The sequence below is a fragment of the Albidovulum inexpectatum genome, from assembly GCF_002927635.1.
GTDB lineage: Bacteria > Pseudomonadota > Alphaproteobacteria > Rhodobacterales > Rhodobacteraceae > Albidovulum > Albidovulum inexpectatum.
On record NZ_PRDS01000001.1, the window covers coordinates 112665 to 167302 of the forward strand.

Sequence of the window (54638 nt, forward strand, 5' to 3'; positions counted from 1 at the left end):
CGGCTGGTCGCGGGCGCTGATCGAGGCACTGTCCGATCCCGATTCGGCCATGCCCCTTCGGCAGGCGGCGAGGCAGACGATCCTTGATCGCTATGACCTGCGACGGATCTGCCTGCCGCGAATGATCGATTTCGTCGAAGGACGCGATTGAGGCCTCACACGGCCGGGCTGTGCCCCGCGCGGGACAGGTCATAGGCATCGAATCCGCGCGCGATCATGCGGGTCAGCGGACGTCCCTGGGGCGGAATCCGCAGGCCCGTTTCGTCGATCTCGACCATCTCGCCAAAGGTGGCCTGCACGTCCTCGAACATCCGCCACAGGGCATCGCGGGACATGCCGAAATCGCGCGCGATCTCGGCCGCGTCGATGGCAAAATCGCACATCAGCATCTCGATCATCCGGGCGCGCATGCGATCCTCGCCCTGGAAGCGGTGGCCGCGGGCGGTCGCAAAACGGCCCTCTCGCACGGCCTTCGTGTAGGCGGCCGTGGCCGAAACGTTCTGCGCATAGCCCTGCGGGAAACGCGATATCGACGATGCCCCCAGCCCGATCAGCACCTCCGACGCATCGTCGGTATAGCCTTGGAAATTGCGTCGCAGCCGCCGCTCGCGCGCGGCACGCGCCAGCCCATCCTCGGGCAGGGCAAAGTGGTCGATCCCGATCTCCTGATAGCCATCGGCCAGGAACAGGTCACGCGCAGTCTCGAAAAGACGCAGGCGTTCTTCGGGCCGCGGCAGCCGGTCGGACGGGATCATCACCTGCCGCCGCGCCATCCACGGCACATGGGCATAGCCATACAGCGCCACGCGGTCGGGCGAAAGCGACAGCAGCTTCTGTACCGAGGCGGCGATGCGCGGCCCTGTCTGATCGGGCAGCCCGAAGAGAATATCCGTATTCAGCGAGGAAATCCCTCGCGCGCGCAGCATGTCGGCCGCGCGTTTCGTCACCTCGAAGCTCTGGTCGCGGCCGATCAGCGCCTGAATCGCGGGATCGAAATCCTGCACGCCGATCGAGGCCCGGTTCATCCCCGATTCGACAAGCGCATCCACACGCGCCTCGTCGATCTCGTTCGGGTCGATCTCGACCGAGAATTCGGCGTCCTTTCCCATCGGAACGGCGTCAAGGATCGCCGCCGAAAGCTCGCGGATATGGGGCGCGGGCATCATCGTCGGGGTGCCACCGCCCCAGTGCAGCCGCGAAAGGTGGACGCCGGGTGGCAAGTTTCTTCGCAGCAGCTCGATTTCCTGCTTCAGCACGTCCACATAGGCGCGCACGGGATCATCCGTACTGGTGCCCTGGGTGCGGCAGGCGCAGAACCAGCACAGCCTGCGGCAAAAGGGAACGTGGACATACAGCGAAATGCCCGCCCCTTCGGGAATGGCCGCGATCCATTCCTCGAAATCCTGCGGACCGACGGCCTCGGAAAAGTGCGGTGCTGTCGGATAGCTTGTGTATCGCGGCACGCGCGCGTCGAAGAGACCCAGCTTTGCGAGTTGCGATTCCCGTGTCATGCGCCTAGGGTTAGGACGACCCGCGCGCCCGGACATTGACCCAAGTCAAGAAACCATGACCATCCACGAAAAAGTTGACGCACCGATGCAATGCGGGTCCTGCCCGATCCGCCACCGCGCCGTATGCGCCCGGTGCGAGGCCGACGAGCTGGCCGCGCTGGATGCGATCAAGTTCTATCGCAGCTTTCAGGCTGGCCAGACGGTCATCTGGGCGGGCGACCAGATGGATTTCGTGGCCTCGGTCGTCACCGGCGTGGCCACCCTGAACCAGGTGATGGAGGATGGCCGGACCCAGACGGTCGGCCTGCTGTTTCCATCGGATTTCGTCGGGCGGCCGGGGCGGTCGGGATCGCCCTACAACGTCGTGGCCGAGACGGATCTTCTGATGTGCTGCTTCCGCAAGAAGCCCTTCGAAGAGCTGATGGCGCGCACGCCCCATATCGCCCAGCGGCTGCTCGAGATGACCCTGGACGAACTGGATGCGGCGCGCGAATGGATGCTGCTTCTGGGCCGCAAGACCGCGCGCGAGAAGATCGCCAGCCTTCTGGCCATCATCGCCCGGCGCGATGCGGCGCTGCATCTGAACACCCCTTCGGGCCGGATGGTGATCGAATTGCCGCTGACGCGCGAGGCGATGGCTGCCTATCTGGGCCTGACGCTGGAAACCGTCAGCCGACAGATGTCGGCGCTCAAGCGCGAAGGTCTGATCGAACTTTCGGGCAAGCGCACCGTCATCATCCCCGATTACGAAGCCCTGATGATCGAGGCCGGCGAGGATGCCGATGGCGGCCTGCCCGCCTAGGGTCGCCCATCCGGCATTCGGTACCGGTTTACCTTTGGCCAGCAGCGCCGTAACCTGCCGCCCGGTTCAGTCTCCGATACAGGTGCCATGACAGACGCTTCCGCGCCCCGCTACCAGGTTCTTGCCCGAAAGTACCGGCCCGAGACCTTTGCCGACCTTGTCGGCCAGGACGCCATGGTGCGCACGCTGAAGAATGCCTTTGCCGCGAACCGCATCGCGCAGGCCTTCATCATGACCGGCATCCGTGGCACCGGAAAGACGACCACCGCACGCATCATTGCCAAGGGGCTGAACTGCGTCGGCCCGGATGGCACGGGCGGGCCCACGACCGAACCCTGCGGAAAATGCGAACATTGCGTGGCGATCATGGAAGGCCGCCATGTGGACGTGATCGAGATGGACGCCGCCAGCCGCACCGGCGTGGGCGATATCCGCGAGATCATCGAATCGGTGCACTACCGCGCGGCCAGCGCGCGCTACAAGATCTACATCATCGACGAGGTTCACATGCTCTCCACCAGCGCCTTCAACGCGCTGCTGAAGACGCTGGAAGAGCCGCCGGCCCATGTGAAGTTCATCTTTGCCACGACCGAGATCCGCAAGGTTCCGGTCACCGTCCTGTCGCGCTGCCAGCGCTTTGACCTGCGCAGGATCGAACCCGAGGTCATGATGGGCCTGCTGCGGCGCATCGCCGATGCCGAGGGCGCGCAGATCACCGACGAGGCGCTGGCGCTGATCACGCGCGCGGCGGAAGGCTCGGCCCGCGACGCGACCTCGCTACTGGACCAGGCGATCAGCCATGGCGCGGGCGAAACCACCGCCGACCAGGTGCGCGCCATGCTGGGCCTGGCCGATCGGGGGCGGGTTCTGGATCTGTTCGACCTGATTCTGAAGGGAGATGCGGCGGGCGCGTTGAACGAATTGGGCGCCCAGTATGCGGACGGGGCCGATCCGCTTGCCGTCCTGCGCGACCTGGCCGAAATCACCCATTGGGTCAGCGTCATCAAGGTGTCGCCCGAAGCCGCCGACGATCCGACAGTCTCACCCGACGAACGCGCGCGGGGCCTCGCAATGGCCGAATCCCTGCCGATGCGGGTTCTGACGCGGATGTGGCAGATGCTGCTGAAGGCACTGGAGGAAGTCTCGGTCGCGCCAAACGCCATGATGGCGGCCGAAATGGCCGTGATCCGCATGACCCATGTGGCGGACCTGCCCGATCCCGAAAGGCTGATGCGCGCGCTGGCCGATGGCCCACGACCTGGCGCGGCGATCGCCGGTGTTCAGCCCTCATCGACCCCACCTTCGGGGGGCAATGCAAGCGTCAGTCATCACGCATCGCTCCCGACCGGCGCGGACACGCGGGCACATGGCTCATCGGCCCATGGCGCGACACAAGGCGGCGCCGCCACGGCGCTCGCGCAGGCGCCTCAGTCCCTGGCCTCGTATGCGACATTCGCCGATGTGGTCGAGCTGATCCGCGCCCACCGCGACGTGAAACTGCTGCTGGACGTGGAATCTCATCTGCGTCTGGTGCGCTATGCGCCCGGGCGGATCGAGTTCGAACCAACGCCCGACGCGCCGCGCGACCTGGCCGCCACGCTGGCGCAGCGCCTGCAATTGTGGACCGGCGTGCGCTGGGGTGTATCCGTCGTGGCCGAAGGGGGCGCCCCGACGATCCGCGAGGCGCGCGAGGCGCGCGAAGCCAAGGCGCGCGAACAGGCGCGGGAAAACCCGGTCGTGCGCGCGGTGCTCACGGCCTTCCCAAAGGCAAAGATCACCGCCGTGCGCACGCAGGATGAATTGCTGGCAGCTGCCCGCGATGCGGCACTGCCCGAGGTGCCCGACGAATGGGACCCGTTCGAGGAAGAATAGGAGAAGAGCATGTTCAAGGGATTGGGCGGACTTGGCGACATGGCCAAGATGATGAAGGCTGCGCAGGAAATGCAGGGCAAGATGGCCGAACTTCAGGCCAGCCTTGATCAGATGACCGTCATCGGCGAATCCGGCGCCGGCCTGGTCAAGGCGACCTGCACGCTGAAAGGCGAAATCAAGGCACTGGACATCGACCCGTCCATCTTCGACCCGACTCAGAAGGAAGTGGTCGAGGACCTGATCGTCGCCGCGATCAAGGACGCGCAGAAGCGCGCCGCCGAACGCGCCCAGGACGAAATGAAGCGGCTGTACGAAAGCATGGGACTGCCCGCGGACATGAAGCTGCCCTTCTGAGATGACGGCCGCGCGCGACATCGAGGCGCTGATCGAGCTGATGGCCCGCCTGCCAGGGCTTGGGCCCAGATCGGCCCGTCGCGCGGTCCTGCACCTGATCCGCAAGCGCGGTCAGGTCATGGCCCCGCTTGCCCAGGCCATGGCCGATGTCGCCGCACGCGCGCGCGAATGCGCGATCTGCGGGAATATCTGCACCGCGGACATTTGCGACATCTGCGCGGACGACCGCCGCGCCACCGGCGAGATCTGTGTCGTCGAGGATGTGGCCGATCTGTGGGCCATGGAGCGCGGCCAGGCCTATCGCGGCCGCTATCACGTCCTGGGCGGCACATTGTCGGCGCTCGATTCGATCGGGCCCGACGAACTGGGCATACCGCGGCTGGTCGCGCGCGTACGCGAGGAAAACGCGACCGAGGTCATCCTGGCCCTGAACGCCACGGTCGATGGCCAGACGACGGCACATTACATCGCCGACGCATTGCAGGGCACGGGCGTAGCCGTCAGCTCGCTGGCCCAGGGCGTCCCGATCGGGGGCGAGCTTGACTATCTGGACGACGGAACGATCCAGGCCGCCCTGCGCGCACGAAGGCGGCTCTAGAACCGCATGATCGGCAACATCACGGAGAGACAGGAATGATCGCGGACATACCGGGGCTCATGCAGGCGGTGCGGGACCGCTTTGCCCATGTCGAAACCTGCCCGTTCGAGGGCCCGCGAATCTTTTTCGAGAATGCCGGCGGCGCCCTGCACCTGAAATCGGTGATCGAGACGTCAGCCGCCTATGCGGGCTATCCCGACAACCAGGGGCGCGACAACCCCGCCAGCCGCGCGCTGATGGCCGCCATCGAACGCGGTCGCGCCGACATGCGGCTGTTCCTGAACGCCCCCGATGGCGAGGTCTTCGTCGGCGAAAGCGGCACCGAGGTGCTGTTTCGCCTGATTCGCACCGCGGCCCTGGCCGCGGCGGAAGGCGGGCGCATGATCTCGACCACGCTCGAACATCCCGCCTCGCGCAGCGCCATGGCCCGCTGGGCCCAAGCTACCGGACGGCCGCATGTCCTGGTGCCGCACGACGATGCGACGGGCACCGTTTCGGCCGATGCCTGGGAGGACCACCTGGGCCCCGATATCCGGGTCGCGACGATCATCCACACCTCTCCGGTGACGGGGATGGCGGTCGATGTCGGCGCGATTGCCGCGCGAATTCGCGCGCATGCCCCGGATGCCTTCATAATCGTGGACGGGATCCAGCATGCCAGCCATGGAAATATCGACGTGGCCGCGCTGGCGATCGATGGCTACGCCGTCTCTCCCTACAAGGTCTTCTCGCGGCATGGCTATGGCGTGGGTTGGGCTTCCGAACGGCTTACCGCCTGCGAAAAGGAACAGATTCGCGGCGGCCCAGGGCGCAACTGGGAACTTGGCACGCGCGATGCGGGGTCCTATGCGACCTTCTCGGACGTCGTGTCCTATTTCGACTGGCTGGGCAGCCAGTTCACGGACAGCACCGATCGGCGCACGCGAATCCTGGCCGCGGCCGAAGCGATTCACGACCATGAAGGACGCCTGATGCGCGCCATGCTGCACGGCACCGGCAACCTGCGCGGCCTGGCCGAGATGCCGGGCATCACCCTGATCGGCGGCGATCGGGTCGAGGGGCGCGAGGGCGTCGTCTCGCTGACGCTCGACGGCATGCCGGCTGCCGATCTTGTCAGGTTCCTGAACGATCGCGGCATCCGCACCCATACCCGCAAGGCCGACCATTATTCCGGCAACGTGCTTGCACCGCTGGGGATGGATGCCTGCGTGCGCGTCTCGATCTGCCACTACAATACCGAAGGTGAGGTCGCACGATTCCTTGCCGCGATGGAGGAGGCGCGGGCGGCGACAGGCGCCTGACCGCTGGGGGTGCGAATCGATGCCGGTCGCATATGCGGGCGGCATCGACCGGGCAGAACACCCATGCCGGCATGCACCGAACGAATGGCAATGACACGCGTTAGCGCAATTCAGGGCCTTTCCCGGACGCCAGGGTCTTGTCGGGGGTGTTGGTGGCTAGGGGCGGACTTGAACCGCCGACCCCATGATTATGAGTCATGTGCTCTAACCAGCTGAGCTACCTAGCCGCAACGGCGGCGTAGGTATGCCAGACCCCGCCCGCCGTCAAGAGAGAAATCGCACCCTCAGACACCGTAATGGGCGCGGTACCATTCGACGAAGGCACGCATGCCGGTGCGAATGTCGGTCTGGGGCCGATAGCCGGTCAGACGTCGCAGCAGCGAATTGTCCGCCCAGGTGGCGACCACGTCACCCTTCTGCATCCCCATCAGGTTGCGCACGGCCTTGCGGCCCGTGGCCTGCTCGATCGCGGCGATGAAATCGTTCAGCGCGACCTTGTCGCCATTGCCGATATTGACCACCCGCCATGGCGCGACGGGCGAAAGGGAATCGCCTTCCTCGATCGCATCGGGCGATTCGGGACGCACGGGAACCGCGTCGATCAAAAGCCGGATGCCGCGCACGAGATCCTCGACATAGGTGAAGTCGCGATACATCTGGCCATGGCCATAGACGTCGATCGGCTCGCCCGCCAGGATCGCGCGGGTGAATTTGAACGGCGCCATGTCGGGTCGTCCCCACGGACCGTAGACCGTGAAGAACCTGAAACAGGTCGTGGGCAGGCCATAGAGATGCGCCCAGGAATGCGACAGCGACTCGGTGGCTTTCTTGGTCGCGGCATAGATCGACATCTGCGAGTCGGCCTTTTCGGTCTCGCGATAGGGCATTTTCGTGTTCGCGCCATAGACCGACGAGGTCGAGGCCAGAAGCAGATGCCCCACACCGATCTCGCGCGCGGCCTCCATCACGTTGAAGGTGCCCTCGATATTGGCCGACAGATAGCTGCGCGGCGCCTCCAGCGAATAGCGGACGCCTGCCTGGGCCGCGAGGTGAACGACAGCGTCGGGGCGAAACTCGGCGATATCCGCGCGCAGGTGCTCGGCATCCTCCAGCATGAATTCGGCAAAGGAAAAGCCGTCCCGGGGCGTCAGCCGATCCAGGCGCGCGCGTTTCAGCGCCACGTCGTAATAGGCCGTCATGCCGTCCATGCCGCGCACGATGTGGCCTTCGTCCAGCAGCAGCCGGGCAAGATGATAGCCGATGAACCCCGCCGCGCCGGTGATGTAGACACGCATATCGATCCCTCCTTCGCTGGCCCGAGCCATAGCGCCTTCGATGCGGGGGCGAAAGACCGGGCATGGCGCATGGCGTCGATTGGCGCTAGGGGATTGGGCAAAGGAGGTGTCGATGCAGGTGCAGATTCCGCTGACGCGCGACCTTGTGCTGATCGGGGGCGGGCATACCCATGCGCTTGTCCTGCGCATGTGGGGCATGAAACCCCTGCCCGGCGTCCGGCTGACGCTGATCAACCCGACGCCGACCGCGGCCTATTCGGGCATGTTGCCGGGCCTCGTTGCCGGGCATTATCCCCGTTCGGCGTTGCAGATCGATCTGGTCAAGCTGGCGCGTCATGCCGGGGCCAGGCTGATCCTTGGCCGCGCCGAGGGCATCGACCGGGAGTCGAGACGTATTCGCATTTCCGGCCGCGCGCCCGTCGCCTATGACATTGCCTCGATCGACATCGGCATCACCTCGGACATGCCCGGCCTGCCGGGTTTCGCCGAACATGCCGTGCCTGCCAAGCCGCTGGACGCCTTTGCCGATCGGTGGGAGGCGTTCGTCGAGGCGGTCGAAGCCCGCCGCGCGCCCCCCGACGTGGCGGTGATCGGGGCAGGTGTCGCCGGGGTCGAGCTTGCCCTGGCCGCGCGTCACCGGCTGGGAGATCACGCGCGCGTTGCCTTGATCGAGCGCGCCCGGGCGCTGTCCACATTGGGATCTGGAGCGCGCCGTGCGCTTTTGCGCCATCTGCGACAGGCCAATGTCACCTTGCACGAGGCCGCCCGCGCGACCGAAGTCACCGAGGACGGCGTCACCCTGGCCGACGGTCGGCTTGTGCCGGCGCGGTTCGTCATCGGCACCGCGGCCGCGCGGGCCCAGGATTGGCTGGAAACCACCGGCCTTGCCCTGACCAACGGTTTCGTGCGCATCGGCCCGACCCTGCAAAGCGAAACCGACCCCGCGATCTTTGCCGCAGGCGACATCGCCCACATGGTCCATGCACCGCGCCCGAAGGCCGGCGTCTATGCCGTCAGGCAGGCGCCGATCCTGCTGCACAACCTGACCGTGGCCCTGACCGAGAAGGGCCGGATGCGCCGCTATCGACCCCAACGCGACTATCTGAAGCTGATCTCGACCGGCCATCGCGGGGCGGTGGCCGACAAGTGGGGCCTGCCCCTGGACGGCGCATGGCTGTGGCGCTGGAAGGACCGGATCGACCGCGCGTTCATGCGCAAGTTCCAGGACCTGCCGCGCATGGACCCACCCGCCCTGCCCGATCCGGTCGCTTCCGGGGTGGCCGAGGAACTGGGGCGCGGCAAGCCGCTTTGCGGCGGATGCGGGGCCAAGGTGGGCCAGGCCGATCTGCGCGCGGCATTGGCCGACCTGCCCGCCCCCGCGCGCGAGGACGTCCTTTCCCGGCCCGGCGACGACGCCGCGGTCCTCGCCCACGGGGACGGGCGGCAGGTGATCACGACCGACCATGTGCGCGCATTCGTCGAAGACCCCTGGCTGCTTGCCCGCATCACGGCCATTCATGCCATGGGCGATGTCTGGTCGATGGGGGCCCGCCCGCAGGCCGCGCTGGCGCAGATCATCCTGCCGCGGATGAGCCCGCGCCTGCAGGCCGAGACCCTGCGCGAGATCATGGCCGCCGCCGCCGAAACCTTCGGCGCCGAGGGTGCCGACGTCGTGGGCGGGCATACGAGCCTGGGCGCAGAACTGACCATCGGATTTGCCGTGACGGGCCTGACCGAAGGCGAACCGATCCGGCAGGCGGGTGCCCGCCCCGGCGACTGGCTGATCCTGACCAAGCCGATCGGCACCGGGGTGATCCTGGCCGCCGAAATGGCCCGCGAAGCCCCCGGGGAAGTGGTTGCAGCCGCGCTGGCCTCGATGGCCCGTCCGCAGGGACAGGCCGCGCGCATCCTCGCCCCCGTGGCCCATGCCATGACCGACGTGACGGGCTTTGGGCTTGCGGGGCATCTGCTGACCATCTTGCAGGAATCGGGCACGGCCGCGCGCATCTCGCTGGCCCATGTGCCAATCCTGCCGGGCGCCGAGGACCTGGCGCGCGCCGGACACGGATCGACCCTGCTGCCGGCGAACAGGACGGTCGCGGCGCACATGTTCCTGACCGAAGGCCCCCGCGCCGATCTGTTGTTCGATCCGCAGACCGCCGGCGGCCTGCTGGCCGCGATCCCGGCGGATCAGGCCGAAACGGTCCTTGCCGCGCTGCGCGCGAATGGCACGGATGCGGCCGTCATCGGGGCGGTGACCGAAGGCGACCCCTTCATCACGGTCGAGGATTGACCCGTCACCGGCGGGATCAGACACGCGCCAGCATGTCAAACGCCGCACGCGCCACGCGCGCGGCTATCTCGGGCAGGGCATCCGCGCCAAGATCGGCGACCTCGATCACCCGGTCGCGCGTGGATTCGAACCGCGCGCGGTGCTTTTCGTAGCGCGGATCATAGTGGAACTGCATCAACTCGGCCGCCAGCGTGACGTGATCGCGGGCCTCGGCCAGCGCCAGCCAGCGCGCGATACGCTCGGCCGGATGCAGGGGACGCAGCAGCGCGATCACCTCGGCAAGGCGCGCCGCGTCTTCGGTCAGGTCGGCATAGCCGCGCGCCAGGTACCGCGCCCGCGCCTGAAGCGGCGCGGCTAGACGCAGCCGGGGTGCGTTGCACATCGCCTGCCAAAGCCTCTTGGGCAATTGCACCGCGCCGATGCGCGAGCTCTCGGCCTCGACGACGACCGGGCGGGCGGGGTCCAGCGTGGCCAGCGCCATCGCCAACCGCCCCTCGAACGCCTTCTGCGACGGCTGACCGCCCATGCGCGCGCCAAACAGCGAGCCGCGGTGATTGGCCAGACCTTCCAGGTCGATCACCTGCAGCCCGTGCTCCGGCAGCAGGTTCAGGATCTCGGTCTTGGCCGTCCCGGTATTGCCGTCCAGAACCATGACCGGCGCGCGCACCGGCGCATTCTGCAGCTCGTCCACAACCAGCCTGCGCCAGGACTTGTAGCCTCCGTCGATCAGTTCGACCCGCCAGCCCACCTGTGACAGGATCGTGGCGAACGACCCCGAACGCTGCCCCCCGCGCCAGCAATAGACCAGCGGCCGCCAGCCACCGGGCTTGTCGGCCAGCGGACCTTCCAGATGACGCGCGGCATTGCGGGCGACCAGGGCCGCCCCGATCTTGCGCGCCAGAAAGGGCGATTGCTGCTTGTAGATCGTGCCCACACGCGCGCGCTCGGCATCGTCAAGCACCGGCAGGTTGATCGCGCCGGGCAGGTGATCCTCGGCATATTCCGAGGGCGAACGCACGTCGATCACCGCGTCGAAGTCGAACGCGGCAACCTGCGACAGGGATGTCAGAACCAGAGCCATGGCCACCTCATAGCGCCACGGATGGCCGCCGGAAAGACGGTGCGACACCGTTGCGCCAGATCAAGGCGCACGCAGCCCCGGCACGAATATGGTATCAACAGGAGACGCCATGACCGCGACCGTATTCAGAACCAGAGGGCTGACGCGCATCTATGACACCGGCAAGGTGCAGGTGCGCGCGCTGGATGGCGTCGATCTGGACCTGTTCGAATCGGAATTCACGGTGCTTCTGGGGCCTTCGGGATCGGGCAAGTCCACACTCCTGAACATCCTTGGCGGGCTGGACCGGCCAAGCTCGGGCACGGTGATGTTTCGGGATATCGACCTGACAAGGCTGGATGACACTCAGTTGACTGCCTATCGGCGCGACCATGTCGGGTTCGTGTTCCAGTTCTACAATCTGGTCGCCTCGCTGACGGCGCGCGAGAACGTCCAGCTTGTCACCGATGTGGCACGCGACCCGATGCCACCAGAAGACGCCCTGCGCCTGGTCGGGCTGGAAGCGCGGCTTGACCATTTCCCTGCCGAACTGTCGGGCGGCGAGCAGCAGCGCGTTGCCATCGCCCGGGCCATCGCCAAGCGACCGGACGTCCTGCTGTGCGACGAACCGACCGGGGCGCTGGACAGCAAGACCGGCGTTCAGGTGCTCGAGGCGCTGCATATGGTCAACATGCAACTGGGAACGGCAACCATCGTCATCACGCACAACGCCGCGATCCGGCGCATGGCACACCGTGTCGTGCGCTTTCAGGATGGCCGCGTCCTGTCGGTCGAAACGAACGATCACAGGATCGCACCGCAGGAGATCGCATGGTGATGCGCGCGCTGGACAGAAAGCTGTTGCGCGATTTTGCGCGGCTGTGGGCCCAGGCGCTGGCGATTGCGGTTGTACTTGGCTGTGGCGTGGCGGCGCTGGTCACCTCATTCGGGATGTACCAGGCGCTGAATGAAAGCCGGCACGCCTATTACGAACGCAACCGTTTTGCCGATATCTGGGCCAGTGCGCGGCGGGCGCCGATCCATCTCGTGCCGCTGGTCGAATCCATTCCCGGCGTGCGCAGCGTCGAGGCCCGGATCGAGGGCATGGTCACGCTGGACCTTCCCGGCCGGGTGCCGATCGCGGTGGGTCACATCGTGTCGCTGCCGACTTTCGGCCCGCCGGTGCTGAACGTCCCCGTTATGCGGTCCGGCCGCCTGCCCGACCCCGATGCCCGCGACGAGATCGCGGTCAACGAGCCCTTCGCGCGCGCGCACGGCTTTGCCCTCGGAGACCGCATCGTGGCAAACATCAACGGCAAGCGGCGCGTTCTGGTCATCACGGGCACGGTCCTGTCGCCCGAATTCATCTATACGCTGGGTCCCGGCGCGCTGATGCCCGACCGGGAAGGCTTTGCCGTCATCTGGATGCCCGAGCGCGCGGCCCAGGGGGCCTTTGACATGAACGACGCCTTCAACAGCCTGACCGTCGCGCTGCATTCCGGGGCGCGGATCCAGGACGTGATCGCCGCGATCGATCGGCTGCTCGAGCCTTATGGCGGAACCGGGGCGCATGGCCGCGACCGGCAAGAGTCCGACAGCTTCGTCTCGGCCGAGATATCTCAGCTCTGGACCATGACGATCGTGATGCCGCCGATATTCTTCGGCGTCGCGGCCTTTCTGGTGAACATGGTCCTTGGCCGGATCGTGGCGCTGGAGCGGACCGAGATCGGCCTGCTGAAGGCGCTGGGCTATTCGAATGCGACGATCGCGGTGCATTACCTTGCGCTTGCCGCGCTGACCGCGATCGTGGGTGTGGTCCTTGGCTGGATCGTCGGCGCACGGATGGCCGGGGGGCTGGCCCGGCTTTATGCGCGGTTTTTCGATTTTCCCTATCTGATCCTGCGCGCTTCGTGGACCGTTTACGGAATCTCGGGCCTCCTGGCGCTGGCATCGGCCTCGGTCGGCGCGCTGCGCGCGGCGCTGTCCGCGGCACGGCTGCCACCCGCGATCGCGATGCAGCCGCCTGCCCCGCCGTCGTTCCGGCGCACGGCAATCGACCGCGCCTTCGACCACCTGCGCCTGTCCCAGCCGACGATGATGATCGTGCGCTCGATCCTGCGCTGGCCGCTGCGGGCCGCGGTCAGCGTGCTTGGCCTGTCGATGGCGGTCGCCGTGCTGGCAGCCGCAAGCTTCTTCGACGGGGCGCTTGACCGGATGATCTGGCTGACCTTCGACCAGGCCAATCGCCAGGATGCGGCGCTGATCCTTGCCCAGGACCTGCCGGAAGGCGCGATCGATGAAATCGCGGCGCTGCCGGGCGTCCTGCAGGCCGAGGCCCAGCTGGTCGCCCCGGTGATCCTGCGCAACGGGCATCTGTCGAAACATGTCGCGATCGAGGCACGCCGGCCCGATGCGGACCTGTCCCGCACGGTCTCGTCCGGTGGACGGGTGATCGCGCCGCCGCCGGGCGGACTCATCCTTCCTCAACGTCTGGCCGACTATCTTGGCATCGCCCCGGGCGACGCGGTGACGGTCGAATTCCTGACCGGCCGGCGCGAGACATTGCACATGCCCCTGTCGGCAACGATCGAGCAATATGTGGGCATCGGCGCCTATGCCGATTTCGAAACGCTGAATGCCCTGCGCCGTCAGGCACCGTTGATCAGCGTGGCCAATGTCACCCTGGACCCTGACGCGACCGAGGCCTTTCACCGCGCGGTCAAGCAACTGCCCAAAGTCGCCGGCGTCGCCATGCCGACCGATGCGCGCCGCTCGTTCCAGGACACGATCCGCCAGAACATCACGATCACGACGACCGTCTATGTCACGATTGCCGTGCTGATCACCCTGGGCGTGGCGTATAATGGCGCGCGCATCCAGCTGTCCGAGCGCGCGCGCGAACTGGCCAGCCTGCGGATCATCGGATTTTCGCGCGGCGAGGTGTCGTTCATCCTGGTGGGCGAGACGATGCTGCTGGCGCTTCTGGCCCAGCCCCTTGGGTGGCTCTTCGGAATGGGGATTTCATGGGCCTTCGTGCGGGGCGTGAACAGCGACCTGTATCAGGTCCCCTTCGTCGTGCAGCCGGCCCTGTTCGCGCGTGCGTCTCTGATCGCATTGATCTCTGCATTGGCGGCAGCGCTGATCGTCAGGCGCCGTATCGACCGTCTGGACCTGATCGCCGTCATGAAAACGCGGGAGTAAGCCCATGAAGATCAAGCCTCGCAACGTGATTCCGGGCGCTCTGGGCGCGGGCCTGCTTCTTGCGCTGGCCTTCGTGGCTTTCCGTGAAGACCCCGTTGCCGTCGATCTGGCAAGGATCGACCGCGCGCCCATGCGCGTGACGATTGACGCAGAGGCGTATGCCCGGGTCCGCGAACCCTATGAGGTCGCGGCGCCGATCGCGGGCAAGACGCGCCGCGCTCCGGTGCGGGCCGGGGACCGCGTGATTGCCGGCGAAACGGTAGTTGCGGTGGTTGACCCGGCTCCGCCCGCACTTCTGGACGCGCGATCGCGCGAACAGGCCGAGGCCGCCGTGGCCGAGGCCGAGGCGGCGCTGGCCGCGGCACAGGCCCAGTTTCGACAGGCGCAGGAAGAGCTGGCCTTTGCGCGTTCGCAATATGACCGGGCGCGCAGGCTGACCGAACGCGGCGTCATGTCCGAGACGCAGTTCGAGGAAGCCGGCCAGCGCCTTGCGATCCGCATTGCGGCCGAGGAAGCCGCGCGTGCCAATGTCACGATGGCGCGCAGCCGCCTGCAACGCGCCCGGGCGGCACTGATCGAGCCGGGCACTGCCGCCGGCGGACGCGACGCCTGCTGTGTCAATATCCGCGCGCCGGTCACCGGCACGGTCCTGGCCGTGGACATCATCAGCGAACGCCCGGTTGCCGCAGGCACACGCCTGTTGACGATCGGCAAGACGGACGATCTGGAAATCGTCGCAGACCTTCTGTCCGCAGATGCCGTGCGCCTGCCCGAAGGCGCGCGCGCCCTGGTCGAACGATGGGGCGGGCCGGAGCCGCTCGAGGCACGGCTGCGCAAGGTCGAGCCCAGCGCGCATGTCAAGGTTTCGGCCCTCGGCATCGAAGAGCGCCGGGTCGATGCGCTCTTCGATCTGACATCACCGCCCGAATTGTGGCGTGGATTGTCCGACGGCTATGCGCTTTTTTTGCGCATGATCTCGTGGGAATCCGAAAACGCCCTGCAGGTGCCGCTTTCCGCGCTGTTCCGCCGCGACGGCGACTGGGCGGTGTTCCGGCATCGCGACGGGCGGGCAGAGACCGTCCCCGTAAGGATCGGGCATCGCAACGCCACCATGGCCGAAATCCTGTCGGGGCTGGAGCCAGGGGACATGGTCGTGCTGCATCCTTCGGACGCCATTTCCGATGGCACGAGGATCGCGCCCAGGCCCTGACGCGATTTGACATTTGCCGCGGTCGGCCACATCTGGGTGACACAGGCTTCGGGGGAATGTCATGGAGAGTCGGGAAACGGTCTTTGAGATGCAGGGCATGTCATGTGCGTCCTGCATCGGTCGAGTCGAACGGGCGCTGAAATCCGTTCCCGGCGTCCAGGCGGCCGAGGTGAACCTGATGGCGGGCACGGCGCGCGTGCGCCATGGCGCAGAAGTCTCGGCCAATGATCTTGCCCAGGCTCTGGGCAAGGCCGGCTATCCCCCGGCCGAAACCCAGACAAGGCTGCGGATCGAAGGCATGTCCTGCGCATCCTGCGTCGGCCGGGTCGAGCGCGCCCTGAAGGCATTGCCCGGCGTCATCGAGGCCGAGGTGAACCTTGCCACCAACTCGGCCCGTGTCCGGCATCTTGCCGGCGTGGTCTCTGCGCAGGCTCTGGCCGATGCGGTCACGCGCGCGGGCTATCCCGCACAACCCGACAACGAAGACACAACCCGGCCGGCCAAGGATCATCACGCCAAGGATCATTACGGGGACGAGTCCGCCCGGCTGCGCCGATCCTTCCTGATTTCGGCCGCCCTCGCGCTGCCGGTCGTGATACTTGCCATGGGCGGCCACATGGTTCCCGCCTTTCATCACTGGATCGCCGCCACCCTGGGCGAGGCGAACTCCTGGCGCATCCAGTTCATCCTGACGGCCGCCATTCTGCTTGGCCCCGGCGCGATCTTCTTTCGCCACGGGATTCCCGCATTGCTGCGCGGCGCGCCCGAGATGAACTCGCTGGTGGCGATCGGCAGCCTTGCGGCCTTTGCCTATTCCACGATCGCAACCTTTGCACCCGCGCTCTTGCCCGAAGCCGCGCGCGAGGTCTATTTCGAGGCCGCCGCGACCATCGTGACGCTGATCCTTCTTGGGCGGATGCTCGAAGCCCGCGCCAAGGGTCAGGCCGGCGAGGCAATCCGCCGCCTGATCGGGCTGCAGCCGGACTCCGCGCGGGTCGAGCGCAACGGCCGCGTGACCGAGATCCCTGTCGAGGAACTGCGTCCCGGCGACATCGTGCATCTGGCACCCGGCGAGCGCGTCGCCGTCGATGGCGTGATCGTGTCGGGACATGGCTGGATCGACGAAAGCATGCTGACGGGCGAACCCGCCCCCGTGGAAAAGGGCCGGGGTGACACGGTCACGGGCGGCACGGTGAACGGACAATCCGCCCTGGTCTATCGCGTAACCGCGACCGGCGCCGATACCGTTCTGTCGCGCATCATCCGAATGGTCGAACAGGCCCAGGGCGCCAAGCTGCCGGTGCAGGCGCTGGTCGATCGCATCACCATGTGGTTCGTACCGGCCGTCATGGGCGTTTCGGTCGTGACCTTCGCGGTCTGGATGGTCTTCGGCCCCCAGCCGGCCTTGACGCATGCGCTTGTTGCGGCGATCTCGGTCGTGATCATTGCCTGCCCCTGTGCGATGGGGCTGGCCACGCCGGTCTCGATCCTGGTCGGAACGGGGCGAGGCGCCGAGCTTGGCATCCTGTTCCGGCGGGGTGATGCGCTGCAAAGACTGTCGGAGGCACGGCTTGTCGCATTCGACAAGACGGGCACGCTGACACAGGGCAAGCCGGAAGTGACCGACCTGCTTGTTGTCCCGGGCGTGGACGAAGCGGCCGTTTTGCGCCTTGTTGCGGCGGCCGAGGCTAGGTCCGAACATCCCCTTGCCCGCGCGCTGCTTGACCATGCCCGGATGCGTGGCATCGACGCCCCGCCTGCCGAGGACGTCCGGGCCCTGCCGGGCAGGGGCCTGTCTGCTCGCTCAGACGGTCATGCCATCCTGATCGGAAATGCGCGCGCCCTGGCCGAATCCGGGATCGAGATTGCCGCGCTGGAACAGCGGATAGCCGATCTTTCGGCCCGCGCGCGGACGCCGGTTCTGGTGGCGATTGACGGGCAGCTTGCGGCCCTGTTCGGAGTCGCCGACCCGATCAAGCCCGGCGCACGCGCGGCGATCGAGGCGCTCCATGCGCTTGGCCTGACCACGGCGATGGTGTCCGGGGACACGGCATCCACCGCGCGCACGATCGCAAGGGAACTGGGCATCGATCGAGTCGAGGCCGAGGTGCTGCCCGACGGCAAGGTCGCCGTGATAGAGGAGCTGAAATCACAGGGGCTGACGGCCTTTGTCGGCGACGGGATCAACGATGCGCCGGCGCTGGCCGCGGCCGATATCGGCATTGCAATGGGAACGGGCACGGATGTGGCCATCGAGTCAGCCGAGGTCGTCCTGATGACGGGCGATCCCGAAGCCGTGGCCGATGCGGTGCGCCTGTCGCGCGCCACGATGCGCAATATCCGACAGAACCTGATATGGGCCTTTGGCTACAACGTCGCGCTGATCCCGGTCGCGGCGGGGGTACTTTACCCCTTTGGCGGACCGATGCTGTCGCCGATGCTGGCCGCGGGAGCGATGGCCTTGTCTTCGGTCTTCGTGGTGACCAACGCGTTGCGTCTGCGCCGCGCGGGGCCCTGGCGGTCAACGCGGCCGCTCGCGCGTCAGTCGCAGCCCGCGACTGCCTGAAAGCTCTGCGGACCGCGATAGGGACCCAGATCGGACAAAGACAGCGCGTTGCCGTGCAGTCGCGCCCCGACGACCCTGCGCCATCCCGCATCGGCCAACAGGATCGTGGGCTGCCCGTCGCAACGGGCAATCCGGCCTTCGATCACCGATTGGCCAAAGCGATGATTGCTGACGCCGCCGATCTTTGCCACCGGGACCAGTTGACCATCCTGCCACCGCAGAACCTTCAGCACGCGCCCCAGATGCGGCGTTTCGACATAGGCAATCTCGACCCGACCATCCTCATCCAGATCGGCCGCACCCGTCGGCGCCAGCCAGCGAAATCGGCGGCCAATGAACGGTGTTGCCGCCGCGCGGGTCAAACCAGTGTCATTCAGATGCCAGACGGCCAGCCGGGCACCCTGATCGGCATGGCTCTCGACCACGATGATCTCGGCAGAACCGTCGCCATCGAGATCCGACAGGCGCGGGGCGGTGTCCTCGAAGACAAGATCCTCGGGCAGCGTAGCCGTCAGCGCCCGGCCATCGGACAGGCGCACGCGCATTTGGCCGTGTTCGACCGGATCGCCCAGCGCCCCATGTGGATAGCGTGTCGTCGGCGCCGCGTATTCGGCTGCCACGATCCCGACCCGCACCGCGTCATTCGCGGTTGCGACACAGGCGGCCAGGCCAAGACAAAGCGCGAGCAGACCCCCAGGTCTGCCCGCACCTCTGCCCGCCCGCCGCATCAGATCTGCTTTTCGGGCATGTAGACGCGCAGACCGTCCAGCTCGTCGGTGACCTTGATCTGACAGGTCAGGCGCGACCGCACCGGATCGGGCTGCCAGGCGAAATCCAGCATGTCCTCTTCCATCGGGTCTTTCGGAGGCAGGCGATCCACCCATTCGGGATCGACATAGACATGGCAGGTCGAACAGGCACAGGCCCCACCGCAATCGGCCTCGATCCCGGGGATGCCGTTGTCGCGCGCGCCCTCCATTACCGTCAGCCCGTTGGGAACCTCGACGACATGTTCCTTGCCGCCATGTTCGACATAAATGATCTTTGCCATTGCGCGCCCCTGCCTTTGCACATTTCCACAACGCGACATAAGCCAAGCCGCCCGCCATTTCCAGAGGGACGGCACGCTTGCCTGCGCGGCCGGATGTTCTATTATTGTTCTCATGCTGAACGACTATCGCCCCCTGCGCGGCTGGCCGCGCCCGCCTTCCGCGATTCCGCATGACCGCCTGAACGAACCGCCGCGCGGCGCGCGCGTCACGGTCGCCGGGCTGGTTCTGGTGCGGCAACGTCCCGGAACGGCCAAGGGCACCGTGTTCATCACGCTTGAGGACGAGACCGGCGTGGCCAATGTCATCGTCTGGCCCAATGTCTTTCGTCGGTTCCGCCGGGCGGTCGTCACCGGACGTATGCTGCGCGTGACCGGCCGCCTGCAGCGCGATGCCGAGATCGTCCACATCATCGCCGACGAAATCGAGGACATCTCGGACATGCTGGACGACTTGCTGCGCCCGGATATCGCGGATCACGATACCGGCAGGACATGACGCCGCACCATGGTGCGCAGCGCAAAGGACGACCGCAGCGACCGGATACCCGGCACCCGCATCAGGCGCTCTTCAAGAAAGCGGTCGAAATCGGAAAGATCAGCCGCCACCACGCGCATCAGGATGTCGCGCGATCCCGTCATCAGATGGCACTCCATCACCCGGTCAAAGGCCCGCACGGCGCGTTCGAACGCATCGATGGCCTCGCGCGTCTGGGTCTCCAGCTCGACCCAGACGAAGACCGAAACCGGCAGTCCCAGCTGCGCCTGATCGACGCGCGCGCCATAACCCTGGATCAGGCCGTCACGTTCAAGCCGCGCAAGGCGGCGCGCGCAGGGCGTTGGCGACAGGCCGACCTCTGCCGCCAGCTCGGTTATGGACATGCGCCCGTCCCGCTGCAGCGCGGTCAGGATGCGGCGATCAATGGCGTCCATGCATTTTCTCCAAAATTTGCTTCAAAAATGGCGGATACCACCAATATTGAAACAGAATAAGCCGTTATTTGGCGAAAAGCTGCAAACCCATGGTGCTATGTTGGACCAGAACAAGGAGAGCGCCATGCAGACGACCAGGGTTGAGACCAAGGAACATGAAGAAGTCTGGCGCGTCAGCGACCCCGATACGGGCCTGACGGGCTTCATCGCGATCCATTCGACCAGGCTGGGGCCAGCCGCCGGAGGGCTGCGCATGCGCCCATATGCCAGCGAGGCCGAAGCCCTCGAGGACGCTCTGCGCCTCTCGCGCGGGATGACGTTCAAGAATGCCGCGGCCGATTTGCCGCTGGGGGGTGGCAAGGCGGTCATCATCGGCGATCCCGCCCGTGACAAGACGCCCGATCTGCTGCGCGCGATGGGCCGGGCCGTCGATGGGCTGAAAGGCCGCTACTGGACGGCCGAAGACATGGGCATGACCACCCAGGACATGGCGATCATCGCCGAGGTCACACCCTATGTCGCGGGCCGCGCGGACGCGCCGCACGGCTCGGGCGATCCTTCGCCCGTCACGGCGCGGGGCGTGTTCAACGCGATCCGCCGGGCCGCGCGGCATCGTCTGGGCGTCGAAAATCTAAACGGTCTCACGGTTTCGGTCCAGGGGCTGGGCAATGTCGGCTGGCATCTCTGCGCATTGCTGCATGGCGATGGCGCCGATCTGGCCGTCAGCGACATCGACCCAACCCGGGTAGGCCATGCCGTCGCCGAATGGAGCGCCCTGGCAGTCGCACCCGAGGAAATCCACAGCATCGCGGCCCAGATCTTCGCGCCCTGCGCGATCGGGGGCATCCTGAACGAGCGCACGATCCCCGAGCTGGCGGCCGAGGTCGTGGCGGGCGCCGCAAACAACCAGCTGGCGACCCCGCAGGACGGCGACCGGCTGCATCAGCGCGGCATACTCTATGCCCCGGACTTCGTTGCCAATGGCGGCGGCATCATCAATGTCGCGGCCGAGATCCTGGGGATCGAGGATCGCGAAACCTGGGTCGCCCAGAAGCTCGACGCGCTGGACCGCACGATGGAGGCGATCCTGTCGGCCGCCGAGGCCGAGAATGTCAGCCCCAACGCCATTGCCGAGCGCATCGTTGCGGAAAGAATGGCCCGCGCGGCGGCCTGATGCCTTGACCTTGCCGGGCCGCAGTCCGATCTGTGGGGGAAAGCTGCAGGAGAGCGAAGCATGAAACTGTCCATCCCCGACATGAGCTGCGGCCACTGCAAGGCCGTGGTGGAACGCACGATCATCGAAATCGACAGCGGTGCCGACGTGATCGTCGATCTCGACAACCGAACGGTCGAGGTCAAGACCACGGCCGCGCCGCAGGCGCTGGTTCAGGCGCTCGAGGCGCAGGGTTATCCGGCGAAGATCCTCGATTGATCCGCTTGCCCGATTCGGCCCATTGACGCATGATGGGATCGGAACGGGCGGCACGACAGAACCGCCCGCCAAGGGAAAGGGCCTGTCGAGATGAAATACCTGTATCTTGCGACGGCGGTGCTGGCGCTTTCGCCCGCAGCGGCAGATGCCGGCGCGATCGAATCGGCCTGCCAGCGCGCAGGCAAGCCGGTCAGTCGCGCCCTGTGCAGCTGCATCCAGAGCGTGGCCGACCGCACCCTGAGCAGATCGGATCAGAAGCTGGCGGCGAAACTGCTGCGCGATCCGGACAAGGCAGACGAAATCCGCGCATCGCGTCGCAATTCGCACAAGGCGTTCTGGGAACGCTATCGGGCGTTCGGGTCCAGAGCCGAGCAGACCTGCAGCTAGACGGTCAGCCCTGCCCCCGCACCGCCCTGCCCCGCACCGGCCCAAGCGCCGTGACAAGCGCATCCGCCGCACGCTCGATCAGGTCCAGCGCGCCGTCGAAATCGCGCGTGAAATAGGGGTCGGGCACGTCATCCCCGGCGCCCGGCAGCCAGAACAGCATCAGGCGAACCGGCGTCCGTGCGTCTCCCGGCCTCCTGGCCTCGATGTCGGACAGGTTCTGGCGGTCCATCGCCACGATCAGGTCGAATCGCTCGAAATCCGCTGGCGCGAACTGGCGCGCGCGCAGGCCGCCAAGATCGTAGCCGCGCGCCGCGGCGGCCGCGATCATCGGCCCATAGGGTGGCTTTCCCACATGCCAGTTGCCGGTGCCGGCGCTGTCGACCGTCAGGTCCAGCCCCGCCATGCGGGCCTTGGCCGAAACCACGGCCTCGGCCGCGGGCGAGCGACAGATATTGCCCAGGCAGACAAACAGAATACGCTGCATTCCAACCTCTTCCATTCTGGAACCGGGGTGGCAGAATGGACGCGCGATGTCAAAACCTGCTCATGTCTTCATCCTGACCGGCGCGGGGATCTCGGCCGAGAGCGGGCTGCAGACCTTCCGCGACAAGGGTGGCCTTTGGGCGAAATACGACTGGCGCGCGCTGGCCACGCCCGACGCCTTTGCCCGCGATCCGGCGCATGTTCTGGAATTCTACGACCTGCGCCGCCAGGCCGTGCGGCAGGCGCAACCAAACCCGGCCCACGAAGCGATTGCGCGGCTTCAGCAGCGATTTCGCGGCCGTGTCACCCTGGTCACGCAGAATGTGGACGACCTGCATGAACGGGCAGACAGCCCCGAGGTCATTCACATGCATGGCAGCCATCTGACCGCACGGTGCTGCGCATGCGATCACCGGTGGCCCGCGCCAAGCCAATTACGTGTTTCCGACCCCTGCCCCGCCTGCGGTGCGCGCCCCTGCCGCCCCGACGTCGTGTGGTTCGGAGAGATTCCGCATCATCTGGACCAGATCGCAGAGGCACTGGCCGATTGCGACCTCTTTGTCGCGATCGGCACATCCGGCACGGTTCAGCCAGCGGCGAGCCTCGCCCATGCCGCCCGCGCGGCTGGCGCGCACACGCTTGCGCTGAACCTGCAGCGGACCGAGAACAGCAACCTGTTCGATGAAACCCGCCTGGGCCCGGCCAGCAGGATCGTCCCCGAATGGGTCGAGCGGATGCTGGCCTGCTGATTTCAGTCGCGCGCCCGCAGGACGCGCGCGGGGCGCACCGACAGCGGACGCAGCGCGAACAGAAGCCCAGCGACCAGCGTCGTCAGCGCGCCGCCCGCGACGATTCCAAAGGCCGAAACCGGCTCGAATCGATAGTCACCTTCCATGACCAGTTCCATGACGATCGCGCCGGCAAGCGCGCCGAAGATAACCGCCACACCCCCCGCCGCCGCTCCGGTCAGGGCCGACCGCAGGGCAAAACTGCGCAGGATCAGCGCTCGTTCGGCGCCAAGGGTCTTCAGGATTGCAGCCTCGTAGATCCGCGCCCGTCCACCCGCCGCGGCGGCACCGATCAGCACGACCAGCCCGGTCAGAAGCGTGACGCCGGCCGCGATCGCGGTCGCCCGCGCGATGGCCCGCAGGGCCTCGGCAACGCGGTCCACGACGTCGCGCACCCGGATGGCCGTGATGTTCGGCCAGTCGGATGCCAGCTCGCGCAGGATGCGCGCCTCGGCCTCGGGCGCGGCGTGGACGGTCGCGATCCAACTATGCGGCGCGCCCGCCAGGGCCGCGGGGTTCATCGACATCACGAACCCGATCCCACCGGTCGAGAAATCGACCTCGCGGAACGAGGTGATCGTCGCCTCGATGTTGCGGCCAAGGACATTGACCGTGATCCGGTCGCCCAGTTTCAGGCCGATCTCCTCGGCCTCTTCGCGCGCAAAGCTCATCTGCGGAGGGCCGTCGTAATCTTCGGGCCACCATTGGCCCGCGGTCAGGCGCGTGCCGGGGGGCGGTGCGGCCGAATAGGTCAGACCGCGATCCCCGCGCACGACCCAATGGTCGCCCGCGACCTCGCGCGCATCCTGCCCGTTGATCCGGGTGATGACACCCCGCAGCATGGGCGCGGCCTCGACCCTGGTGACCTGGGCGTCACCGGTCAGACGCTGCATGATCGGCCCGATCTGGTCGGGCTGGATGTCGATGAAGAAGTAGCTGGGCGCGACCTCGGGCAGGTCACGGGCAATGGCGCCACGCAGATTGGCGTCGATCTGCCCGATTGCGGCAAGCACCGTCAATCCAAGCCCCAGCGACAGCACCACGGCGCGGGTTTCGTCGCGGGGACTTGCGATCGCGCCCAGGGCAAGGCGCAGGGCCACGCGGCCCCGCGCCACGCGCGCCAGGCGGCGCGCAACCACCCGCAGCCCAAGTGCGGTCAGTGCAAGAACCGCCAAGGCAAGCGCGACACCGCCCAGCGTCCCCAGCGCAAGCCACGTCATGCCCGAAAGAAGCGTCGCCGAAACCACCAGCAGCCCCGCGATTGCGGCCAGAACGGCCGCAAGCCCCCAGCCGGGCCAGCGGCGTCGTTCGGCGCCAAGATCCCGGAACAGGGCAGCCGGCCGAACCTCGCGCGTGCGCGACAGGGGCCACAACGCAAACAGGCCAGCCGACAGGGCCCCGTAGAGTGCGGCCTCGGCCAGCGCGCCTGGGGCAAGGGAAATATCGACAGGAACGGGCAGACGCGCACCGATCAGCGGCCCGAACAGGATCGGCAGACCGGCGCCCAAGGCAAGCCCGGCAAGGATGCCGATGGCCGCCAGTAGCGCAATCTGAAACAGATAGACCGCAAGTATCGTGCCGCCTTCGGCGCCCAGCGCCTTGAGCACCGCGATCGTTTCGGTGCGCGTTTCAAGGTAGGACGTCACCGCCGTCGCGATGCCGACGCCGCCCACGGCAAGTCCGGCCAGCCCAACGAGGACCAAAAAGGCCCCCATGCGCTCGACAAAGCGCAGCATTCCCGGCGCGCCGCGTCGCGCATCGCGCCAGCGCAGACCCGTATCGCGGAATTCCGACTCGGCCCGGGCCTTCAGCGCGTCCAGATCCGCGCCATCGGACAGACGCAGGCGGTAATGCGTGTCAAACAGGCTGCCCGGCACGATCAGGCCGGCCGCGCGCAGGTCGCTTGTCCGCACGATCGTTCGCGGCCCGAAGGCAAAGCCCGCAGCGACCGAATCGGGTTCTCGCAACAGACGGGCGGACAGACGAAAACGTCCGGTACCCAGCATGAAGACATCCCCGACCTCCAGCCCCAGCCGGTCGGCCAGAACCGGGTCCATGACCGCTCCGGGCATGTTGTCGCGCTTGCCCAGCGCGGACTGCAGATCGATGGGTGGGTCCAGCACGACCTGCCCGACCAGCGGATAGGCCGCATCCACGGCCTTGATCTCGGTCAGCGCGCGTTGGGCCAACGCGCCTTCGCCCACGACGACCATCGAACGCAGCTCGACGACCTCGCTGATGGCGCGCGCGTGGCTTTTCATGAAGGCAAGCTCGTCTTCGGTCGCAAAGCGGTAGGTGAAGGACATTTCCGCGTCGCCACCCAGCAGGACCGCGCCCTGCTGGGCCAATGCGCGCTCGATCGCCGCGCGCACGGTGCCCACGCCCGCAATTGCACCGACGCCCAGCATGAGGCAAAGCAGGAAGACGACAAAGCCCGACAATCCGCCGCGTAGCTCGCGCCTTGCAATGCGAAAGGCCAGGCGAAGATCCGCCACGCTCATTCGGCGACCTTCCGGCTGGTTTCGGCACCCGCGATCCGGCCGTCCTGCAGGCGGATGATGCGATCGCATCGATCGGCCAGTTCCGGGGCATGCGTCACCAGGATCAGCGTGGCACCGTGGCGGTCACGCAGGCCGAACAGCAAGTCCATGATCGTGGCGCCGGTCGCGCCGTCCAGATTTCCCGTCGGCTCGTCCGCCAGAAGAATCGCCGGACGCCCGACCACGGCACGGGCCAGTGCCACGCGCTGCTGCTCGCCGCCCGACAGCTGGGCGGGGTAATGATCCATGCGCGCGGAAAGGCCGACGGCGTCCAGCTCCTCGGCCGCGCGGGCGAATGCGTCAGGCGCGCCGGACAGCTCCAGCGGCACCGCGACATTTTCCAGCGCGGTCATGGTCGGAATCAGGTGGAAGGATTGGAAGACGATGCCCATATTCTGCCTGCGGAACCGGGCCAGCGCGTCCTCGTCCATGGCGGTCAGGTCATGGCCCAACGCCAGAATACGGCCCGCGCTTGCCTGTTCCAGCCCGCCCATGAGCATGAGGAGCGACGACTTGCCCGACCCGGAAGGACCGACCAGACCGATACTTTCCCCGCGTCCGACAGAAAGCGAGATGCCCTTGATGATTTCGATTGGCCCGGCATTGCCCGACAGCACCAGCCGCACATCGTTCAGATCAATGATACTGTCCGCCATCCGTTCCTTCCGCCGAAAGTCCACATCTGGTGGATATGGGGCATGGAGGGCGAAAGGCAAGCTGATCGCACTGGTTGCAACCATGTTCGCCGCGCTGCCGGCCTGGGCTGCGCCGGTGAACGTGCTGGCCTTTGGCGACAGCCTGACCGCCGGCTATGGCCTGCCTGCCGAAGACGGTTTCGTGCCCCAGCTGCAGGCCTGGCTGAATGACAAGGGGATCGAGGCTGTCGTGATCAATGGCGGCGTCTCGGGCGATACGACTGCGGGCGGACTGGCGCGGATCGACTGGGCTTTGACGCCGGATGTCGATGCCATGATTCTGGCGCTTGGCGGGAATGATCTTTTGCGCGGACTGCCGCCCGAACAGGCGCGCGCCAACCTGGATGCCATCCTGTCGAAGGCCGATGAACGCGGCCTGCCGATCTTGATCATTCCGGTCGAGGCACCCGCGAATTACGGCCCCGACTACAAGGCGCGCTTCGACGCGATCTGGCAGGACCTCGCTGCATCGCATGGCGCCCTTCTGGGACCGCCCTTCCTGGGGCCAATCACCCGGATCGCGGATCGCTCACGCGCCCTTGCCGAATACATGCAGGCCGACGGCATTCACCCGAATGCAAAAGGCGTCGCGCTGATCGTGCAGGAAGTCGGCCCATACGTGGTCAGGCTGATCGACCGGGCCCGCACGGGCACCGATACTCTGCCACAGGGCGCATTATCGCAATAATCGGAAGTGCCGCAATCGAGAGACTGGCCTGGCAGGGGCAGAGGGACTCGAACCCCCGACCCTCGGTTTTGGAGACCGATGCTCTACCAACTGAGCTATACCCCTGTGGCCGAGCCGTTATCTACGCGCGGCGAACGCGCTTGGCAAGATTGAATTCGTGCCTGTGCGCCAACATGTGCCGCGGCCCTCAGTCACGTGCCGCGGTGGGGCGGACCATGCGCTTCAGCAGGCCATCGCGCAGCACGAATTGATGCCACAAGGCCGCCGCGACGTGGATCGCGACAAGCGCAAGCCCCAGATTGAAAAGGACTTCGTGGATCTCCCCCAGGTCACGAATGCCGCCGAACCAGGCCAGTGCGCCGGTCACGGGCAAGCCCAGCATCACGGCATACAACCCCCAATGCACCGCCGCGGCCGCGCGCTCCATCAGGGCAGAACTGCCTTTGGGCGCAGACGGCGCGCCGCGCGTGGCGCGCAGGCCAAGCCGCCACGCCGCAAGCGCCAATATCGCAATGCCGGATATCACGTGAAGCCAGGCACCAAGCCCCATCGACTCGCCCGTCGCACGCAAGAAGGCCCGCCAGGCATCCTTCATGCCTTCATGGCTTACGAAACTCAGCAGCATCAGGGCCGCGATTGCCCAATGCAGGACGATCTGGGCGCGGCTGTATCCCTCGGCGCTACGCATCTCTTGTTCTCCGTCATTGACCGATCAGGTCCATGAAACGCAGCCAGACCGACTTTCCGTCGCTTCCGGACCACGATCGGCCCGCCAGCGGGGTCAGTGTACGCTGACAGGAGCCATGTCATGCTGGCGCGCAAGGATGAAGGCCAGACGCCGGTCCTTGACCAGTGCCAGCCGTTCGCCGCTTGCATCGTGAACCGCATAGAGCCGGTCCAGACCCATGGCCTGAGCCCGGATCTCCTCGGGCAGTTCGTTGACCGGCACTTCGCGGACATAGACGATCCGTTCGCCGGTTTCAGGTCCGAAATCGTATTTGGTGTTCATGTCGTTACCCCCTTATCCCTTCTTGATCCGTATCGTCTGGACGACCTTCTCGGGCACCGATCGCACAAGATCGATATGCAGAAGGCCGTTTTCCATGGTCGCGCCCGCGACCTCGACACCGTCCGCCAGCACGAAGCTGCGCTGGAAGGCGCGTGAGGCAATACCGCGATGCAGGAACACCCGCCCCGCCTCGCGCTCCTCTGGCTGACGGCCGCGGATCATCAGCTGCCGGTCCTCCAGCGTGATGGTGATGTCATCCTCGCGAAATCCCGCCACGGCCAGCGTGATGCGGAATCCATGTTCCGAGGATTGTTCGATATTGAACGGCGGATAGCCGTCATTGCCGGATTTGGCGGTGCGCTCGACCAGCCGTTCCAGCTGGTCGAAACCCAGCAGGAAGGGATGGGCGGCAAAGGTCAGTTTCGACATTCGGTCATGTCCTCGGTTTCAAGCGACATTTCGCAGGCCCCGCATCCGGCAGCCCACGCGGCAAATATGGGGATCAGGGTCGATTTCGACAAGTCTTGGAATGGCTTGGCACGATAGGCTTTGCCTGCCACGCCCCACAGGTGCTAGGATGCCCGCACATCCGCGGGTTCACGCCCGACCGATCGCGGCCAGAAAGACTGAAAACCCCATGAACGCCCATATCGAGATGGATCCGATCGAAGTCCTGCGCGTCAAGCTGGAGGTCCTGCGCCGCCAGCATCGCGACCTGGACGACGCGATTCACGCGATGGAACAATCGCGGCGCGGCGATCAGCTGGCCCTTCGGCGGTTGAAGAAGCAGAAGCTGCGCCTGAAGGACGAAATCGCGCGGCTGGAAGACCAGCTGACCCCCGACATCATCGCCTGAGACCGCTTGCCCCGCCCCGCCCCGCCGCTATAGTGCCGCATGTTTCCGGCTCGGCCGGGCAGGCAATGAAGCAGCGGGGGCAGGACAATGGGCGTCAGGGTCGGAATCATCATGGGCTCGCAATCGGACTGGCCCACGATGAAGGAGGCGGCGCGAATCCTGAATGACCTGGGCGTGGAATTCGAAACCCGCATCGTGTCGGCCCATCGCACGCCGGACCGCCTGTGGGAATACGGCAAGACCGCCGTCGCGCGCGGCCTGAAGGTCATCATCGCTGGCGCCGGTGGGGCGGCACATCTGCCGGGGATGATGGCGTCGAAGACGCGCGTGCCGGTCATCGGCGTGCCCATCCAGACCCGCGCCCTGAACGGCGTGGACAGTCTGTATTCCATCGTGCAGATGCCGCGCGGCTATCCCGTCGCGACCATGGCGATCGGGGCGGCAGGGGCGGCCAATGCCGGCCTGATGGCAGCCCAGATCCTGGCGCTGGAGGATCCCGGCCTTGCGGCCCGGCTGGACGCTTGGCGCGAAGCGCTCTCGGCCTCGATCCCCGAGGAGCCGCAGGATGACTGAGATGCTGCCGCAGGGGGCGGTCATCGGCATCCTGGGTGGGGGACAGCTGGGCCGGATGCTGTCGGTCGCGGCGGCGCGCCTTGGCTACCGTACCCACATCTTCGAACCGGCGGCCAATCCTCCGGCCGGACATGTGGCCGAACGCGTCACCACCGCGCCCTATGACGACCTTGATGCCCTGCGCGCCTTTGCCAGCGCTGTCGATATAGTGACCTATGAGTTCGAGAACGTCCCGACTTCGGCGCTGGATGCGATCGAGGAAATCCGACCGATCCACCCCAATCGCCGGGCGCTGGCGGTTTCGCAGGACCGCCTGGTCGAAAAGGCCTTCCTGAACGAGATCGGGCTTCGGACCGCGCCCTATGCTGCGGTGGATGACGAGCAGGACCTTGCCGAGGCGATCGAGGAGATCGGTCTGCCCGCGATCCTGAAGACCCGGCGGCTGGGCTATGACGGCAAGGGGCAGGCCCGGCTGACGACACCGGCAGATGCGGCCCACGCTCTGGCGGCGATGGCTGGCGCTTCGGCCATTCTTGAAGGATTCGTCGATTTCACGCACGAGATTTCGGTTATCGCGGCACGAGGTCTGGACGGGTCGGTCGCCGCCTATGACCCGGGGCAGAACGTGCATCACGAGGGCATTTTGCGCACCACGACGGTTCCCGCGGAACTCGGCGCGGCGCAGCGCGCCGATGCCGTGCTGATTGCCGGGCGGATCCTGAACGCACTGAACTATGTCGGGGTGATCGGGGTCGAACTGTTCGTGACCGGATCGGGTCTTGTCGTCAACGAGATCGCGCCGCGCGTTCACAATTCCGGCCACTGGACACAGAATGGCTGCGCGGTCGATCAGTTCGAACAGCATATCCGCGCGATCACGGGCTGGCCCCTTGGCGACGGCCGGCGCCATTCGGACGTGGTGATGGAGAACCTGATCGGCGACGACATCGGACGGATCGGCGACCTTGCGCGCGAACCCGACGTCGCGATCCACCTCTACGGCAAGGCCGAAGCGCGGCCGGGCCGAAAGATGGGACATGTGAATCGCATCCTTCGGCGCGAAAGCTAGGGCAGGAGACGCTCGATCGCCTGCATGTATGTCAGGCCGTGGTCGAACCGGCCGTGACGCAGGAAGTGAAGGACCTGCGCGATCACCAGCGGATTGTTCATCATGAAGGTATGGCTGACGGGCAGGACGATATGATCGGCCATGCCCTCGACCCGTGTGCTGGCCACGCTGACCTTGCCGTCATCGTCCCCCTTGATCAAGGCCGAATAAACGGGGTTCAGCGACCGGTTCCCCGCGATCACGCCCAGTTCGAAGCGCACCGGCGGCAGACGATTGGGCAGGCTGTTCTGCCCGGTACCCAGCTGCAGCCCTGCCGGTCCGTTGATCCAGTAGAAAGGTCGCAGGCCACCCAGCCGGTCCACAAGTTCGGAGCCGTGGTTGGGCGGGGCCAGCATGACCACCCGACCGATCCGCGCCCCCCGGGTCGTCGCGGCCCAGAGCCGCACGAGGATGCCGCCCATCGAGTGGGTGACGAAATTCACCGGCTCGACACCACACAGATTGACCGCGGGCGCGACATGCGCCGCCACAAGCCTTTCGATTCGCGCCTCGGTCGACGGGTAATCGACGTTGATGACGCGGTATCCCTGCCGTCGCAGCGCGCGCTCCATGATCGCCAGGGACGCGTCGCTGCGCGCCAACCCGTGCAGGAGGATGACGCATCGGGCTTGCAGCGGTGTTGCAACCAGCAAGCACAGGATTGTCAGGATCAATCGCATGGCCCAGCCTTAAGCCAGATCGCAGGGCAATGCCACGCTTGCCGCGCACAGGGTGTCGACGTAAGTCAGGGGCATGATGGAATTGGCGCCAAATCGCCCAAGGCTGGCCGTTCGGGCGATCATCCTGCATCGCGGGCGACTCCTGCTGGTCAATGCCTGGCCCAATGGCGAATCCGATCTGTGGTGCGCGCCGGGCGGAGGGGCAGAGCCGGGCGTTTCGCTGCCGGACAATCTGCGGCGCGAGCTGTGCGAGGAATGCGGGCTGCAGATCGATGTGGGCCCGCTTGCATTGGTCAACGAATTCCACGATCCTGCCAGCGGCTTCCACCAGGTCGAACTGTTTTTTCGTTGCACCCTGCTTTCCGACGAATTGCCGCGCGACTGGTGCGATCCTTCAGGCGTCGTCAGCCGGCGGCACTTCTTCACGCGCGCGGAATTGTCCGGCATCCGCCTGAAACCCGGTTCGCTCGCGCGGGTCGCGTTCGATCCGTCGGCCAGCGTGTATTATGACCCATTGGAAACGATGGTACGCTGAGCACCGCCAAGGCTTGCCATCGCCACACCACCAAGAACCAGAAGGGAAGACAGCGCGAAGCGCAGCGTAAGCGTCTCTTCCAAAAAGATCATGCCGCCGGCCATTGCCAGAACGGGAACCGTCAATTGTGCGACCCCTGCGCGCGCGGCGCCGAGCTCTGGCAGCAGTCGATACCACAGGGCATAGGCCAGACCAGAGGTGATCGCCCCCGAGACGACGGCAAGGGCGATTCCCCCCTCTGTGACCGTGATTTCGGGCAGAACGCCCGCGACAAGCGCCAGCAGCAGCACGGGCATGGCGACCGGAACGGACAGGATGAAATTCCAGGCCGTATCGGCGACCGCGTTACCCGCGCCGCGCGCGGCCAGAGAATACACGCCCCAGCCCATGCCACCCAGTGCCATCATTGCCGCATGGGCGGGTGAAACCGGGGCGGCCGAACCGGGTACCAGCAGCCAGGCCAGACCGGCAAAGGCGATGGCCGCACCAATCCAGCAACTTGCGGGCAAGGGCTCTCGCCGCAGGGCGGCGCCCAGAAACATGGTGACCTGAACCATGCCGAACAGGATCAGCGCGCCGACCCCGGCATCCAGCCCAAGATAGGCAAGCGAGAACCCGAACATGTAAACAAGCAGCGACAGCACGCCCACCGTCCGACGCCCGACCGGCCCGGCAGCTGGAAGGCGTCCCCGTATCCGTGCCGCAAACAGCAACACGGCCAATACGACTGCGCCCGAAACCAGCCGGATCATGGCGAAACCAACGGGGTCAGAAAGTCCCGCGCCGATCGCCATGCGGTTCAGAACCGAATTGGCCGCAAGTGGAACCATGGTGAAGGCCGTCAGCCAGAACAGGCGCATCGTGTACTCCGCTGTCACTCATCCGTGCCGGGCGCAAATCCCGGCTCGCATGACGTTCTTTGCGCCTTGCACCTGGGACTGGCAAGCCATCGGGCAAACACGTTTCGGCGACTGGCCTTGCATTCCAGAAAAAAGAAGGCCCCGTTTCCGGGGCCTTCCAAGGGGTCGATCCGTGACCGGATCAGAAGTCCATGCCCCCCATGCCGGCGGGCGCGCCAGCATTGGCTTGCTTGGGCTCGGGCTTCTCGGCGATCAGCGCCTCGGTCGTGATCAGCAGGCCGGCAACCGAACCGGCGTCTTCCAGAGCCGTCCGGGTCACCTTGGCCGGGTCGATCACGCCGAACTTGAACATATCGCCATATTCTTCGGTCTGAGCGTTGAAGCCGAAGGTCGGATCATCGGATTCACGGATCTTGCCGGCGACCACCGCGCCATCCACGCCGGCGTTCTCGGCGATCTGACGCAGCGGAGCTTCCAGGGCGCGGCGGACGATCTCGATGCCGGCATCCTGGTCGCTGTTGGCGCCTTTCAGATCCTTCAGAGCCTTGGCGGCCTGGATCAGGGCGACGCCGCCACCGACGACGATGCCTTCCTGAACGGCCGCACGGGTCGCGTTCAGAGCGTCATCGACACGGTCCTTGCGCTCCTTGACCTCGATCTCGGTCATGCCACCAACGCGGATGACGGCGACACCACCGGCGAGCTTGGCAACCCGCTCCTGCAGCTTCTCGCGGTCATAGTCCGAGGTGGTTTCCTCGATCTGCTGACGGATCTGGGCAACGCGAGCCTCGATTTCCTTCTTGTCGCCAGCGCCGTCCACGATCGTGGTGTCGTCCTTCTTGATGACGACCTTCTTCGCGCGGCCCAGCATGTCGAGCGTCACGTTCTCGAGCTTCATGCCCAGTTCTTCGGACACGACCTGGCCGCCGGTCAGGATGGCGATGTCCTGCAGCATGGCCTTGCGGCGATCACCGAAGCCGGGCGCCTTGACCGCAGCAACCTTCAGGCCGCCGCGAAGCTTGTTGACGACCAGCGTCGCCAGGGCTTCACCCTCGACATCCTCGGCGATGATCAGCAGCGGCTTCTGAGACTGGATCACGGCCTCGAGCAGGGGAACCATCGGCTGCAGCGACGAGAGTTTCTTCTCGTGCAGCAGGATCAGGACGTCCTCAAGCTCGACGGTCATCTTGTCGGGGTTGGTGACGAAGTAGGGCGACAGGTAGCCGCGGTCGAACTGCATGCCTTCGACGACCTCGACCTCGGTCTCCATGCCCTTGTTTTCTTCGACCGTGATGACGCCTTCGTTGCCGACCTTCTGCATCGCCTCGGCGATCATGCGGCCGATTTCGGCTTCACCGTTGGCCGAGATGGTGCCGACCTGGGCGACTTCGGCCTGGTCGGTGACCTTGCGGGCCGCGTTCTTGATGTATTCGACCGCCTTCGACACGGCCAGATCGATGCCGCGCTTCAGGTCCATCGGGTTCATGCCGGCGGCAACCGCCTTCATGCCTTCCTTGACGATGGCCTGGGCCAGAACCGTCGCGGTCGTGGTGCCGTCACCGGCTTCGTCGTTGGTGCGGCTGGCCACTTCCTTGACCATCTGCGCACCCATGTTCTCGAACTTGTCGGCCAGTTCGATTTCCTTGGCCACCGACACACCGTCCTTGGTGATGCGCGGCGAACCGAAGGACTTTTCGATCACGACGTTGCGGCCCTTGGGACCCAGCGTGACCTTCACGGCATCGGCCAGAACGTTCACGCCACGCAGAATGCGATCGCGGGCGTCGGTATCGAATTTGACTTCCTTAGCAGCCATTTTTCCTGCTCCTTTTCATTCTCGGATCGTTCGTGGACGCGCCTCAGGCAGCCTTCGAGGCCGCACCCGAGTTCTCGATGATGCCGAGAATGTCGCTTTCCTTCATGATCAGCATCTCTTCGCCGTCGATGGTCACCTCGGTGCCCGACCACTTGCCGAAGAGGATGCGATCGCCCGGCTTCACCGACATCGGGATCAGTTCGCCCGAGTCCTTGCGGGCGCCTTCACCGACGGCGACAACTTCGCCCTCGGCCGGCTTTTCCTTCGCGGTATCGGGAATGATCAGGCCGCCCTTGGTCTTTTCGTCGCTCTGAACGCGCTTGACCAGCACGCGGTCGTGAAGCGGTTTGAAAGCCATCTGGTAATACTCCCTCATGGGTTCCAGGTTGAAATCTGTTAGCACTCTCTTCCGGTGAGTGCTGACAGCCGTGTAGGTATGTTCGCGCCCTCGTCCTGTCAACACCCGCTCTTCGAAAATTTTTGCCCCGGCAGCATGGCCAGCCCGGGCCGGCCATGAGATGGTAACGCCGCCGTCAGATCTTCAAGACACCCATGGGAAAAATGTTCAGGATCGCCATTTTCCTGCTTTGCCTGCTGACCATGCCGCAGATGGCACAAGCCCGTTGCGAGGGCCGAAACCTGCTGGAGGCCCTGCCGCCCGCCGAACGCGCACAGATCGAGGCCACGATCGACGCGGTACCCTTCGGCCGCGGCAATCGCTGGGTCGCGCGGCGCGGCGATTCCGTCATTCACATCGTGGGGACCTATCACCTGGATGACCCCCGCCACGATCCGGTCGCAAAGCGGCTTGAGGCCGTGATTCCCGTCGTTCGGACCGTTCTTGTCGAGGCCGGCCCGCAGGAAGAGGCCCGCTTGAAGGCCGACATGGCGCGCGACCCGTCGCTGATGTTTGTCACCGACGGCCCCACCCTGCCCGAACGCCTGTCCGAGGACGACTGGCGGCTTCTGTCCTCGGCGATGCAGGCGCGCGGCATCCCGGCCTTTCTGGTTTCCAAGATGCAGCCCTGGTACGTCTCGATGCTGCTGGGCATTCCGTCCTGCGCGATACAGGACATGACTGCGGGCACCGTGAAAGGCCTGGACGGCCGCATCATCGAAATGGCCGGGGCCGCCGGTGTCCCGATCCGCGCGCTTGAACCGCATGACACGATCTTCCGGTTGTTTGCCCAGATGGACGAGGCAGAGAAACTGGACATGCTGCGCGTCACGCTGGCTTTGGACGCGCAGGCCGAGGACTATGCGCGCACCCTGGCCGATACCTATTTCGCCGAAAATGTCCGCGCCGCCTGGGAACTGGGCAAACGCGCAGTGCAGTCGGTCACCGGCGATCCACGCGCAAGGGTCGAGGACGAATTCGCGCGCATGGAGGAGATCCTGATGAACCAGCGAAACCGCGCCTGGATCGACGTGATCGAACAGGCGGCAATGGAAGGACCGACGCTCGTCGCCTTCGGGGCGCTGCACCTGTCGGGCGAACAGGGCGTTCTGAACCTTATGACATTGCGCGGCTGGCAGGTCGAACGCGTTCCGTTCTGATCCGGCGCGCGGGCGTGACAAGTCAAGGCACCGGCCCTATAACCGCGGCCGACCTCCAACCATCAAGTATCGGATGAACCCATGATCAAAGTCTTTGGCCACAAGTCCCCCGACACCGACTCGACCGGCTCGCCCATCATCTGGGCATGGTATCTGAGCGAAGTGAAGGGCAAGCCCGCGATGCCCGTGCTGCTTGGCGAACCGAACACCGAGGCCGCCTTCGTGTTGCAGCGTTGGGGTCTGGACAAGCCGCAGATCATCGCGGATGTCGAGCCGGGCGAGGACTGCGTGGTGGTGGACACCAACAACCCGGCCGAACTGCCCGCCCATATCAACGACGCCAACCTGATCCAGATCATCGACCACCACCTGCTGGCCGGGGGCCTGAAGACCAGGGGGCCGATCGACATCACGATCCGGCCGCTGGCCTGCACCGCGACGATCATGCACGACCTGATGGGCGAAGACGCTGCCCGCATGCCGCAGGCCATCAAGGGGGCGATGCTGTCGTGCATCCTGTCGGACACGCTGGAATTCCGCTCGCCCACGACGACCGATCATGACCGCGCCGTGGCCGAGAAGCTGGCCGCCGAACTGGGCATCGACATCCCCGCCTATGCCGAGGAGATGTTCGCCGCGAAATCCGATGTCTCGGCCTTCTCGGATGCCGAACTGCTGCGGATGGATTCCAAGGAATACACCGTCGACGGCAAGGAACTGCGTGTGTCGGTGCTCGAGACGACCTCGCCGAAGACGATCCTGGATCGCAAGGACGGCCTGATGAAGGCGATGGAAGAGGTCGCGCGCGAAGATGGCGCCGATCAGGTCCTGCTGTTCGTCGTGGACATCCTGCGCGAAGAGGCCACGCTGCTGGTGCCGAACGATCTGGTGCGCCGCATTGCCGAGGCGTCGTTCGGCGTAACGGCCGAAGGCGACACGGTCGTTCTGCCCGGCATTGTCAGCCGCAAGAAGCAGATCATTCCCGCGCTGAAACTCTGAGGCGCGTTCGCGCGTTGACGGGGGCGCCTTCGGGCGCCCCGCTCGTTTGCCCCCGACGCATGAGAGACCCCATGACCCGCATCATCACTGCCCTGTCCGACATTTCTGCCGACTATGACGCCCTGTTCTGCGATCTTTGGGGTTGCGTCCATGACGGGATCCGCGCCTATCCCGCCGCCGTTGACGCTCTGAAGGCGTACCGCGCGCAGGGCGGCGTGGTCGTTCTGGTGACCAATTCGCCCAAGCCGCGCGCCGACGTCGCCACGCAGCTGGATGAATTCGGCGTGCCGCGCGACGCATGGGACACGATCGCGACTTCGGGCGATTCCGCACGCGTCGCGATGTTTCGCGGGGCCGTGGGCAGCAAGGTCTATTTCATCGGCAATCCCGAAACCGACATGGGTTTCTTCGAACCGCCAAGGATCGTCTCGGACCCCGTCCCGATCCAGATCGTCCCGCTGGACGAAGCCGAAGGCATCGTCTGCACCGGGCCACGTGATCCGCTGGAGGACCCTGACGTCTATCGCGCGGAATTCCTGTACGCCAAGACAAAGGGGCTGAAGCTGCTTTGCGCCAATCCCGACATCGTTGTCGATCGCGGCGAACGGCGTGAGTGGTGCGCGGGCGCGTTGGCAAGGCTGTACACGGAAATGGGCGGCGAGAGTCTGTATTTCGGCAAGCCGCATCCCCCGATCTATGATCTGGCGCGCCAGCGTCTGACCCAGGCGACCGGCCGGGTGATCGAGGATTCGCGTATCCTGGCGCTTGGCGATGGGATCGAAACGGATATCCGCGGCGGATCAGGCGAAGGTCTGGACACGCTGTTCATCACCGGCGGCCTGGAAGCCAGCCGCTTTGGCCCGGATGTCGAAAACCCGGATCCGAAACTGCTGCATGACTGGCTGATGACGACAGGCCTGACCCCGACCTATGCGATTGGCAGGCTGCGATAGATCGTTGCCGTCTGGCAATATCATTCCCATGACGCGCCAATTTAGGTAAATTTATTACGCCGCCAGCTTGCGCTGGATGGCGCGATCGCCTATGCTGCACCGCAACAAAGGCGGGAGTCGGGACCATGCTGGACAATCAGCCGCGCGGGTCGATCTGCATCGAGGATCTGGAGATCGGGATGACCCGTTATCTGCAGAAGACGATCACGGATCGCGATATCGAGTTGTTCGCCGAGGTTTCGACCGATCGGAACCCGGTGCATCTGGATGACTCCTATGCGCGCGAAACGATCTTTCAGGGACGGATCGCGCATGGCATGTTGACCGCCGGGCTGATCTCGGCCGTCATCGGGGAACAATTGCCCGGGCATGGCTCGGTCTATCTGGGCCAGTCGCTGAAATTCATGGCCCCCGTGCGCCCGGGCGACACCGTGCATGCCGAGGTCAAGGTCATCGCGATCGACCATGCGCGCCGGCGCGTCACCCTTGAAACCCATTGCGCTGTGGGCGATACGGTCGTGCTGAAGGGCGAGGCGCTGGTTCTGGCGCCCAGCCGCAAGTTCGACTGAGATCGGCGGGGCCTCCCGCCGCAAGGGGGCCGATGCGCACGCATTTTCACTGGACCGGACTGTCGGAAGCCGATCGCGGGGCCTCGGTTGCGATGGGCAATTTCGATGGCGTGCACCTGGGCCATCAGGCGGTGATCGACCAGGCGCGCCGATCCGGCTTGCCCCTGGGCATCGTCACCTTCGAACCGCATCCTCGCGAATATTTCGCGCCCGATTCCCCGCCCTTTCGCCTGATGAACGCCGAAGCGCGCATGCACAGGCTGGAAAAGCTGGGCGTGGACCAGCTGTATCAATTGCCCTTCGACGCCCGGCTTGCGGGGATGGAGGCAGACCGGTTCATCGACGAGGTCCTTGTCGCGGGCCTTGGCATCGCCCATGTCACCGTCGGGGCGGATTTCCGCTTTGGCAAGGGCCGCGGCGGAGATGTCGCGACGCTCCAGAGTGCCGCAAAACGCCACGGCTTTGGCGTGACGGTCGCCCAACTGATCCGCATCGACGGTGTCGAGATTTCCTCGACCGCGATCCGCAAGGCCCTGTCGGACGGCCGCCCGCGCGACGCGGCCCGCATGCTGGGCCATTGGCACCGGATCGAGGGCGAAGTCCTGCATGGCGACAAGCGGGGCCGGGACCTTGGCTTTCCCACGGCCAATATGGGGCTGAACGGCCTGCACCTGCCCCGGCTGGGTGTCTATGCCGTCAAGGTCGACGTCCTGACCGGGCCCCATGCGGGCAGCTACCGCGGCGTTGCCAGCCTCGGGGTGCGGCCGATGTTCGGCAGCAACCAGCCCAATCTGGAGACGTACATCTTCGACTTTTCGGGCGATCTTTACGGCCAACACCTCTCGGTCGCGCTGATCGACTTCCTACGGCCCGAGATGACCTTCGACGGCATCCCCGCCCTCGTCGAACAGATGCGCCGCGACTGCGAAGCGGCTCGCGCCATCCTTGCCTCGGTCTGACCCTCTTTTCTTTTGCGCGCCGCTCGGCCAAGGTCACTGTCCATGAAATATGACATTCCGCGTGACGGGCTCCGGCCCGAATTCTGGAAGCGCCCGCTGACGGATCTGACCCCGCGCGAGTGGGAGGCGCTTTGCGATGGTTGCGGCAAATGCTGCCTGAACAAGCTCGAGGACGCCGAGACGGGAGAGCTTTTCTTCACCCGCGTCGCTTGCCGACTGCTGGACGATCAGACCTGCCGCTGCGGACAATACGAAAACCGCAAGCAATTCGTACCTGAATGCGTCGTCCTGACGCCCAGGACGATCGCCGACATCGCGCATTGGCTCCCATCGACCTGCGCTTACAAGCTGCTGCATGAGGGCCGCAACCTGCCAGACTGGCACCCGTTGATCACTGGTGATCCTGAAAGCGTCCATGCTGCGGGCCAGTCGGTGCGGGGCTGGACGGTGCCCGAATTCGAAGTGCCCGAGGAAGACTGGGAAGACCACATCATCGAGGATCTGTGATGGAATTCGCTTCTGACAACACATCGGGCGCCGCGCCGCAGATCATGCAGGCGCTCATGCGCGCGAATGAAGGTTTTGCCCCGGCCTATGGGCGCGAGCAAGCCATGGAGCGCGTCCGTGCGCTCGTGCGCGAAACATTCGAGGCGCCGCGCGCCGAGGTCTTTCTGGTGGCGAATGGCACGACCGCCAATGCTCTGTCGATCGCCACGTTCTGCCCCCCATGGGGCGCGATTTTCTGCCATGAGCAGGCGCATGTTCAGGTCGATGAATGCGGGGCGCCGGAATTCTTCGTGTCGGGCGGCAAGATGGTCCCCGTTCCTGGCGCTCATGGCAAGATCGACCCTGACGATCTGGCCCGCGCCATTGCGACCGTCCCCCAAGGCGACGTGCATTCTGTGCAGCGCGGGATGGTCACTTTGACGAACGCGACCGAGGCGGGCACCGTCTATTCGCCGGACGAAATCGCAGCACTTTGTGAGGTCGCGCGCGGGTTCTGCCTGCCCGTCCACATGGATGGGGCGCGGCTTGCCAATGCTCTGGTCGCCACTGGCGCAAGCCCGGCCGACATGACCTGGCGCGCAGGAATCGACATTCTGTCACTGGGCGCAACCAAGAACGGCTGCCTTGCCGTCGACGCGGTCGTCCTGTTCGACCCTGAAAAAGCGTGGGAGCTCGAGCTGCGGCGCAAGCGCGCCGGGCACCTCTTCTCGAAACACCGCTTCCTGTCCGCCCAGATCGAGGCCTACCTGACCGATGATCTGTGGCTGGACCTGGCGCGCGCGGCGAATGACCGCGCCGTCGCGCTGGAAGGGGTGCTGGCCGCCCTGCCCGGCGCGCGGATCGTGCATCCGCGACAGGCCAACATGGTGTTCGCCAGCCTCCCGCGCGCGACCCATCGCCGCGCGATGTCGGCAGGGGCGCATTACTACCTGTGGCCGCACTGGGCCAGCCTGGAAGGTCCGTCGGACGAAGCCGTGACGGCGCGATTCGTCTGCTCGTGGAACACGAACGACGCGGATATCGTGGCGCTCGAGCGTGTCATGCGCGGTCAAGGTTGACGCCGACCAGCCCCGCCACCTGGTCGGGATGGGTCAAAGGCGCCATGTGCCCCGCACCCGGAACGGTGGCCACGCCGACATCGGGCAGGCGCGCCGCGATCGCCTCGGCAATCCGCTCCATGACCGGTGGCGAATCGGTTCCCCGGATCAGCAGCACGGGCATCTCGAGACTTTCGAGCGCGTCAGGCTGAAGAATGCCGCCGCTGTCGCGATACAGCGCCGCATCGGCCGCGCGGATCAGGCCGATGCGCCGGGCCATGCGCGCCCGCCGTTCGGCAGGCAGGCTTTCCCATTCCTGACCGGTCCCCCAGGTTTCGATGAACAGCCTTGCCGCCTCCTCGTTCGCGCCTGCCTCCAACGCCCGCACGAAGGGCGCACGCTCTCGCAGATGCGCCTCGAGCTCGGCCGTTCCATCCGCGGCCGCGAACAGAACGGGCTCGATCAATGTCAGCGTGCGGATGGCCTCGGGCGCGGCGATGGCCAGGCGCAAGGCCACGACCGCGCCAAAGGAATGACCGATCAGATCCACCGGGCGTTCGATGAAGCTGGCCGCGATCTGCGCCGACAAGGTCAGCAGGTCTGCGCCTTCTGCGGGATCGGCGGATTGCCCGTGGCCGGGAAGGTCGAACGCCGTCATGCGCAGCCTGTCGGCCAGGCGTTCGGCCACCGGCGCCCAGGCATCCGATCGCGCCAGAGAGGCGTGGATGGCCAGCGCATCGCGTGCGCCATGTCCGAAGGTACGCCAGAAGGTCGGATGACCGGCGCGTTCCTCGACGACGTTGCCGCCCTGCATTACAGCTTGCCCGCCAGATGAAGGTCCAGATCCTCCAGCCGGTCTTGGCCCCAGAACCGTTGCCCGCTGTCGGTGATGAAGAACGGCGCGCCGAAAACGCCCCGCGACACCGCTTCCTCGAGATTCGCGGCATAGGTTTCAGCCGCCATCAGCATGGAACGATCCGCAAGGTCGGGCTCGAAGCCCGCGCGTTCCAGCAACTCGCGGATCACCGCGTCGTCGGCGATGTCGCGCTCTTCGGCCCAGCAGGCGCGCAGGATCGAATGGACCAGCGCACCCAGATCGCCCGGATGGCCCTTTTCGCGCTCGGCCTGGGCGGCAATGATCGCATAGGACGACGGCGCCGGATTGGTCGGCCAGTGACGCGGGTTCAGGTTGATCGGCATGTTCAGCTTGCGCGCCTGGCGGTCGAGCTCCTGCAGGCGGTATTCCTTGCGGCTTTGGTGCCGGTCCTTGGGCGGCACGCCGCCCGTGCGCGCAAACAGCGCGGCGATGTCCACCGGCTTGTAGCTGATCGTCGCGCCGTGGCGCGCGGCGATTTCCTCGATCCGGTTGCCAACAAGATAGGTGAACGGTGAAAGCGTGGACAGATAATAGTCGATATGTGGCATGTGCATCACTCCTTCGGGTTTGCCCGGACGCTACCCCGGTGCTAATCGGGGGGCAATGTCACGAATCCGTCATTTCGTCATCCCTTCCAGCCGACCGACAGGAGCCGTCATGCCGTCCATGTCCGAACCCAAGCTGATCGCGGGCAATTCCAACCGCACCTTGGCCAATGCCATCGCGCGCCGCATGTCGATGCATCGCGGCATGAGCGTGAACCTGGTCGATGCCCGCGTCGAACGCTTCAACGATCAGGAGGTCTTCGTCGAGGTCTTCGAAAACGTCCGGGGCGAGGACATGTACATCATCCAGTCCACCTCGAACCCGGCCAATGACAACCTGATGGAGCTCTTGATCATGACCGACGCGTTGCGCCGGTCTTCGGCCGCGAGGATCACCGCGGTCATCCCCTATTTCGGCTATGCCCGGCAGGACCGCCGTGCCAAGGCACGGACCCCGATCAGCGCCAAGCTGGTGGCCAACCTGATTACCGAGGCCGGCGTGGACCGTGTGCTGACGATGGACCTGCACGCAACGCAGATCCAGGGCTTTTTCGATATCCCGGTGGACAACCTCTATGCCGCGCCGGTCTTCGCGCTGGATGTCGAACATCACTTCCGCAACCGGCTGGACAAGGTGACGGTGGTATCACCGGATGTCGGCGGTGTGGCCCGCGCGCGCGAACTGGCCCAGCGCATCGGCGCCAGCCTTGCCATCGTGGACAAGCGCCGCGTTAAGGCCGGTGAAGTCGCCGAGATGACGGTGATCGGCGACGTCTCGGACCAGATCTGCATCATCGTCGATGACATCTGCGACACGGCAGGAACGCTGTGCAAGGCGGCCGAGGTCCTGATGGAAGCCGGCGCCGCCGAGGTTCATTCCTACATCACGCATGGCGTCCTGTCCGGCCCCGCGGTCGAGCGTATCTCGAACTCGGTCATGAAAAGCCTTGTCATTACCGATTCGATCGAACCGAACGACAAGGTGAAGGCCGCGCCGAACATCCGCATCGTGCCGACGGCCCCCATGTTCGCGCAGGCGATCATGAACATCTGGTCGGGCACTTCGGTATCCTCGCTGTTCGAGGCCGATACCCTGGCCCCGATCTACGAGGGCATGTACGCTCGCTGCTGACCGGCCGAAAATCCATGGAAAGGCGCGGCCCGGTGGCATTCGGGCCGCGCCTTTTTCGTTTGCGATATCTTCACTGCACGGGCCCGGGCCGCCTTCTGGCAATGATCGGTCTTTGCGCGGCCAGCCCCGGCCAGGCTCAGCCGAATCGGTTGTCGCGCGGGAAACCGTGCGGCGGCGCCTTGCCCACGCCTCCGCGTTTGGCCAGCCACGGCGTCATGTCCTCGGTGCGGGTATTGCCGTTCGTCATGGACCAGGACAACCCGCGGGCCATCTCGAAGGTCGTCACGTCGGACAGGCCGCCATCCAGCTCCAGCACGCCCTGACGGCCGCGCGCCATGTTGTATTTCTGCAGCCGCACGCCCTTGCCGCGGCTCATCTCGGGCAGTTCGCTGACCGGGAAGACCAGCAGCTTGCGGTTCTTCGAGACGACAGCGACATGATCGCCTTCGACCGGCTTGCACACCGCCAGAGTCGCCTCTTCGGGCAGGTTCATGACCTGCTTGCCCGCACGCGTCTGCGCCAGTACGTCGTCCGACACCACGACGAACCCCTCGCCGCGCGATGAGGCCACGATCAGCTTCTGCCCCGGTCGATGGATCAGCAGCGCGACGATCTCGGCCTCGTTGGGCAGATCCACCATCAGCCGCACGGGTTCGCCCATCCCACGGCCACCCGGCAGGTTCGCCGCCAGGAGCGTGTAGAACCGGCCGTTCGAGCCAACAACCAGCAACCGGTCGGTGGTTTCAGCGTGAAAGATGAAGCGTCCTTCGTCTCCGTCCTTGAACTTGACGTCGGAATCCAGCGGCTGATGCCCCTTCATCGCGCGGATCCAGCCCATCTTCGAACAGATCACGGTGATCGGTTCACGCTCGATCATCGCCTCCAGGGGCACGTCCTCGACCTCGTCGGCCTCGGCAAAGGTGGTGCGTCGCGCGCCGCCCGGCGCATTCTTGCCGAAGGCTTTCTGGACGTCGCGCAGATCGGCGGCGATGCGCTTCCACTGCAGGCCCTCGTCGGCCATCAGCGCCGCCAGTTCGGCCCTCTCGGCCGTCAGGGCGTCGCGCTCGCGCAAGAGCTCGATTTCCTCGAGCCGGCGCAGCGAGCGCAGCCGCATATTCAGGATCGCCTCGGCCTGGACCTCGCTCAGGCCGTCCTTGCCCGGCGGCAGATCAAGGGGCGACACATAGTCCTTCTCGGACGTGGCACGCGGTGTCTTGCGGCTCCAGTCCTCGGCCATCAGCGCCGCCCGGGGATCGGCATCATAGCGGATGATGTCGATGACCCGATCAAGATTCAGAAAGGCGGTGATGAAGCCCTCGACGACTTCCAGCCGATGATCGATCTTGTCGATCCGGTGCTGCGCGCGGCGCAACAGCACTTCCTGCCGATGGGCAAGGAAGGCACGCAGGACCTCCTTCAGCGAACAGACCTTTGGCACGCGGCCATCGATCAGCACGTTCATGTTCATGCTGAAACGGGTTTCCAGTTCCGAGTTGCGGAACAGCATGCCCATCATCATGTCGGGATCGACATTCTTCGAACGCGGCTCCAGCACGATGCGGATGTCATCGGCGCTCTCGTCGCGCACATCGGCCAGCAGCGGGACCTTCTTGGTCTGGATGATCTCGGCCAGCCGCTCGATCAGCTTGGACTTCTGCACCTGATAGGGGATTTCCGTCACCACGACGACCCAGGTGCCGCGGCCCAGATCCTCGATATGCCAGCGCGCGCGGGTGCGGAAGCTGCCCCGGCCCGTGCGATAGGCCTCGCGGATCGCCTCGGGGCTTTCGACGATCACACCGCCGGTCGGGAAATCGGGTCCCTGGATGTATTCCAGAAGCGTCTCGTCCCGCACGCCGTCCGAATTCTTTGCCCGCGCCAGGTGGATGCAGGCCTCGATCAATTCATCAAGGTTGTGGGGCGGGATGTTCGTGGCCATCCCCACGGCGATGCCGCTTGCGCCATTGGCAAGAAGGTTTGGAAAGGCCGCGGGCAGCACGACCGGCTCTTCCAGCGTGCCGTCATAGTTGGGGCGGAAATCGACCGCGTTCTCGGCCAGCCCTTCCATCAGCGCCTCGGCCGCCGCGGTCAGGCGGGCTTCGGTATAGCGGCTGGCCGCGGCATTGTCGCCATCGACATTGCCGAAATTGCCCTGCCCGTCGACCAGCGGGTAGCGCATGTTGAAGTCCTGCGCCAGACGCACCATCGCGTCATAGATCGCCGCGTCGCCATGGGGGTGGTAGTTCCCCATGACGTCACCCGCGATCTTGGCCGACTTGCGGAATCCGCCGGTCGAGGACAGCTTCAGCTCGCGCATCGCGAACAGGATGCGGCGATGGACGGGTTTCAGCCCGTCGCGCGCATCGGGCAGCGCCCGGTGCATGATCGTGGACAGCGCATAGGTCAGGTAGCGTTCGCCAATCGCCCGGCTCAACGGCTCGGACACGGTGGCGGGCACGATGTTGCGGTCGTCATTCTTGTCGCTCATGGATGTGGTGTAATTCGCCGGCCTGCCACGGTCCAGACGCATTTTGCGCCCCGGCGGGCAGGCGGGGAAATCCGCACAGCCTTTCCCCTGATGCGAGCCCCACCGAAATGGTTGGATGCAGGCCCGGTCAACAAGGAATTTCGGAGCTGGCCATGCTGCGTATCTGGATCTTCGCCGCCTGCATCGCGGGGCTTTACGCCCTTGGCCATACAAGGGTCGAAGACAAGCCTGACACGCCGGGCCCGCGTGCGGTGAATTTCAGCCTGTCGCAGACACGGATCGCCCCCCGCATCCCGTCCTCTGCTTCCTGGCAGGTCGTCCTGCCCGGCATGAACGAAACCGTTTCGGGTTTCAGGGCCGATCCCGTGCATGCGCGCCCCGCGACACCAGGTCCGCATTGGGGGACTGGCGCCGATCTTGCCGCGAATGACGACATCCCGGACGCAACGGCGTACCTTGCCCGCCCCCGGCTTCCGCGCTAGCCAGTTCCCCGGCTTGGTGCAGACTATTCGGGGCGGGCAACATGCGCAGCATTCTGATTACCGGATGCTCTTCGGGCATCGGATACGACGCGGCCCACGGCCTGCGCCGCGCGGGCTGGCGCGTCTTCGCCACCTGCCGCAAGCAGCAGGATTGCGACCGGCTGATTGCCGAAGGGCTGGAAAGTTTCCCGCTGGACTACACGGATGAGAACAGCATCGCAGCCGCGATGGATCAGGTCCTGTCACGCACCGGAGGCACGCTGGACGCGCTGTTCAACAACGGCGCATATGCCTGTCCGGGCGCGGTCGAGGACCTGCCGACAGGCGCCCTGCGCGAGATCTTCGAAACCAACCTCTTTGGCTGGCACGAGCTGACTCGCAGGGTGATCCCCGTGATGCGGGCGCAGGGGCGGGGCCATATCGTCAACTGCTCGTCGGTTCTGGGCCTTGTGCCCATGCCGTGGCGCGGAGCCTATGTGGCGACCAAGTTCGCGCTGGAAGGTCTGACCGAAACCTTGCGGATCGAGATGGCCGACACGCCGATCCGTGTCGTCCTGATCGAACCCGGGCCGATCACCTCGAAGATCCGCGTCAACTCCATCCCGCATTTCGAACGCTGGATCGACTGGCAGAACTCGCCGCGGGCCGAACAATATCGCAGGTCGCTGCTCAAGCGTCTGTATCGCGACACGGACCGGCCGGATCGGTTCGAATTGCCGGCCTCGGCCGTGACGGCCAAGCTGATGCGTGTTCTTGACGACCCCAACCCCGCGCCGCGCTGTTTCGTCACGACCCCCACCTATCTGATGAACGCCGCGCGAAGGCTGCTGCCCACGCGCACGCTGTTGTGGCTGGTCGGCAAGGGCTGAAGGCGCGACCGCGCGTCGCAAGGTGCGTGCTGGAACCGCGGGACAAGGCAGGCTAAAACACCCCAAGCCCGGAGGAATGCGCATGCTCGATGATCCCCTTTTCCTTGTGGCCGCGGCGGCCTGTCTTGTCGTGGTCGTGATCCTGCTGATCGGGATTGGCGGATTTGCCCGGGGCGGCGAATTCAACCGCAAGCACGCCAACCGCATCATGCGTTGGCGCGTCATCGCGCAGGCAATCGCCGTGGCGCTGATCCTGATCTTCGTGCTGTTCTCGGGAAAATAGGTGTCCGATGGTCGTTCTGAACAAGATTTATACCCGTACCGGAGACGGCGGCACGACGGCCCTGGGCGATGGCAATCGCGTCGCCAAATATGCCCCAAGGGTCGAAGCTTACGGGACCGTGGACGAAACGAACTCGGTCATCGGCATCGCCCGGCTGCATGCAGGCGACGAGATGGATCAGGCGCTGGCGCGTATCCAGAATGACCTGTTCGATCTGGGCGCGGATCTGTGCCGGCCCGACATGGCGCGCGACGGCGAGGCAGGCTATCCGGTTCTGCGCATGGCAGAGGCCCAGGTCGCACGCCTGGAAGCGGAAATCGACGCGATGAATGCCCGGCTGGAACCCCTGCGCAGCTTCATCCTGCCGGGCGGATCGCCACTGGCGGCGCATCTGCACCACGCACGCACGGTGGCACGCCGGGCCGAACGGCTTGCCGTGCAGTTGGCCGATGCCGAGCCGATCAACCCGGCCGCGATCAAGTATCTCAACCGCCTGTCCGACTGGCTGTTCGTTGCCGCCCGCATCGCCAATGACGATGGCCGGGCAGATGTGCTGTGGGTGCCCGGCGCGAACCGTTAGCGCCAACAGACCCCACCGGCGCGCAGGACGTGGCGTCGGCGCGTCGCGGCGTGTCGATTTTGCACTGTTTTCGCAGGCGCAGAACGGCTAAGTCACGGATCGGGGAATATTCTTGCCGTCCCGACCGGGCGGCCTGAACCAAGGGAGATTGCCAGCGATGAAGGTTCTTGTGCCTGTAAAGCGGGTGATCGACTACAACGTGAAGGTCCGCGTGCGTGCGGACGGCAGCGGTGTCGATCTCGCCAACGTGAAAATGTCGATGAACCCCTTCGACGAGATTGCCGTCGAAGAGGCGATCCGTCTGAAGGAAAAGGGCGTCGCGGACGAAGTCGTCGTCGTGTCGATCGGCGTCAAGCAGGCGCAGGAAACACTGCGCACCGCGCTGGCCATGGGCGCCGACCGGGCGATCCTTGTCGTGGCGGCCGATGACGTGCACCAGGACATCGAGCCTCTGGCCGTGGCCAAGATCCTGGCCAAGGTCGTCGAAGAGGAAAAGCCGGGCCTTGTGCTGTGCGGCAAGCAGGCGATCGACAATGACATGAACGCGACGGGCCAGATGCTGGCCGCTCTGCTGGGCTGGGCGCAGGCAACCTTCGCGTCGGAACTGAAGGTCGAGGGCGATACGGCGCTGGTCACGCGCGAGGTCGATGGCGGCCTTCAGACCATCAAGGTCAAGCTGCCCGCCGTCGTCACCGTTGACCTGCGGCTGAACGAACCGCGCTATGCCAGCCTGCCGAACATCATGAAGGCCAAGAAGAAGCCGCTGGAGGAAAAGACCGCGGCCGATTACGGCGTCGATGTCACGCCGCGCCTGACGGTCGTCAAGACATCCGAACCGGAAGGTCGAAAGGCAGGCGTGAAGGTGGGCTCGGTCGATGAGCTGATCCAGAAACTCAAGGAAGAAGCGGGGGTGCTCTGATGGCTGTTCTTCTTCTGGGCGAAGTGACCGACGGCCAGCTGGCGGTCGATGCAACGGCCAAGGCGCTGACTGCTGCCAGGAAACTGGGGCCGGTCACGATCCTGTGTGCGGGTGCCAAGGCCGCCGATGCCGCGGCCGAAGCGGCCAAGCTGGAAGGCGTCGAAAAGGTTCTGGTCGCCGAGGACGATTCGCTGGGTCATCGCCTTGCCGAACCGACCGCAGCGCTGATCGTGGCGCTGGCCAAGGATTATACGCACATCGTCGCGCCGGCGACCACCGATGCCAAGAACATCCTGCCGCGCGTCGCGGCACTTCTGGACGTGATGGTGATCTCGGACGTCTCTGGCATCGTTGATGCCGACACGTTCGAACGCCCGATCTATGCCGGCAACGCGATCCAGACGGTGAAATCGTCCGACCCGATCAAGGTGCTGTCGATCCGCACCTCGACCTTTGACCCCACCGGTCAGGGCGGTTCGGCGCCGATCGAGAAGGTCGACGTTCCCGCCGCCACGGGCCTGTCGGAATGGGTCGAAGACAAGGTTGCTGCCTCGGACCGGCCCGAACTGACCAGCGCCAAGATCGTCGTTTCGGGCGGTCGCGGCGTGGGTTCGAAGGAAAACTTCGAGATGATCGAAAAGCTGGCCGACAAGCTGGGCGCCGCGGTTGGCGCCTCGCGCGCGGCGGTCGATTCGGGCTATGCTCCGAACGACTGGCAGGTTGGCCAGACGGGCAAGGTCGTGGCCCCCGATCTCTACATCGCGGTGGGCATCTCGGGCGCGATCCAGCACCTGGCCGGCATGAAGGATTCGAAGGTCATCGTCGCGATCAACAAGGACGAAGAGGCCCCGATCTTCCAGGTTGCCGATTATGGCCTGGTCGCCGACCTGTTCCAGGCCGTGCCCGAGCTGATCGAAAAGCTCTGATACCCTTGGGAAATTGATCGCGGAGCCCGCCCACCCGGCGGGCTCCGTCTGCATTTCTGACGGGACGGTGGAAATTGTCGGATCGCGGGCTTATGCCTTGCGCGCGCCATTGGCCGGTGCCTATGGTCAGGCGCGAAATTCAGGAAAGGTCAAGAGATGGAGATCCAGTCGGTCGGAGTGGTCGGTGCGGGTCAGATGGGCAGCGGTATTGCCCATGTCTTTGCGCTTGCAGGTTTCGATGTCCTGATGACCGATATCAGCCAGCAGGCGCTGGACAAGGCGCTTGCGACGATCGAACGCAACATGGAACGGCAGGTGTCCCGCGGCAAGATCAGTGCCGAGGACAAGGCTGCCGCACTGGGCCGGATCCGCACGACCCAGCGGCTGGCCGATCTGGGCCAGTGCGACCTGATCATCGAGGCCGCGACCGAACGCGAAACGGTCAAGCAGGCGATCTTCGAGGACCTCGTCCCGCATCTGAAGCCCGAGACGATCCTGACGTCGAACACGTCTTCGATCTCGATCACGCGGCTGGCCAGCCGCACCGACCGGCCCGAAAAGTTCATGGGGTTCCACTTCATGAATCCGGTGCCTGTGATGCAGCTTGTCGAACTGATCCGCGGCATTGCGACCAGCGACGAAACCTATCAGACGCTGCTGAAGGTGGTCGAACGTCTGGGCAAGACCGCCGCCAGCGCCGAGGACTTCCCGGCCTTCATCGTCAACCGTATCCTGATGCCCATGATCAACGAGGCGGTCTATACGCTGTATGAAGGCGTGGGCAATGTCGAATCGATCGACAGATCTCTGAAACTGGGGGCCAACCATCCGATGGGGCCGCTTGAGCTTGCCGATTTCATCGGGCTTGACACGTGCCTCGCCATCATGAACGTCCTTCATGAAGGGCTGGCTGACACCAAGTATCGCCCCTGCCCGCTTCTGGTGAAATATGTCGAGGCCGGCTGGCTGGGCCGAAAGACCGGGCGCGGCTTCTATGACTATCGCGGCGAGGTCCCGGTTCCGACCCGTTGATCGGCGTCTGCGCCCAGATCCAGCACGATCTGGCGCAGCCATGCCAGCAACGCGCGCGGGTCGTGCGCACGGGCGCGGATTTCGTCTGGTCCGATCGGATGCCCGATGACAGGCGCCTGTGGCTTGTACAGCGCGCGCCTGATTTCGTGCAGCAACAGCCCCTGCCGCAACGTGGCCGAAATCTTGTCGGCGACGTGATACAGGCGCGTGTTCTGCCCCGGGAAATGAACCGGAAGGACCGACGCGCCCGAGCGTGTCACCATCTTGGCGGTAAACGGGTTCCATTCCGGCTCGACCACCGGCCCGAACATCGTTCGGCTGGTCGCAACCTTGCCCGCGGGGAACAGGATGATCGCGCCGCCCTGCGCCAGATGGGCCATGCAGTCGCGCCGCATCTGCAGGGCCTTGGTCTGGGCATCTTCTTCGTGCGGGAATGGCACGGGCAACATGAAGGCCTCGATCGCGGGGATGCCCGTCAGAAGCGATCGCGTCAGGATCTTGTAGTCCGAACGCACGCGCCCCACCAGTTCGCCAAGCACAAGGCCGTCAACAAGCCCATGCGGGTGATTGGCGACAACCACCAGCGGACCGGTTGCCGGAATGCGCCCTAGCTGCCCGGGTGGGGTCAGGACGTGGATCCCCATGACACGCAGCGCCTCGGTGAAGAACGCCTGGCCATCGGGCACGCCACGCCGTTCGAACTCGCGGACCTTGCGGACAAGATGGGCCTTGCCGGTCATCCATTCGATCGCTCGGATCGTGCCTGCCTTTACCGGGTTTCGAAACGTTCCCGCATAGGACAACCGCCGAATGTCATGGGGCTGGGGGCGGATCTTGTCGTCGCGCATATCGGACATTCGCGGGTTCATCCCGGCGTCGGCGGCTTCAGAAGTCTTCGCCAAAGCGATCGGCCACCAGGGCTTCCAATGCGTCTGCCAGCTTGACGGCTTCGTTCCCGCTGGTGCGGATCTCGATTTCGGTGCCCTTGAAGGCGCCCAGCATCAGAAGCCCCATGATCGAATCGCCCGAAACGGTCATGCCGTCGCGGCTGACCTCGGCCCGTGCGTCATGCGCCTCGACAACCTCGACGAACCGGGCCGAAGCGCGTGCATGCAGCCCCTTTTCGTTTATGATCTTCAGCCGCCGCGCGGTGACCGAGGGCGTCGTCATTTTACCTCCTGGGCTTGCTCGGCACAGACATAGGCATTGATGTATTTGTGCGCGGCTTCCAGCGCCGAGGCAACCGCCTCGGGGACCGGACGATGGCGCGACTTTGCCAGCTTGATCAGCATGGGAAGGTTGGCACCATACAGGATCTGCCGGTTCTTGCCCGAACAGACACCAAGCGACAGGTTGCAGGGCGACCCCCCGAACATGTCGGTAACGACAACCACGCCATCGCCCGTGTCCACCTCGTTGGCCGCGGCGCCGATCTCGGCCTGCTTGGCCGCGCGGTCATGATCCGCGTCGATCGAAATCGCGCGGATGCCTTCCTGTTTTCCCACGACATGCTCGACGGCGGCAAGATATTCGCGCGCCAGTCCACCATGTGCGACGATCACGATCCCGATCACGTCCGTCCACCCTGTACAGCGGCCAAGGCCCCACCTGCCCGGCGTTCCAGTTCCCGGTGCCTCTTAGACACCTGCCACCCCGCCTGCGCAAGCGCCTCGGCCATTCGTTCCGTAACGTAAACAGACCTGTGCTTGCCACCCGTGCAGCCAAAACCGATGGCAAAGTGGCTCTTGCCCTCGGCGACCTGCGCGGGCAACAGCAACAAGAGCAGATCGCGCACCCGCTCGAAGAATTCACCAAAGCGCTCGTCCTGCGCGACATATGCGCCGACCGCTGCGTCGCGCCCGTCCAGCGCGCGCAGATCCTCTTGCCAGTGGGGATTTCGCAGGAACCGGCAATCGAACATCATGTCCAGCCCCCGCGGCACGCCCCGCTTGTAGGAAAATGAATGGATCGAGACCGAAAGGCGCGTCTGTTCGCCCTGGGCGAACCAGTTTCCGATCTCGCGGCGAAGGTCGTGCGGGCTTGAATGCGTCGTGTCGATCACGATTTCGGCGCGCGCACGGATGGGTATCAGCAGGTCGATTTCGCGTGCGATCGCCTCGGCCGGCGGGTCGGTGTCTGCCAACGGGTGTCGCCTTCGGGTCTCGGCATAACGGCGCAGCAGCTCGTCCTGCGAACAATCAAGGTAGAGCACTTCCGGGGCGGCATCGGGATGGCGGGTCAGCCCGTCGATCAGCTCGATCAGCGCCGCGACCGAGAAATCCCTGTTGCGCACGTCGATCCCCAAGGCCACCGGTCGCCCCAGCGGCGGACCGTCGAGCAGCCGGGGAATGAGGCTGAAGGGAAGGTTGTCGATTGCCTCATAACCAAGATCTTCCAGCGCGTGGATCGCTGTCGAACGCCCGGCACCGGACGGCCCCGTAACCAGAACGATGCGCTGAACGCGGTCACGATCGGCGCAGGCCGCGTCGTTCGGGACAGGTGCCCCGTCTGAGCCTTTCGTTGGCGTGGTTGCACTCATCCCTTTTCCCGTCATGCGAAACGACCGCCCTTAACATATTGCAATATTGCGGCCGGAAAATGGGCACTCTCGACCCTGTGAAGCAGGGGCAGGGCAATGCCGAGAAGCGCGGTCCGGCGAAGCGGCGGCAGACGCTCGGCTTCGGCATGCCCCATGTCGATGACACAGGCAAGGCGCGCCGCGTCGATCGTCTCGGCGTGCAGGATGCCGACGCCGCGCGCCTCGATTCGGCCCCGAATCGCCCGCGGCGCACTTGCGACAACGGCGTCGTCGGCACGTACAAGATCGGTGCGGTCATCGCTGACCAGTTTGCAGCCGAGACTCATCAGGGCCAATGCAAGCGTCGATTTGCCCGAGCCAGAGGGGCCGATGATCAGGATGCCGCGCTGGCACCAGGCCACGCAGCTGGCATGAAGATTGACCGCGCCCGCTTGCGACGTCACACCGGCAGGCCCACCACGAAACGCGCACCCAATGGCGGCGAGTTCGGATCGGCATCCGCGGCACGGATATTCTCGGCCCAGATCACGCCGCCATGCGCCTCGACGATCTGTTTGGAGATCGCAAGGCCCAGCCCCGAATGTTCCCCGAACTGGCCCGCCGGGCGCTCGGAATAGAAGCGCTTGAAGATCTTGGTCAGCGCCTCTTCGGGAATGCCCGGGCCGGTATCCTCGACCACGACCAGGACCCGGTTTTCGCGCTTGCGGGCCCAGACACGAACGGCATCACCATCTTCACAGAAAGAGATCGCATTCGAGATCAGGTTGACGAAAACCTGCGCCAGCCGATCCTCCAGACCGGTGATCATGATCGGCGTCTTCGGCAGATCGGTGATGAAGTCCACGCCCTTCTCGCGCGCCTCGTTGCTCATGAAGTCGGTGATGTTGCCCA

General features: G+C 65.5%; 61 protein-coding genes and 2 tRNA genes (2 of these 63 cut by a window edge). 36 read left to right on the forward strand and 27 right to left on the reverse strand.

What is annotated here, in order from left to right:
• Window positions 1-151: the 3' portion of a glycosyltransferase family 4 protein gene (locus LV82_RS00580; RefSeq protein WP_104068779.1), read on the forward strand. The gene continues 1061 nt to the left of window position 1, outside the view; the window shows 151 of its 1212 coding nt (coding positions 1062-1212); its start codon lies off the left edge, out of view; its stop codon occupies window positions 149-151.
• Window positions 152-155: 4 nt separating this feature from the next.
• Here the strand turns inward: LV82_RS00580 and hemN are convergent, their stop codons facing one another.
• Window positions 156-1511, reverse strand: coding sequence for an oxygen-independent coproporphyrinogen III oxidase (gene hemN, locus LV82_RS00585; RefSeq protein WP_104068780.1), 1356 nt, complete (start codon window positions 1509-1511; stop codon window positions 156-158).
• A gap of 55 nt (window positions 1512-1566) precedes the next feature.
• Here hemN and fnrL point away from each other — a divergent pair, with 55 nt between their 5' ends.
• From fnrL to LV82_RS00610, 5 genes are all read left to right on the forward strand, one after another.
• A complete protein-coding gene (gene fnrL, locus LV82_RS00590; protein ID WP_104068781.1) occupies window positions 1567-2313 on the forward strand; it encodes a transcriptional regulator FnrL in 747 nt (248 codons plus the stop codon).
• Between the two features lie 87 nt (window positions 2314-2400).
• Window positions 2401-4185: a DNA polymerase III subunit gamma/tau gene (locus LV82_RS00595; RefSeq protein WP_104068782.1), complete on the forward strand. Its 1785-nt coding sequence runs from the start codon at window positions 2401-2403 to the stop codon at window positions 4183-4185.
• Between the two features lie 9 nt (window positions 4186-4194).
• The gene (locus LV82_RS00600) at window positions 4195-4539 is read left to right on the forward strand and encodes a YbaB/EbfC family nucleoid-associated protein (protein ID WP_104068783.1); all 345 of its coding nucleotides are present in this window, start codon (window positions 4195-4197) and stop codon (window positions 4537-4539) included.
• Between the two features lies 1 nt (window position 4540).
• Window positions 4541-5137, forward strand: coding sequence for a recombination mediator RecR (gene recR, locus LV82_RS00605; RefSeq protein WP_104068784.1), 597 nt, complete (start codon window positions 4541-4543; stop codon window positions 5135-5137).
• A gap of 35 nt (window positions 5138-5172) precedes the next feature.
• The gene (locus tag LV82_RS00610; protein WP_104068785.1) at window positions 5173-6438 is read left to right on the forward strand and encodes an aminotransferase class V-fold PLP-dependent enzyme; all 1266 of its coding nucleotides are present in this window, start codon (window positions 5173-5175) and stop codon (window positions 6436-6438) included.
• Window positions 6439-6588: 150 nt separating this feature from the next.
• Here the strand turns inward: LV82_RS00610 and LV82_RS00615 are convergent.
• Both LV82_RS00615 and LV82_RS00620 read right to left on the reverse strand, forming a co-directional pair.
• Window positions 6589-6665: transfer RNA gene (locus tag LV82_RS00615), tRNA-Met, on the reverse strand.
• Window positions 6666-6722: 57 nt separating this feature from the next.
• Complete coding sequence (locus LV82_RS00620) at window positions 6723-7733, reverse strand: NAD-dependent epimerase/dehydratase family protein (protein ID WP_104069253.1); 1011 nt, start codon at window positions 7731-7733, stop codon at window positions 6723-6725.
• 112 nt (window positions 7734-7845) lie between these two features.
• Between LV82_RS00620 and selD the strand changes: the two genes are divergently transcribed.
• Window positions 7846-10026: a selenide, water dikinase SelD gene (gene selD / locus LV82_RS00625; RefSeq protein WP_104068786.1), complete on the forward strand. Its 2181-nt coding sequence runs from the start codon at window positions 7846-7848 to the stop codon at window positions 10024-10026.
• A 16-nt stretch (window positions 10027-10042) separates the two neighbouring features.
• On the opposite strand, the gene mnmH is transcribed toward selD, so the two are convergent.
• On the reverse strand, window positions 10043-11107 hold the full coding sequence (mnmH, locus tag LV82_RS00630) for a tRNA 2-selenouridine(34) synthase MnmH (protein WP_104069254.1): 1065 nt from the start codon (window positions 11105-11107) through the stop codon (window positions 10043-10045).
• Window positions 11108-11216: 109 nt separating this feature from the next.
• Between mnmH and LV82_RS00635 the strand changes: the two genes are divergently transcribed.
• The 4 genes from LV82_RS00635 to LV82_RS00650 all read left to right on the forward strand — a co-directional run bounded on the left by LV82_RS00635 (window position 11217) and on the right by LV82_RS00650 (window position 18063).
• On the forward strand, window positions 11217-11924 hold the full coding sequence (locus LV82_RS00635) for an ABC transporter ATP-binding protein (RefSeq protein ID WP_104068787.1): 708 nt from the start codon (window positions 11217-11219) through the stop codon (window positions 11922-11924).
• A complete protein-coding gene (locus LV82_RS00640; RefSeq protein ID WP_245873020.1) occupies window positions 11918-14287 on the forward strand; it encodes an ABC transporter permease in 2370 nt (789 codons plus the stop codon). The genes LV82_RS00635 and LV82_RS00640 overlap by 7 nt, the downstream gene beginning before the upstream one ends.
• A 4-nt stretch (window positions 14288-14291) precedes the next feature.
• Window positions 14292-15497 carry an efflux RND transporter periplasmic adaptor subunit gene (locus tag LV82_RS00645; RefSeq protein WP_104068788.1) on the forward strand — a complete coding sequence of 402 codons (1206 nt, stop codon included), beginning with the start codon at window positions 14292-14294 and terminating at the stop codon, window positions 15495-15497.
• A 61-nt stretch (window positions 15498-15558) separates the two neighbouring features.
• A complete protein-coding gene (locus LV82_RS00650; protein WP_104068789.1) occupies window positions 15559-18063 on the forward strand; it encodes a heavy metal translocating P-type ATPase in 2505 nt (834 codons plus the stop codon).
• Here the strand turns inward: LV82_RS00650 and LV82_RS00655 are convergent.
• A complete protein-coding gene (locus LV82_RS00655) occupies window positions 18039-18683 on the reverse strand; it encodes an FG-GAP repeat domain-containing protein (RefSeq protein WP_170063323.1) in 645 nt (214 codons plus the stop codon). The two genes, LV82_RS00650 and LV82_RS00655, sit on opposite strands and share 25 nt — an antisense overlap.
• A 107-nt stretch (window positions 18684-18790) precedes the next feature.
• Complete coding sequence (locus LV82_RS00660; RefSeq protein ID WP_104068791.1) at window positions 18791-19114, reverse strand: 2Fe-2S iron-sulfur cluster-binding protein; 324 nt, start codon at window positions 19112-19114, stop codon at window positions 18791-18793.
• Window positions 19115-19226: 112 nt separating this feature from the next.
• Between LV82_RS00660 and LV82_RS00665 the strand changes: the two genes are divergently transcribed.
• A complete protein-coding gene (locus tag LV82_RS00665) occupies window positions 19227-19610 on the forward strand; it encodes an OB-fold nucleic acid binding domain-containing protein (protein ID WP_104068792.1) in 384 nt (127 codons plus the stop codon).
• Here the strand turns inward: LV82_RS00665 and LV82_RS00670 are convergent.
• Window positions 19589-20044 carry an Lrp/AsnC family transcriptional regulator gene (locus tag LV82_RS00670; RefSeq protein WP_104068793.1) on the reverse strand — a complete coding sequence of 152 codons (456 nt, stop codon included), beginning with the start codon at window positions 20042-20044 and terminating at the stop codon, window positions 19589-19591. The genes LV82_RS00665 and LV82_RS00670 overlap by 22 nt on opposite strands.
• A gap of 124 nt (window positions 20045-20168) precedes the next feature.
• Between LV82_RS00670 and LV82_RS00675 the strand changes: the two genes are divergently transcribed.
• From LV82_RS00675 to LV82_RS00685, 3 genes are all read left to right on the forward strand, one after another.
• Window positions 20169-21218, forward strand: a complete 1050-nt coding sequence (locus LV82_RS00675) for a Glu/Leu/Phe/Val family dehydrogenase (RefSeq protein ID WP_104069256.1) — start codon at window positions 20169-20171, stop codon at window positions 21216-21218.
• Between the two features lie 60 nt (window positions 21219-21278).
• A complete protein-coding gene (locus tag LV82_RS00680) occupies window positions 21279-21476 on the forward strand; it encodes a heavy-metal-associated domain-containing protein (protein WP_104068794.1) in 198 nt (65 codons plus the stop codon).
• 90 nt (window positions 21477-21566) lie between these two features.
• Window positions 21567-21863, forward strand: coding sequence for a hypothetical protein (locus LV82_RS00685; protein WP_104068795.1), 297 nt, complete (start codon window positions 21567-21569; stop codon window positions 21861-21863).
• A 4-nt stretch (window positions 21864-21867) separates the two neighbouring features.
• Here LV82_RS00685 and LV82_RS00690 read toward each other — a convergent pair whose 3' ends face one another.
• On the reverse strand, window positions 21868-22347 hold the full coding sequence (locus LV82_RS00690) for a low molecular weight protein-tyrosine-phosphatase (RefSeq protein ID WP_104069257.1): 480 nt from the start codon (window positions 22345-22347) through the stop codon (window positions 21868-21870).
• A gap of 46 nt (window positions 22348-22393) precedes the next feature.
• Between LV82_RS00690 and LV82_RS00695 the strand changes: the two genes are divergently transcribed.
• Window positions 22394-23095: an NAD-dependent deacylase gene (locus LV82_RS00695; protein WP_104068796.1), complete on the forward strand. Its 702-nt coding sequence runs from the start codon at window positions 22394-22396 to the stop codon at window positions 23093-23095.
• A 2-nt stretch (window positions 23096-23097) separates the two neighbouring features.
• Here the strand turns inward: LV82_RS00695 and LV82_RS00700 are convergent, their stop codons facing one another.
• Both LV82_RS00700 and LV82_RS00705 read right to left on the reverse strand, forming a co-directional pair.
• Window positions 23098-25635: an ABC transporter permease gene (locus LV82_RS00700; RefSeq protein ID WP_104068797.1), complete on the reverse strand. Its 2538-nt coding sequence runs from the start codon at window positions 25633-25635 to the stop codon at window positions 23098-23100.
• Window positions 25632-26330: an ABC transporter ATP-binding protein gene (locus LV82_RS00705; protein ID WP_104068798.1), complete on the reverse strand. Its 699-nt coding sequence runs from the start codon at window positions 26328-26330 to the stop codon at window positions 25632-25634. The genes LV82_RS00700 and LV82_RS00705 overlap by 4 nt, the downstream gene beginning before the upstream one ends.
• A gap of 82 nt (window positions 26331-26412) precedes the next feature.
• On the opposite strand from LV82_RS00705, the gene LV82_RS00710 reads away from it, so the two are divergent.
• On the forward strand, window positions 26413-27057 hold the full coding sequence (locus LV82_RS00710) for an arylesterase (protein ID WP_245873021.1): 645 nt from the start codon (window positions 26413-26415) through the stop codon (window positions 27055-27057).
• 29 nt (window positions 27058-27086) lie between these two features.
• Here the strand turns inward: LV82_RS00710 and LV82_RS00715 are convergent.
• The 4 genes from LV82_RS00715 to LV82_RS00730 form a co-directional block, all read right to left on the reverse strand.
• Window positions 27087-27162, reverse strand: a tRNA-Trp gene (locus tag LV82_RS00715).
• An 82-nt stretch (window positions 27163-27244) separates the two neighbouring features.
• On the reverse strand, window positions 27245-27745 hold the full coding sequence (locus tag LV82_RS00720; RefSeq protein ID WP_104068800.1) for a cytochrome b: 501 nt from the start codon (window positions 27743-27745) through the stop codon (window positions 27245-27247).
• Between the two features lie 93 nt (window positions 27746-27838).
• Window positions 27839-28066 (reverse strand): DUF1150 family protein, encoded by a 228-nt coding sequence (locus LV82_RS00725; RefSeq protein ID WP_104068801.1) that lies wholly within the window; start codon window positions 28064-28066, stop codon window positions 27839-27841.
• Window positions 28067-28078: 12 nt separating this feature from the next.
• Window positions 28079-28495: an Hsp20 family protein gene (locus LV82_RS00730; RefSeq protein WP_104068802.1), complete on the reverse strand. Its 417-nt coding sequence runs from the start codon at window positions 28493-28495 to the stop codon at window positions 28079-28081.
• Between the two features lie 208 nt (window positions 28496-28703).
• Between LV82_RS00730 and LV82_RS00735 the strand changes: the two genes are divergently transcribed.
• The 3 genes from LV82_RS00735 to LV82_RS00745 all read left to right on the forward strand — a co-directional run bounded on the left by LV82_RS00735 (window position 28704) and on the right by LV82_RS00745 (window position 30564).
• On the forward strand, window positions 28704-28922 hold the full coding sequence (locus tag LV82_RS00735) for a YdcH family protein (RefSeq protein WP_104068803.1): 219 nt from the start codon (window positions 28704-28706) through the stop codon (window positions 28920-28922).
• Window positions 28923-29009: 87 nt separating this feature from the next.
• Window positions 29010-29495 carry a 5-(carboxyamino)imidazole ribonucleotide mutase gene (purE, locus tag LV82_RS00740; RefSeq protein ID WP_104068804.1) on the forward strand — a complete coding sequence of 162 codons (486 nt, stop codon included), beginning with the start codon at window positions 29010-29012 and terminating at the stop codon, window positions 29493-29495.
• Window positions 29488-30564 (forward strand): 5-(carboxyamino)imidazole ribonucleotide synthase, encoded by a 1077-nt coding sequence (locus LV82_RS00745; protein WP_104068805.1) that lies wholly within the window; start codon window positions 29488-29490, stop codon window positions 30562-30564. Before purE ends, LV82_RS00745 begins: the two co-directional genes overlap by 8 nt.
• Here the strand turns inward: LV82_RS00745 and LV82_RS00750 are convergent.
• Window positions 30561-31283 (reverse strand): alpha/beta fold hydrolase, encoded by a 723-nt coding sequence (locus LV82_RS00750; protein ID WP_104068806.1) that lies wholly within the window; start codon window positions 31281-31283, stop codon window positions 30561-30563. The two genes, LV82_RS00745 and LV82_RS00750, sit on opposite strands and share 4 nt — an antisense overlap.
• Window positions 31284-31359: 76 nt before the next feature.
• On the opposite strand from LV82_RS00750, the gene LV82_RS00755 reads away from it, so the two are divergent.
• A complete protein-coding gene (locus LV82_RS00755) occupies window positions 31360-31818 on the forward strand; it encodes an NUDIX domain-containing protein (protein WP_104069258.1) in 459 nt (152 codons plus the stop codon).
• On the opposite strand, the gene LV82_RS00760 is transcribed toward LV82_RS00755, so the two are convergent.
• The 3 genes from LV82_RS00760 to groES all read right to left on the reverse strand — a co-directional run bounded on the left by LV82_RS00760 (window position 31788) and on the right by groES (window position 34852).
• Window positions 31788-32678, reverse strand: coding sequence for a DMT family transporter (locus tag LV82_RS00760; protein WP_104068807.1), 891 nt, complete (start codon window positions 32676-32678; stop codon window positions 31788-31790). The two genes, LV82_RS00755 and LV82_RS00760, sit on opposite strands and share 31 nt — an antisense overlap.
• Before the next feature lie 181 nt (window positions 32679-32859).
• Window positions 32860-34494: a chaperonin GroEL gene (gene groL, locus LV82_RS00765; RefSeq protein ID WP_104068808.1), complete on the reverse strand. Its 1635-nt coding sequence runs from the start codon at window positions 34492-34494 to the stop codon at window positions 32860-32862.
• A 43-nt stretch (window positions 34495-34537) separates the two neighbouring features.
• Complete coding sequence (gene groES / locus LV82_RS00770) at window positions 34538-34852, reverse strand: co-chaperone GroES (RefSeq protein WP_104068809.1); 315 nt, start codon at window positions 34850-34852, stop codon at window positions 34538-34540.
• A 203-nt stretch (window positions 34853-35055) separates the two neighbouring features.
• On the opposite strand from groES, the gene LV82_RS00775 reads away from it, so the two are divergent.
• The 7 genes from LV82_RS00775 to LV82_RS00805 all read left to right on the forward strand — a co-directional run bounded on the left by LV82_RS00775 (window position 35056) and on the right by LV82_RS00805 (window position 41096).
• Complete coding sequence (locus tag LV82_RS00775; protein ID WP_104069259.1) at window positions 35056-36051, forward strand: TraB/GumN family protein; 996 nt, start codon at window positions 35056-35058, stop codon at window positions 36049-36051.
• A gap of 81 nt (window positions 36052-36132) precedes the next feature.
• Complete coding sequence (locus tag LV82_RS00780) at window positions 36133-37050, forward strand: manganese-dependent inorganic pyrophosphatase (RefSeq protein ID WP_104068810.1); 918 nt, start codon at window positions 36133-36135, stop codon at window positions 37048-37050.
• A 71-nt stretch (window positions 37051-37121) separates the two neighbouring features.
• A complete protein-coding gene (locus LV82_RS00785; protein WP_104068811.1) occupies window positions 37122-38003 on the forward strand; it encodes a TIGR01459 family HAD-type hydrolase in 882 nt (293 codons plus the stop codon).
• Window positions 38004-38128: 125 nt separating this feature from the next.
• Window positions 38129-38572, forward strand: a complete 444-nt coding sequence (locus LV82_RS00790) for a MaoC family dehydratase (RefSeq protein ID WP_104068812.1) — start codon at window positions 38129-38131, stop codon at window positions 38570-38572.
• A gap of 32 nt (window positions 38573-38604) precedes the next feature.
• Window positions 38605-39531: a bifunctional riboflavin kinase/FAD synthetase gene (locus LV82_RS00795; protein ID WP_104068813.1), complete on the forward strand. Its 927-nt coding sequence runs from the start codon at window positions 38605-38607 to the stop codon at window positions 39529-39531.
• 42 nt (window positions 39532-39573) lie between these two features.
• Window positions 39574-40038 carry a YcgN family cysteine cluster protein gene (locus LV82_RS00800; protein ID WP_104068814.1) on the forward strand — a complete coding sequence of 155 codons (465 nt, stop codon included), beginning with the start codon at window positions 39574-39576 and terminating at the stop codon, window positions 40036-40038.
• On the forward strand, window positions 40038-41096 hold the full coding sequence (locus LV82_RS00805; RefSeq protein WP_104068815.1) for a threonine aldolase family protein: 1059 nt from the start codon (window positions 40038-40040) through the stop codon (window positions 41094-41096). Before LV82_RS00800 ends, LV82_RS00805 begins: the two co-directional genes overlap by 1 nt.
• Here LV82_RS00805 and LV82_RS00810 read toward each other — a convergent pair.
• A complete protein-coding gene (locus LV82_RS00810) occupies window positions 41077-41889 on the reverse strand; it encodes an alpha/beta fold hydrolase (protein ID WP_104068816.1) in 813 nt (270 codons plus the stop codon). The two genes, LV82_RS00805 and LV82_RS00810, sit on opposite strands and share 20 nt — an antisense overlap.
• Entirely contained in the window at window positions 41889-42500 is a 612-nt protein-coding gene (locus tag LV82_RS00815) for a 2-hydroxychromene-2-carboxylate isomerase (protein ID WP_104069260.1), read from the reverse strand. Before LV82_RS00815 ends, LV82_RS00810 begins: the two co-directional genes overlap by 1 nt.
• 109 nt (window positions 42501-42609) lie before the next feature.
• Here LV82_RS00815 and LV82_RS00820 point away from each other — a divergent pair, with 109 nt between their 5' ends.
• Entirely contained in the window at window positions 42610-43629 is a 1020-nt protein-coding gene (locus tag LV82_RS00820; protein ID WP_104068817.1) for a ribose-phosphate pyrophosphokinase, read from the forward strand.
• A 136-nt stretch (window positions 43630-43765) separates the two neighbouring features.
• Here LV82_RS00820 and LV82_RS00825 read toward each other — a convergent pair whose 3' ends face one another.
• Window positions 43766-46117, reverse strand: coding sequence for a DNA topoisomerase IV subunit A (locus tag LV82_RS00825; protein WP_104068818.1), 2352 nt, complete (start codon window positions 46115-46117; stop codon window positions 43766-43768).
• Window positions 46118-46269: 152 nt separating this feature from the next.
• Between LV82_RS00825 and LV82_RS00830 the strand changes: the two genes are divergently transcribed.
• The 7 genes from LV82_RS00830 to LV82_RS00860 all read left to right on the forward strand — a co-directional run bounded on the left by LV82_RS00830 (window position 46270) and on the right by LV82_RS00860 (window position 51208).
• A complete protein-coding gene (locus tag LV82_RS00830; RefSeq protein WP_104068819.1) occupies window positions 46270-46599 on the forward strand; it encodes a hypothetical protein in 330 nt (109 codons plus the stop codon).
• 41 nt (window positions 46600-46640) lie between these two features.
• Complete coding sequence (locus LV82_RS00835; RefSeq protein ID WP_104068820.1) at window positions 46641-47468, forward strand: SDR family NAD(P)-dependent oxidoreductase; 828 nt, start codon at window positions 46641-46643, stop codon at window positions 47466-47468.
• A gap of 82 nt (window positions 47469-47550) precedes the next feature.
• Window positions 47551-47751 (forward strand): twin transmembrane helix small protein, encoded by a 201-nt coding sequence (locus LV82_RS00840; RefSeq protein ID WP_104069261.1) that lies wholly within the window; start codon window positions 47551-47553, stop codon window positions 47749-47751.
• 7 nt (window positions 47752-47758) lie between these two features.
• The gene (locus LV82_RS00845; RefSeq protein ID WP_104068821.1) at window positions 47759-48331 is read left to right on the forward strand and encodes a cob(I)yrinic acid a,c-diamide adenosyltransferase; all 573 of its coding nucleotides are present in this window, start codon (window positions 47759-47761) and stop codon (window positions 48329-48331) included.
• 157 nt (window positions 48332-48488) lie between these two features.
• On the forward strand, window positions 48489-49250 hold the full coding sequence (locus tag LV82_RS00850) for an electron transfer flavoprotein subunit beta/FixA family protein (RefSeq protein WP_104068822.1): 762 nt from the start codon (window positions 48489-48491) through the stop codon (window positions 49248-49250).
• The gene (locus tag LV82_RS00855; protein ID WP_104068823.1) at window positions 49250-50176 is read left to right on the forward strand and encodes an electron transfer flavoprotein subunit alpha/FixB family protein; all 927 of its coding nucleotides are present in this window, start codon (window positions 49250-49252) and stop codon (window positions 50174-50176) included. Before LV82_RS00850 ends, LV82_RS00855 begins: the two co-directional genes overlap by 1 nt.
• A gap of 156 nt (window positions 50177-50332) precedes the next feature.
• Window positions 50333-51208, forward strand: a complete 876-nt coding sequence (locus tag LV82_RS00860; protein WP_104068824.1) for a 3-hydroxybutyryl-CoA dehydrogenase — start codon at window positions 50333-50335, stop codon at window positions 51206-51208.
• On the opposite strand, the gene LV82_RS00865 is transcribed toward LV82_RS00860, so the two are convergent.
• The 6 genes in view from LV82_RS00865 to LV82_RS00890 are tightly spaced (at most 28 nt apart) and all read right to left on the reverse strand, a layout consistent with a single transcriptional unit that may run on beyond the window.
• Window positions 51175-52065: a lysophospholipid acyltransferase family protein gene (locus LV82_RS00865; RefSeq protein WP_146065110.1), complete on the reverse strand. Its 891-nt coding sequence runs from the start codon at window positions 52063-52065 to the stop codon at window positions 51175-51177. The two genes, LV82_RS00860 and LV82_RS00865, sit on opposite strands and share 34 nt — an antisense overlap.
• Window positions 52066-52093: 28 nt before the next feature.
• Window positions 52094-52378: an HPr family phosphocarrier protein gene (locus LV82_RS00870; protein ID WP_104068826.1), complete on the reverse strand. Its 285-nt coding sequence runs from the start codon at window positions 52376-52378 to the stop codon at window positions 52094-52096.
• On the reverse strand, window positions 52375-52782 hold the full coding sequence (locus LV82_RS00875) for a PTS sugar transporter subunit IIA (protein ID WP_104068827.1): 408 nt from the start codon (window positions 52780-52782) through the stop codon (window positions 52375-52377). The genes LV82_RS00870 and LV82_RS00875 overlap by 4 nt, the downstream gene beginning before the upstream one ends.
• Entirely contained in the window at window positions 52779-53747 is a 969-nt protein-coding gene (gene rapZ / locus LV82_RS00880) for an RNase adapter RapZ (protein ID WP_104069262.1), read from the reverse strand. Before rapZ ends, LV82_RS00875 begins: the two co-directional genes overlap by 4 nt.
• Window positions 53748-53758: 11 nt before the next feature.
• Window positions 53759-54190, reverse strand: a complete 432-nt coding sequence (locus LV82_RS00885) for an HPr kinase/phosphorylase (RefSeq protein WP_104068828.1) — start codon at window positions 54188-54190, stop codon at window positions 53759-53761.
• A protein-coding gene (locus LV82_RS00890) for a sensor histidine kinase (RefSeq protein ID WP_104068829.1) crosses the window boundary here: on the reverse strand, window positions 54187-54638 show its 3' portion. Its footprint extends 1279 nt past the window's final position; only the last 452 of its 1731 coding nucleotides appear in the window; its start codon lies off the right edge, out of view — the gene reads right to left on this strand; it ends in the stop codon at window positions 54187-54189. Before LV82_RS00890 ends, LV82_RS00885 begins: the two co-directional genes overlap by 4 nt.

Bases quoted from the DNA above. Each gene is read 5' to 3' on its own strand.
- rapZ (WP_104069262.1), bottom strand. From the start codon at position 53,747: ATGAGTGCAACCACGCCAACGAAAGGCTCAGACGGGGCACCTGTCCCG.
- LV82_RS00735 (WP_104068803.1), top strand. From the start codon at position 28,704: ATGAACGCCCATATCGAGATGGATCCGATCGAAGTCCTGCGCGTCAAG.
- groL (WP_104068808.1), bottom strand. From the start codon at position 34,494: ATGGCTGCTAAGGAAGTCAAATTCGATACCGACGCCCGCGATCGCATT.
- LV82_RS00850 (WP_104068822.1), top strand. From the start codon at position 48,489: ATGAAGGTTCTTGTGCCTGTAAAGCGGGTGATCGACTACAACGTGAAG.
- LV82_RS00820 (WP_104068817.1), top strand. From the start codon at position 42,610: ATGCCGTCCATGTCCGAACCCAAGCTGATCGCGGGCAATTCCAACCGC.
- LV82_RS00700 (WP_104068797.1), bottom strand. From the start codon at position 25,635: ATGAGCGTGGCGGATCTTCGCCTGGCCTTTCGCATTGCAAGGCGCGAG.
- groES (WP_104068809.1), bottom strand. From the start codon at position 34,852: ATGGCTTTCAAACCGCTTCACGACCGCGTGCTGGTCAAGCGCGTTCAG.
- LV82_RS00710 (WP_245873021.1), top strand. From the start codon at position 26,413: ATGTTCGCCGCGCTGCCGGCCTGGGCTGCGCCGGTGAACGTGCTGGCC.
- LV82_RS00860 (WP_104068824.1), top strand. From the start codon at position 50,333: ATGGAGATCCAGTCGGTCGGAGTGGTCGGTGCGGGTCAGATGGGCAGC.
- LV82_RS00720 (WP_104068800.1), bottom strand. From the start codon at position 27,745: ATGCGTAGCGCCGAGGGATACAGCCGCGCCCAGATCGTCCTGCATTGG.
- LV82_RS00620 (WP_104069253.1), bottom strand. From the start codon at position 7,733: ATGCGTGTCTACATCACCGGCGCGGCGGGGTTCATCGGCTATCATCTT.
- LV82_RS00785 (WP_104068811.1), top strand. From the start codon at position 37,122: ATGACCCGCATCATCACTGCCCTGTCCGACATTTCTGCCGACTATGAC.
- LV82_RS00745 (WP_104068805.1), top strand. From the start codon at position 29,488: ATGACTGAGATGCTGCCGCAGGGGGCGGTCATCGGCATCCTGGGTGGG.
- LV82_RS00810 (WP_104068816.1), bottom strand. From the start codon at position 41,889: ATGCAGGGCGGCAACGTCGTCGAGGAACGCGCCGGTCATCCGACCTTC.
- LV82_RS00635 (WP_104068787.1), top strand. From the start codon at position 11,217: ATGACCGCGACCGTATTCAGAACCAGAGGGCTGACGCGCATCTATGAC.
- hemN (WP_104068780.1), bottom strand. From the start codon at position 1,511: ATGACACGGGAATCGCAACTCGCAAAGCTGGGTCTCTTCGACGCGCGC.
- recR (WP_104068784.1), top strand. From the start codon at position 4,541: ATGACGGCCGCGCGCGACATCGAGGCGCTGATCGAGCTGATGGCCCGC.
- LV82_RS00830 (WP_104068819.1), top strand. From the start codon at position 46,270: ATGCTGCGTATCTGGATCTTCGCCGCCTGCATCGCGGGGCTTTACGCC.
- LV82_RS00695 (WP_104068796.1), top strand. From the start codon at position 22,394: ATGTCAAAACCTGCTCATGTCTTCATCCTGACCGGCGCGGGGATCTCG.
- LV82_RS00690 (WP_104069257.1), bottom strand. From the start codon at position 22,347: ATGCAGCGTATTCTGTTTGTCTGCCTGGGCAATATCTGTCGCTCGCCC.
- LV82_RS00750 (WP_104068806.1), bottom strand. From the start codon at position 31,283: ATGCGATTGATCCTGACAATCCTGTGCTTGCTGGTTGCAACACCGCTG.
- LV82_RS00640 (WP_245873020.1), top strand. From the start codon at position 11,918: ATGGTGATGCGCGCGCTGGACAGAAAGCTGTTGCGCGATTTTGCGCGG.
- LV82_RS00865 (WP_146065110.1), bottom strand. From the start codon at position 52,065: ATGTCCGATATGCGCGACGACAAGATCCGCCCCCAGCCCCATGACATT.
- mnmH (WP_104069254.1), bottom strand. From the start codon at position 11,107: ATGGCTCTGGTTCTGACATCCCTGTCGCAGGTTGCCGCGTTCGACTTC.
- LV82_RS00595 (WP_104068782.1), top strand. From the start codon at position 2,401: ATGACAGACGCTTCCGCGCCCCGCTACCAGGTTCTTGCCCGAAAGTAC.
- LV82_RS00755 (WP_104069258.1), top strand. From the start codon at position 31,360: ATGGAATTGGCGCCAAATCGCCCAAGGCTGGCCGTTCGGGCGATCATC.
- LV82_RS00840 (WP_104069261.1), top strand. From the start codon at position 47,551: ATGCTCGATGATCCCCTTTTCCTTGTGGCCGCGGCGGCCTGTCTTGTC.
- LV82_RS00705 (WP_104068798.1), bottom strand. From the start codon at position 26,330: ATGGCGGACAGTATCATTGATCTGAACGATGTGCGGCTGGTGCTGTCG.
- LV82_RS00680 (WP_104068794.1), top strand. From the start codon at position 21,279: ATGAAACTGTCCATCCCCGACATGAGCTGCGGCCACTGCAAGGCCGTG.
- LV82_RS00870 (WP_104068826.1), bottom strand. From the start codon at position 52,378: ATGACGACGCCCTCGGTCACCGCGCGGCGGCTGAAGATCATAAACGAA.
- LV82_RS00805 (WP_104068815.1), top strand. From the start codon at position 40,038: ATGGAATTCGCTTCTGACAACACATCGGGCGCCGCGCCGCAGATCATG.
- LV82_RS00600 (WP_104068783.1), top strand. From the start codon at position 4,195: ATGTTCAAGGGATTGGGCGGACTTGGCGACATGGCCAAGATGATGAAG.
- LV82_RS00825 (WP_104068818.1), bottom strand. From the start codon at position 46,117: ATGAGCGACAAGAATGACGACCGCAACATCGTGCCCGCCACCGTGTCC.
- LV82_RS00780 (WP_104068810.1), top strand. From the start codon at position 36,133: ATGATCAAAGTCTTTGGCCACAAGTCCCCCGACACCGACTCGACCGGC.
- LV82_RS00795 (WP_104068813.1), top strand. From the start codon at position 38,605: ATGCGCACGCATTTTCACTGGACCGGACTGTCGGAAGCCGATCGCGGG.
- LV82_RS00660 (WP_104068791.1), bottom strand. From the start codon at position 19,114: ATGGCAAAGATCATTTATGTCGAACATGGCGGCAAGGAACATGTCGTC.
- selD (WP_104068786.1), top strand. From the start codon at position 7,846: ATGCAGGTGCAGATTCCGCTGACGCGCGACCTTGTGCTGATCGGGGGC.
- LV82_RS00650 (WP_104068789.1), top strand. From the start codon at position 15,559: ATGGAGAGTCGGGAAACGGTCTTTGAGATGCAGGGCATGTCATGTGCG.
- LV82_RS00670 (WP_104068793.1), bottom strand. From the start codon at position 20,044: ATGGACGCCATTGATCGCCGCATCCTGACCGCGCTGCAGCGGGACGGG.
- purE (WP_104068804.1), top strand. From the start codon at position 29,010: ATGGGCGTCAGGGTCGGAATCATCATGGGCTCGCAATCGGACTGGCCC.
- LV82_RS00815 (WP_104069260.1), bottom strand. From the start codon at position 42,500: ATGCCACATATCGACTATTATCTGTCCACGCTTTCACCGTTCACCTAT.
- LV82_RS00725 (WP_104068801.1), bottom strand. From the start codon at position 28,066: ATGAACACCAAATACGATTTCGGACCTGAAACCGGCGAACGGATCGTC.
- fnrL (WP_104068781.1), top strand. From the start codon at position 1,567: ATGACCATCCACGAAAAAGTTGACGCACCGATGCAATGCGGGTCCTGC.
- LV82_RS00685 (WP_104068795.1), top strand. From the start codon at position 21,567: ATGAAATACCTGTATCTTGCGACGGCGGTGCTGGCGCTTTCGCCCGCA.
- LV82_RS00665 (WP_104068792.1), top strand. From the start codon at position 19,227: ATGCTGAACGACTATCGCCCCCTGCGCGGCTGGCCGCGCCCGCCTTCC.
- LV82_RS00645 (WP_104068788.1), top strand. From the start codon at position 14,292: ATGAAGATCAAGCCTCGCAACGTGATTCCGGGCGCTCTGGGCGCGGGC.
- LV82_RS00775 (WP_104069259.1), top strand. From the start codon at position 35,056: ATGTTCAGGATCGCCATTTTCCTGCTTTGCCTGCTGACCATGCCGCAG.
- LV82_RS00730 (WP_104068802.1), bottom strand. From the start codon at position 28,495: ATGTCGAAACTGACCTTTGCCGCCCATCCCTTCCTGCTGGGTTTCGAC.
- LV82_RS00790 (WP_104068812.1), top strand. From the start codon at position 38,129: ATGCTGGACAATCAGCCGCGCGGGTCGATCTGCATCGAGGATCTGGAG.
- LV82_RS00845 (WP_104068821.1), top strand. From the start codon at position 47,759: ATGGTCGTTCTGAACAAGATTTATACCCGTACCGGAGACGGCGGCACG.
- LV82_RS00855 (WP_104068823.1), top strand. From the start codon at position 49,250: ATGGCTGTTCTTCTTCTGGGCGAAGTGACCGACGGCCAGCTGGCGGTC.
- LV82_RS00675 (WP_104069256.1), top strand. From the start codon at position 20,169: ATGCAGACGACCAGGGTTGAGACCAAGGAACATGAAGAAGTCTGGCGC.
- LV82_RS00760 (WP_104068807.1), bottom strand. From the start codon at position 32,678: ATGCGCCTGTTCTGGCTGACGGCCTTCACCATGGTTCCACTTGCGGCC.
- LV82_RS00800 (WP_104068814.1), top strand. From the start codon at position 39,574: ATGAAATATGACATTCCGCGTGACGGGCTCCGGCCCGAATTCTGGAAG.
- LV82_RS00835 (WP_104068820.1), top strand. From the start codon at position 46,641: ATGCGCAGCATTCTGATTACCGGATGCTCTTCGGGCATCGGATACGAC.
- LV82_RS00610 (WP_104068785.1), top strand. From the start codon at position 5,173: ATGATCGCGGACATACCGGGGCTCATGCAGGCGGTGCGGGACCGCTTT.